Source organism: Aeromonas sp. S9(2024), from assembly GCF_041403185.1.
GTDB lineage: Bacteria > Pseudomonadota > Gammaproteobacteria > Enterobacterales > Aeromonadaceae > Aeromonas > Aeromonas enteropelogenes.
This window is the reverse complement of sequence record NZ_JBGLRE010000004.1, coordinates 115,343-173,013: the sequence shown is the minus strand read 5'-3', so window position 1 is coordinate 173,013 and position 57,671 is coordinate 115,343. Positions and strand designations below refer to the sequence as shown.

Here is a 57,671-nt window from a genome sequence, read left to right as displayed (position 1 = left end):
GGACGCCATGGCCATCACCCTGCAGATGAAAGTGGGCAGCGGCAACACCCATCACCAGGTGGAGGCACTGTTCAAGGGCTTTGGCCGCGCCCTGCGCCAAGCCATTCGGGTGGAAGGGAGCGAACTCCCCTCCAGCAAGGGGGTGCTGTGATGGATGTGAACAAACAGAAGCTGGTCATCATCAATACTGGCTGTGCCAACCTCGCCTCGGTCAGAATGGCGTTCGAGCGCCTCGGCATACAGCCTCGGATCTCCCGCGAGGCGGCCGATATCGAAGCGGCCGACAAGCTGATCCTGCCCGGGGTCGGCACCGCGGTGGCTGCCATGAAAAACCTCAACGAGCGTAATCTGGTGCCGCTTATTCGCGCCGCCAGGCAGCCGCTGCTGGGCTTTTGCCTCGGCATGCAGATGCTGGCGGAAGCGTCCGAAGAGATCATGAGTGAGGACGAAGACAAGGGCGGGCTTATCGACTGCCTCGGCATAGTCCCGGGCAAGATCCGGCTGATGGAGGTGGGCAACCTGCGCCTGCCTCACATGGGCTGGAATCAGGTGGAGCACGACGAGAGCCACCCACTGCTCAAGGGCATTCCAAGCGGCAGCTACTTCTACTTCGTCCACTCCTACGCCCTGGAAGTGACCGGCGCCACCATCGCCACCTGCGACTATGGCCAGCCGTTTACCGCCATCGTCGGCCGTGACAACTTCTTCGGCGCCCAATTCCACCCGGAGCGCTCCGGCGCGGCCGGTGCCCGCCTACTGCAAAACTTTCTGGAGCTTTAACAAGGATGATTATCCCAGCCATTGATCTGATTAACGGCCAAGTCGTGAGGCTCTATCAGGGCGACTACGGCCAGAAGACCGCCTACAGCGACAGCCCGCAGGCCCGTTTCGATGAATATGTCTCCCAGGGGGCAGTGCAGCTGCACCTGGTGGATCTGGATGGTGCCAAGGATGCCAGGGCGCGCCAGCTCCCCCTCATCGCCCAGCTGCTGTCGGCTACCGAGGCGCCGGTGCAGGTGGGAGGCGGCGTGCGCAGCGAGCAGAATGTGGCGGACCTGCTGGCCGCCGGCGCCAGCCGGGTGGTGATCGGCTCCACCGCCGTCAAATCCCCGGATCTGGTGGCCAGCTGGATGGAAAAATACGGCCCCGAGCGCATCGTGCTGGCGCTGGACGTCAATATCGATGCCCAAGGCAATCGCCATATTGCGGTGGCCGGCTGGCAGGAGAACAGCGGGGTAACCATAGAGGCGTTGATCGAGCGTTTTCTGCCTGCCGGGCTCAAGCACGTGCTCTGCACCGACATCAGCCGTGACGGCACCCTGGCCGGCACCAACGTCGAGCTCTACCGGGATCTCTGCTCCCGCTACCCGAGCGTTGGTTTTCAGGCCTCCGGCGGCATTGGCGGCATCAAGGATATCGAGGCGCTCAAGGGCTCCGGGGTCAAGGGGATCATCCTCGGCCGCGCCCTGCTCGAGGGCAAGTTCTCAGTGGGCGACGCCATCGCCTGCTGGGCAGCGCCCGCTGCATCTACCCCGACAGAAACAGGAGGCAACTGATGCTGGCAAGACGAATTATCCCCTGCCTCGACGTCAAGGATGGTGTGGTGGTCAAGGGTGTGCAGTTTCGCAACCATGAAGTGATGGGCGGCATTGTCGAACTGGCCCGCCGCTACGCCGAGGAAGGCGCCGACGAGCTGGTGTTCTATGACATCACCGCCTCAAGCGATGCCCGGGTGGTAGACAAGAGCTGGGTCAGTCGGGTGGCGGAAGTCATCGACATCCCCTTCTGCGTCGCCGGCGGCATCAAGAGCGTCGAGGATGCCCGCCAGATCCTCGAATTTGGTGCCGACAAAGTATCCATCAACTCCCCTGCCCTGGCAGATCCCCACCTTATCACCCGCCTGGCCGAGCGCTTTGGCGTGCAGTGCGTGGTGGTGGGCATCGACTCCTATTTTGATGCCCAAACCGGCCACTATCAGGTCAAGCAGTTTACCGGTGACGAGAGCCGCACCCGTACCACCACCTGGCACACCCTCGACTGGGTGCAGGAGGTACAACAGCGTGGCGCGGGCGAGATCGTGCTGAACGTGATGAACCAGGATGGCATGCGCCAGGGTTATGATCTTGAGCAACTCAAACTGGTGCGGGCCGTCTGCAAGGTGCCGCTTATCGCCTCCGGCGGCGCCGGCGCCATGGAGCACTTTCGCGATGCCTTCACCCTCGCCGATGTGGACGGGGCCCTGGCCGCCTCCGTGTTCCACAAGGGGGTTATCCCCATTCCCGAATTGAAACGCTGGCTGAAAACCGAAGGAGTCGCCATCCGTGAATAATCAAGCTGTAAATAACGACGTGTCGCTGATCGAGCGCCTGGACTGGGCCAAGTGCGACGGCATGATCCCCGCCATCGTCCAGCATGCCGCGAGCGGCGAGGTGCTGATGCAAGGTTTTATGACCAAGGAAGCCCTGGACAAAACCCTAGCGACCGGCCAGGTCACCTTCTTTAGCCGCAGCAAGCAGCGCCTCTGGACCAAGGGGGAGAGTTCGGGCCATGTGTTGAAACTCGTCGCCATCAGCACCGACTGCGATCAGGACTCCCTGTTGGTCGCCGCCGATCCCGTGGGCCCCACCTGCCACAAAGGGACAACCTCCTGCTTCGACGGTCACCCGGTGCCGCCCCTTGGCTTTTTGGCCGAGCTTGAGCAGATCCTGGCAGCACGCAAAGGCGCGGATCCAGCCACCAGCTACACCGCCAGCCTCTATGGTAAAGGCACCAAGCGCATCGCCCAGAAGGTAGGTGAAGAGGGGGTGGAAGTAGCCCTGGCCGCCATGGCCAAGGATCGGGAGGAGCTTATCAACGAATCCGCGGATCTGCTCTATCACCTGACCGTGCTACTGCAAAACGAAGGGCTGGGATTACAGGATGTGGTGCAGCGACTTTATGAGCGGCACAATAAATAACTGTATATTGATAGATGGGCGTAAAGCCCATCTATCATAGTAACAAGGTAGATAATTCGACCAGCTCTATATAGTCAGAATTTGCCAATCTTTTACTTTCAAGACACACTTGATAATATTCATCTCGATCATCATACCTAACGCCAGATTTTGTATAAGTAAGCTGGTTTATATCATTAGGTTTATAACCATTACTGCTAGAGTAGTAACCATCGAGAATTTTGTGAACCTGTAACACATACGAATAAAAGTCATTCGTTTGACAAACTACCTTTTCATTGCGTCCTGAGTGAACGCCTGACCAATAACTAACAATTAATGATAACTTTATTTTGTTTTTAAATGAAAAAACACTATCTCTATTTGCTCTCATATTATTAAGCTCAATTTCTAGGAGCTCCCCACCATTGCGAATGGTCATGTATGCAATGGGGTTTTTTGAATGCATGATAACTAAAGCAGACAAATAAATGATATCAATAGAGCCTTCAGAAGTTGAGTGCAATATAGCAAATAATGTATCCAAGAATGCTTCAATCTCTCTTGCAGACAGTGAAAATGCATCCACAATGTCTGCCATTACTTTAGAAAATTCATTAACATCAGAAAAGCAATGAAATGTTTTACTACATAGAAGCTCAAAACGGTCTGAAACAAATTCTGCTATGAGAAAATAACTTGGACATTTATTCAAATAAAAACGTCTTTTGAAAAACCTGCCTAGATAAGTCTGAACATCAAACCCTTCCCCATAAATTACCTTGATAGTATGTTGCAACTGCTCGGTATCCGTCGCCAGCACAAATACTACACCTGGAATATCGAAGATATGCTTGATGGTTTCCAGCATCTCTACCGCATAAGAAGGGCGACAACGATCCAGCTCATCGATCAAGATAAAGGCTGGGAAATCCAGTTTTCTCTCACTTAAACCAACAGCCCCCTCAACCCATTGCCGTATCTCTTGTTTAAGATACTGGATCGATTCATAACGCTCTTTCTGATTGCTACAAAGGGCGTCAACCAACTGATTGGCATCCTCCCCTTCCAGAGAAAAATCGTCTTCTTCCAGTCCGGCTTTCTTGATGGCCGCTTTCAACGCAAGCTTGCTACCTACCTTGAATAATCCCAATAGTCGCTGGCGCATACCTTCCGGGATTTTATTGTCTTTCCCTGCAACCTCTTTTAGCTGATAGATTATCGACGAAATGACCGTCAATAAGGGATCATCGGAAAAATCCTGCTGCCAGGCATCGATATAGACGGTGGGATAGTGCTGTTTCAGCTCCATATACCAACGCTTTATAAACCAGGTTTTACCCGCCCCCCACTCGGCATTGAGATTGAGCACATAGTTGCGCTGTATACCTTCGGCGGCGAGATAGTTGGTCAGAAAACGGGCGTACTGAGCGCGTTCCAGCCGATCGACACTCAAGCGCTCTTCACTGCCCGCGATGGCTCCCGGCCCCTCCCAGATTACCGAAGCACTCCAATCAAACCCCGCCGATGTCATCTCACTGATCTCCCGATAGATATTGCCGGGAATAATATCAATACCTGCGGAAAAATAACTTGATAAAGGCGCTGTTTGTGACCCTTTTATGCGCGCACCTGCCCGACAGGCAAGGGAGCAGAAAGGGTGATCGGGCAGCAATAAGCATAAAAAAGGCGTATCCGCAGATACGCCTTACTATAGAGACTCGCCACTTCGTGGTGACAGCCAACCTTTAGGAGGCCAGCTTGCCGTCCAGCTCGGCAATCTTGGCCGACCAGTAGGCCGGACCTGTCTCGTGGATATTGTTACCCTGGGAGTCGACTGCCACAGTCACCGGCATATCTTCCACTTCAAACTCGTAGATAGCTTCCATGCCGAGATCGGCAAAGGCGACCACGCGAGCCTTCTTGATGGCCTTGGCCACCAGATAGGCGGCGCCGCCGACGGCCATCAGATAGACGGCCTGGTGTTGCTTGATGCTCTCGACGGTTTTCGGGCCGCGCTCGGACTTGCCGATCATGCCGATAAGGCCGGTTTCACCCAGCATCATGTCGGTGAACTTGTCCATCCGGGTGGAGGTGGTGGGGCCAGCGGGACCAACCACTTCGTCGCGTACCGCATCGACCGGGCCAACGTAATAGATGAAGCGGTTGGTGAAATCGACCCCTTCCGGCAGCCCTTCACCGCGCGCCAGCATGTCGGCGATGCGCTTGTGGGCGGCGTCACGGCCGGTGAGGATCTTGCCGGAAAGCAGCACGGTATCGCCGCTCTTCCAGCTGGCGAGCTCTGCCTTGGTGATGCCATCGACGTTGACGCGGCGCACGTTGCCGCCCGCCTCGCGGGTGATCTCGGGCCAATCTTCCAGTTTCGGCGGGGTCAGTTCGGCCGGGCCGGAGCCATCGAGCTCGAAGTGTACGTGACGGGTGGCCGCGCAGTTGGGGATCATCACCACCGGCTTGGAGGCGGCGTGGGTCGGAGCGGATTTGACCTTCACATCCAACACGGTAGTGAGGCCGCCAAGGCCCTGGGCGCCGATGCCGAGCTTGTTGACCTTGTCATAGAGCTCGACGCGCAGCTTCTCTTCGGTAGTTTCGGGGCCGCGGGCGATCAGCTCCTGAATATCGATATGCTCCATCAGGGCTTCTTTGGCCAGCACGGCCGCCTTCTCGGCGGTGCCGCCGATACCGATGCCGAGCATGCCCGGCGGGCACCAGCCAGCCCCCATGGTGGGCACTGTTTTAACGACCCACTCGACGATGTCGTCGGAGGGGTTGAGCATCACCATCTTGGATTTGTTCTCGGAGCCACCGCCCTTGGCGGCGATGCTTACCTCGACCTTGTTGCCCGGGATCATGTCGATGTGCACCACGGCCGGCGCATTGTCTTTGGTGTTCTTGCGGCTGCCGGCCGGATCGGCCAGCACGGAGGCGCGCAGCGGGTTGTCCGGGTTGGTGTAAGCGCGGCGGGTGCCTTCGTCCACCATCTCCTGCACCGTCATGTCGCTGTCCCACTGCACCTGCATGCCGATCTTCACGAAACAGGTGACGATGCCGGTGTCCTGGCAGAGCGGGCGATGGCCTTCGGCGGACATGCGGGAGTTGATCAGGATCTGGGCCAGGGCATCTTTGGCCGCCGGGTTGGCTTCCCGATCATAGGCGGCCTTGGCAGCCTGAACGAAATCGAGGGGGTGGTAATAGGAGATGTACTGAAGGGCGTCGGCGATGGAATCGATAAAGTCCTGTTTTTTTATAATGCTCATATCTTCCTCACTGGTCCTTGTCCATGCCGCAGGGCAAAACAAGGGCTTCCATATGATTGGCTATGCGGTCGTGCTGACCAAAAACTATCAGCCAGCAAAAAACGAACGGCACAGCAGTTTTTTCTTTAGTCACCGACACCTATGATACGCTTGCCATCCCGCACCGACTAGGGGCCACAAACTAAACTGTTGCCTGTGTAACAAAAAATGACGCCAACACTTCATATTTATCACTTCGATCATCACCCGCGCCTGCACGATCAGTTTGCCCTGTTGCAACACCAGCCCTGGGCCATGTTGCTAGAGTCAGCCGGGCCACTCGGCGCCGACAACGGTTTTGACATCATCACCGCCGATCCGCTGGCCACCCTGGAGACCCGGGGGCCCCTCACCACCCTGCGCCAGGGTGATCAGCAGAGCGAGTACCATGACGATCCCCTCGCCCTGCTGGCCCGCACCCAGCGCGCGCTGCTGGGGGAACTTTCAGAGCAGCCAACCAGGCTCCCGTTTATCGGTGGGGCACTGGGGCTCTTTGGCTATGATCTGGGTCGCCGCTTCGAGCGATTGCCGGTGCAGGCCGCCGCCGATATCGACGTGCCGGACATGGCGGTGGGGATCTACGACTGGGCGCTGCTGCGCGATGTGGCCAGCGGCCGGTGGCAACTGGTGCACTGGGGCGACGAGGCGGGGCTGGCGAAGCGTCTGGCCTGGCTTGAGCAACAACAGTGCAAACCGGCGCCGGCCTTCTCCTTGCAAGGTGAATGGCAGAGCAATATGAGCCGCGCCGAGTATGGCGAGAAGTTTGCCCGCATCCAAGCCTATCTCGCCGCCGGGGATTGCTACCAGATCAACCTGACCCAGCGTTTCCAGGCCCCCTATCAGGGGGACGAGTGGCACGCCTATTGCGCCCTCGCCGTCGCCAACAAGGCCCCCTTCTCCGCCTTTGTCCGATTGCCGCACAGCACCATTTTGAGCCTCTCCCCCGAGCGCTTCCTGCTGCTCGATGGCCGTCATATCGAGACCAAACCCATCAAGGGCACCCGGGCCCGCCACTCTGATCCAGAGATGGATCGCCAGATAGCCCAGGAGCTGGCCCAGGCGGACAAGGACAGATCGGAAAATTTGATGATCGTAGATCTGCTGCGCAACGACATCGGCCGGGTGAGCCGACCCGGCTCGGTCAGCGTGCCTCATCTGTTTGCGGTGGAATCCTTCCCCGCCGTGCACCACCTGGTCTCCACCATTCACGGTGAGCTCGACGAGCGCTGGCAGGGGGTCGATCTGCTGCGGGCCTGCTTCCCGGGCGGCTCCATCACCGGCGCCCCCAAGATCCGCGCCATGGAGATCATCGAGGAGCTGGAACCGCAGCGACGCAATGCCTACTGCGGCAGCATCGGCTATCTCAGCCAGCACGGACGGATGGACACCAGCATCTGCATTCGCACCCTGATCGCCGAGAACGGCCATCTCTCCTGCTGGGCCGGTGGCGGCATCATCGCCGACTCCGATGCCGACAGCGAATATCAGGAGACCTACGACAAGGTGGCCCGGATCCTCCCCCACCTCTCGGCCTTGTGATAAAAATCTTTTTCTTTAACCCGGCATGGAGCCACGGCACAGTGGCTAACGATGAACATGGATAGCCACGACATGGATAGCAATGAACTGCTGACCCGCTTTCAACTTCAACTGCCGGCGCCAGCCCATCGGCTGGCCATCGCCGGACTCAAACCGGCGGCCGTACTGCTGCCGGTGGTAGAACGCGAGCAGGGGTTGCAGCTGCTGCTGACCCGTCGCAGCCCCCATCTGCGCCACCATGCGGGCCAGATAAGCTTTCCCGGGGGGCGCCAGGATCCGCAAGACAGGGATCTGATCCAGACCGCCCTGCGCGAAACCGAGGAGGAGCTCGGCATCAGCCCCCGCCAGATCCGCGTCATCGGTACCCTGAGTCCGCTCAATACCGTCTCCCAGTACGATGTGCTGCCGGTGCTCGGGCTGGTCGAGGGGGATTACCAGCTCACCCTCAGCCAGGATGAGGTGGCTCAGGCATTCGAAGTGCCCCTTGCCCACCTGCTCAATCCCGCCAACCACATCGCCCTCACCTTTCCCCGCAAGCAACACTGGCACACCGTCTACTGGATACCCTGGCAAGATCATTTCATCTGGGGCGCCACCGCCAGCATGATCCGCCAGCTCTCACGACACATCGCAAAATAACAACCTGGATACATTTTGGCGTACAGAATTTGTGCTTTAACATTAAACTAACGTGGCAAATGATAAACAAAAATTGATTTTTTAGTATTTTGATCACGTTTCTATAAGAAAGTGCGGTTTTTCACGTTAGTAAGGTGAATTTGATCAACATTTTTAATCGAAAAAAAAGTATCCTTGCGCCGACTCAATAAAAAACCACACATTCGGGGTGAGATAGATGTCTAAAACTGTCATTGGCGCACAGGATGTTGCGACCGCACAGGAGCAAGGATTCAGCTCCGTCCAGACCACCAAGGGTTGGGCGAAACAAGACACCACCTGGGTGATCAGTCTGTTCGGTACCGCTGTCGGCGCCGGCATTCTGTTCCTGCCGATCAACGCTGGCATGGGCGGCTTCTGGCCGCTGGTCGTGATGGCGCTGCTGGTCGGCCCCATGACTTACCTGGCGCACCGCGGCCTGGCCCGTTTCGTCCTCTCCTCCAAGCAGAAAGATGCAGACATCACCAAGGTGGTGGAAGAGCACTTCGGCGTCGGCGCAGGCAAGCTCATCACCCTGCTCTACTTCTTCGCCATCTACCCCATCGTGCTGATCTACGGCGTGGGCATCACCAACACGGTTGAAAGCTTCATGGTCAACCAGCTGCAGATGGCTGCCCCGCCGCGCTGGATCCTCTCCATCGTGCTGATCATGGGCATGATGTCCGTGATGCTGGCCGGTGAGAAGCTGATGCTGAAAGTGACCGAGTTCCTGGTCTACCCGCTCATCGCCATCCTGGCTGGTATCTCCCTCTACCTGATCCCGGACTGGACCGGTGCCGCTCTGGCGCAGGTGCCGTCTGCCAAGGATTTCGCCACCACCCTGTGGCTGACCATCCCTGTGCTGGTGTTCGCCTTCAACCACAGCCCGGCCATCTCCAGCTTCGCCCTGGCCCAGCGTCGTGACTACGGTGATCGCGCCGTCGAGAAATCCGATGCCATCCTCAAGCGTACCGCCATGGTGCTGCTGGGCTTCGTGATGTTCTTCGTCTTCTCCTGCGTGATGAGCCTGACTCCGGCCCAGCTGGCCGAAGCCAAGGCCCAGAACATCGCCGTGCTCTCCTACCTGGCCAACCAGCATGCGAGCCCGATCATCTCCTACTTCGGTCCGCTGGTTGCGTTCGTCGCCATCGTCTCTTCTTTCTTCGGCCACTATCTGGGTGCCCGTGAAGGCCTGAAAGGGATGATCGTCCAGAACATGACCAAGGCTGGCAAAGAGCCGGATCAAAAGAAGGTTGAGCTGTTCATCATCGGTTTCTTCATCCTGACCCTGTGGGGCACCGCCGTGGCGAACCCCTCCATCCTGGGCATGATTGAATCGCTGGGCGGCCCCATCATCGCCACCATCCTGTTCCTGATGCCGATGTACGCCATCAAGCGTGTACCGGCCATGGCGAAGTACCAGGGCCAGATCAGCAACGTGTTCGTTGCCACCATGGGTCTGATTGCCATCTCCGCCATCTTCTATCAGCTGGTTGGTTAATCCCTCCCGCTGCCGAACCAAAATGCCAGCCGTTATCCGGCTGGCATTTTTTATGGGCGCGCTGCGTCAGTCCCTCCTCTCTTGCCGACATATCCCATCTAACATCCCCTGTTTCCCCTAAGTTCCGTTAACCCTGTCCTGTTTCCCGAATAATCGACCTCTCCCATCCGGTGGGAAAGCACCAGGCACAACACGCTCAACCACCCTGTTGCTTGCATCAACCTCCTGCCGCACATCTGTGTTGTATAAGAAAACACACCGTCGCACCTTTCCCGTAGCCCGCCAGACATTGACTAAAGCCATGGCTGAAGCTGCCACCCTGCCGCCATGGCGTTGCCAATCCACGGTAAAGCCCCGGACGTTGCAATAACGCTGTGGCTCCGCTTTAGCGTTGCAATAAGGTGTAGGGCAGTCGTAGCTTGCCCTTCCCGCCATGAGTTTCTCATCTTTGTATCCAGCCCCTCACTCGTGCTCTGAACCAGACATGGCGTTCAGGCATGACAGGCCAGCAAGCGACTGGCTCAACCTGATGCGATGCCAATGCCCCGCCAACACCATATTTGCAGGCATAAAAAAGCGCCCTCCGAAGAGGGCGCCAAATAACAGAGAAGGTGGGTAACGAGATCAAGCTTCGCGGCTTGGGATCGCCTCGGCGTCCATCAGGCTCTCGTCTTCGGCCATGCAGGCCGCGGCGGTAAACAGCACGTCGGTGGAGCTGTTGAGGGCCGTTTCGGCGGAATCCTGCAGTACCCCGATGATGAAGCCGACGGCCACCACCTGCATGGCGATGTCGTTGCTGATCCCGAACAGGCTGCATGCCAGCGGGATCAGCAGCAGGGAACCACCGGCCACACCGGAGGCACCGCAAGCACTGACGGTGGCAACTACGGAGAGCAACAGAGCCGTGGCCAGATCCACTTCCACTCCCAGGGTATGCACTGCCGCCATGGCCAGCACGGTAATGGTGATGGCGGCGCCGGCCATGTTGATAGTGGCGCCCAGCGGAATGGAGACTGCATAGGTATCTTCCGGCAGACGCAGTTTTTCACACAGGGCCATGTTGACCGGGATGTTGGCGGCAGAGCTGCGGGTGAAGAAGGCGGTCACGCCGCTCTCTTTGAGGCAGGTCAGCACCAGCGGATAGGGGTTGCGCTTGATCTTCCAGAACACGATTAGCGGGTTGACCACGAAAGCGATGAACAGCATGCAGCCGATCAGCACCACCAGCAGCTGGGCATAGCCGAACAGGGCATCGAAGCCGGTCTCGGCCAGGGTGGAGGCGACCAGGCCCAGGATACCCAGCGGGGCACAACGGATCACTGCCTTGACGATGGTGGAGACACCGTGGGAGAGATCGGTGATCAGCGCCTTGGTGCTCTCATTGGCATGACGCATGGCGATGCCAAGGCCAATGGCCCAAGCCAGGATCCCGATGTAGTTGGCATCCATCAACGCCTTGACCGGGTTGGTTACGATGTTGAACAGCAGGGTTTGCAGCACTTCTGTGATGCCGCCCGGCGGAGTGATCTCGGCTGTGTTGGCTACCAGATGCAGGTTGGAAGGGAACAGGAAGCTGGCCATGACGGCGACGACGGCCGCCGCGAAAGTGCCAAAAAGATAGAGTACCAGCAAGGGGCGGATGTTGGTTTTCTGCCCCTGCTTGTGGCCTATGATGGCCGCCATCACCAGCACAAAGACCAGCAGTGGTGCGACCGCCTTCAATGCGCCGACAAACAGGCTACCGAGCAGGCCGGCTGCCCTGGCCCACTCGGGGGCAAACATGGCCAGCAGGATACCGAATACCAGACCGACCAGGATCTGGCTGACAAGACTGGTGCTATTGACCAGCCGGATAAGAGGGTGTTGTTGTGTCATCAAAAAGTCCCTAGGCACCGTAGTGCATGATTCATGAGTCCTGTCTGCAATCCCGCATTGAGAAGCGCCTGCCCCTCATATGAGATAACCGCGGCCAGCCTTCTGTCGGGCCGATCCGGCGGTTATCAGGATTGCTTGATGGAATATCCCACTCGCCACCTTTTTTTTCCAGAGAATCACCAAAAAATATCCGGCTTTTATCACAAAATCCCGCAACAAACTCTTAACCAGAAGGCAACCACCCGTTTTTGTACGCATTTCAACCAGTCTTTACCGACTTACTCACTCCCGTTATCAAGGGGTCGCTGTGTTATCATCGCCAATTTGCGCTGGAGGCCTGCCATGATCCCGACCCTGCTGACCCGACACTTTGGTTTTTCCGGACTCAGATCCGGCCAGGAGGGGGTGATCAACCGGGTGCTGGCAGGCCAAAGCGCGGCCGCCATCTTCCCCACCGGCTCAGGCAAATCCCTTTGTTATCAGTTGCCCGCCCTCGCCCTGCCCCATCTCACTCTGGTGATCTCACCCCTGCTGGCCTTGATGCACGATCAGCTAGCCTTTCTCAAAAACAAGGGGATCAGCGCCGCGACCCTCGATTCCAGCCAGAGTGCGGAAGAGAGCCGTCAGGTGATGCAACAAGCCCTGGATGGCCAGCTGAAGATCCTGATGATCTCGGTGGAGCGACTCAAGAACGAGCGCTTTCGCCGCTTTATCCAGCAGGTGCCGCTGTCGCTGCTGGTGGTGGATGAGGCGCACTGCATCTCGGAGTGGGGTCACAACTTTCGCCCCGACTACCTCAAGCTGCCGCACTATCGCGATGAGCTGAAAATACCCCAGGTATTGCTGCTGACCGCCACCGCCACCCGGGCGGTCATCGAGGATATGCAGGCCAAATTTGCCATCAAGCCTGATAACGTGATCGTGACCGGCTTCTATCGCCCCAATCTCGATCTCGCCGTGGTGCCGCTTCCCCCCGAGGAGCGCGATAGCTGGCTCGCCCAAACCTTGCGCGCAGACCCCGGCCTGCCCACCATCATCTATGTCACCCTGCAACACACCGCCGAGCAGTGCGCCGGGATGTTGCAGCAGCAGGGGCTCAGTGTACTTGCCTATCACGCCGGGCTTGATACTGAGGTGCGCAGCCAGATCCAGCGGGATTTCATGACCGGTCGGGTGGATTGCATCGTCGCCACCATCGCCTTTGGCATGGGGGTCGACAAGGCGGATATCCGCCGGGTGATTCATTACGATCTGCCCAAATCCATCGAGAACTACAGCCAGGAGATTGGCCGGGCCGGTCGCGATGGACAACTCTCGCACTGCACCGTGCTGGCCAACCAGAGCCAGCTGCCGGTGCTGGAAAATTTCGTCTATGGCGATACCCCGGATCTGGCGGCCATCCGCCAGTTGCTTGACATAATTGCAGGCAGCGGCCCGCAGTGGGAATTCACCCTGCTGCGCCTCTCAAGCGAAATAAATATCCGCCAGCTGCCCCTCAAGACCCTGCTGGTTTATCTGGAAATGGCGGGCATCATCACGCCGGCCTACAGCTATTTTGCCGACTACCGCTTCAAGTTCGTGCTGGATAAAAGCGACATCCTCGCCCGCTTCAACCCGGAACGACGCCAGTTTCTGGAACAATTGTTTGCCTGCGCGCCCTTGGCACGCAGCTGGTGCACCATGGATTTCGAGGCACTCTGGCAGGGTTATCAGGGAGAACGCCAGCGGGCGGTTGCGGCCCTCGACTACCTGCAACAACAAGGATGGATAGAACTCGAGAGCAAGCAGATGACCGAGGTCTACCGGGTCAATCAACAGGGGTGGAACAAAGAAGAAGAGGCGCTGCGGCTGCACGGTCTTTTTTTGCAAAAAGAGCAGAGCGAGCTTGCCAGACTGCAGGCCATGCTGGACTTTTTCACCGCCGACGATTGCCTGAGCCACCGCCTGGCCCGCTATTTTGCCGATGAGGCCGCCCCCGCCCGGTGCGGCCACTGCTCCGTCTGTCGCGGTCAGGTTGCCGTGCTCCCGCCTTTGCCCCGACTGTTCATGCCAAACGAGGCGGGCATCCGCGCCTGGTGCGATCCCCTCATCGCCAAGACAGGCACACTGGATGAGCGGGTCCTGGCCCGTTTCCTGTGCGGCATCGCCACACCGCTCACCACCCGGGTCAAGGCCAGATCCCTGGCCGGGTTTGGCCAACTGGCGGCCCATCCCTTTGCCAACGTGTTGCAGGCCCTGAAGCAGGCCTACTCCTGAGCACAAAGCAAGCTGCGCACCACTACAATATTTTCAGCAGATAAAAAAAGAAGACCCTCGCCTTTGCGAGGGTCAAGCCAACGGAAACGTGCTTAAACAGAGCTTAGTGCCACAACAAACCGCTCTCTTGCTAAAGCGGCTTGTCAACTGCACATGGCCAATCTAGATGAGCGAAATTGTAGCGTCAATGTAAAAATTAGAGCTATAACTTCAAACAAATCACATTACGTTGACGTTAGCGTAATGATAAATTTATTGATATTCCCGCCAACTGGCGCCACGCCTGGCTTCCCGTTTCACCTGCATCGACTCGCCCTAACCTGCCCGCAAGCCAAGAAACATTTATTTTTTATGTCTTTGACATTTGCCTCACTATCATGGCAAAAATAATTTAACAGTCAGTAACATAGCTGTGTTGCTGGCTGACCGGCCCACTCGGTAAGCCGGCCGGTTTCGTCACTGTGTCATCAATCAAATAGGGATGGATTACTGGGGCCTGTTGACTAGGCTTTAAATGCAAGACCAAACAAATAGTGATCCGCTCATTTTCAGGGTAAGCGACTATAACGAGGGCAAAGTTATGGGCATCTTCGAGCATTACCAACAGCGATATGAGAAAGCCAGGGAAGAGGAATACAGCATCCAGGAGTTTCTGGACATGTGTAAGCAGGACAAATCCTGCTACGCCTCTGCCGCCGAACGCCTGCTGACCGCCATTGGCGAGCCGGAGATGGTCGATACCTCCGCCAATCCCAGACTGAGCCGGCTCTTCTCCAACCGGGTCGTGGCCCGCTATCCCGCCTTCAAGGACTTCTACGGGATGGAAGAGGCCATCGAACAGATCGTCTCCTACCTCAAACACTCTGCCCAGGGGCTGGAAGAGAAGAAACAGATCCTCTACCTGCTGGGCCCGGTCGGGGGCGGTAAATCCTCTCTCGCGGAGAAACTCAAGTCCCTGATGCAAAAGGTGCCTATTTATCGCATCAAGGGTTCCCCGGTCAACGATCACCCCTTCTGCCTGTTCGACATTGAGGAAGATGGTGAGCTGCTGGAGAAAGAGTACGGCATTCCGCGCCGTTACCTGCGCCCCATCATGTCCCCCTGGGTTGCCAAGCGACTGCATGAGTTCGGGGGCGACATCACCAAGTTCAAGGTGGAAAAAGTCAATCCCTCCATCCTCGACCAGATCGCCATTGCCAAGACCGAGCCCGGCGATGACAACAACCAGGACATCTCCTCTCTGGTCGGCAAGGTGGACATCCGCATGCTGGAGCATTTTGCCCAGGATGATGCCGACGCCTACTCCTACTCGGGTGCCCTTTGCAAGGCGAACCAGGGGATCATGGAGTTCGTCGAGATGTTCAAAGCCCCCATCAAGGTGCTGCACCCACTGCTGACCGCGACGCAGGAGGGGAACTACAACGGCACCGAGGGGCTCTCCGCCCTCCCCTTCGACGGCATCCTGCTGGCCCACTCCAACGAATCCGAGTGGCAGCAGTTCCGCAACAACAAGAACAACGAAGCCTTCCTCGACCGGGTTTACATCGTCAAGGTGCCCTACTGCCTGCGTGTCTCGGAAGAGGTGAAGATCTACGAAAAACTGTTGGTCAACAGCGAGCTGACCGAGGCCAAATGCGCCCCGGGCACCCTCGAGCTGCTGGGCCAGTTCTCCGTGCTGTCGCGCCTCAAGGAGCCGGAAAACTCCAGCATCTACTCCAAGATGCGGGTCTATGACGGCGAAAGCCTCAAAGACACGGATCCCAAGGCCAAGAGCTATCAGGAGTACCGCGACTACGCCGGTGTGGATGAGGGGATGAATGGTCTCTCTACCCGCTTTGCGTTCAAGATCCTCTCCCGCGTCTTCAACTTCGACCACGCGGAAGTGGCCGCCAACCCGGTCCACCTCTTCTATGTGCTGGAACAGCAGATCGAACGGGAACAGTTCCCGCAAGAGCTGCACGACCGCTATCTGGAGTTCATCAAGGGCTACCTGACCCCGCGCTACGTAGAGTTCATCGGCAAGGAGATCCAGACCGCCTACCTCGAGTCCTACTCCGAGTACGGCCAGAACATCTTCGACCGCTACGTCACCTACGCCGACTTCTGGATCCAGGATCAGGAGTACCGTGATCCCGAGACCGGCCAGCTGTTTGACCGCGCCTCGCTCAACAGCGAGCTGGAGAAGATCGAAAAACCTGCCGGGATCAGCAACCCGAAGGATTTCCGTAACGAAATCGTCAACTTCGTGTTGCGCGCCCGGGCCAACAATGCAGGCCGTAACCCCAACTGGACCAGTTACGAGAAGCTGCGCACCGTGATCGAGAAGAAGATGTTCTCCAACACGGAAGAGCTGCTGCCGGTTATCTCCTTCAACAGCAAAACCTCGGCCGAGGAGCAGAAGAAGCACGATAACTTTGTCGAACGGATGATGGAGAAAGGCTACACCCGCAAACAGGTGCGACTGCTCTCCGAATGGTATCTCAGGGTCCGCAAGTCATCCTGACCCTGACCTGTTCAAGGGGGAGTTATGGCGCATTTTATCGACCGCAGGCTCAACGGCAAAAACAAAAGCGCTGTCAATCGGCAGCGCTTCATCCGCCGCTACAAGAAGCAGATCAAACAAGCGGTCTCGGATGCTGTCTCCAAGCGCAGCATTCAGGACGTAGACAAGGGCGAGAGCATCAGCATCCCGACCAAGGATATCGGCGAACCCCATTTCCATCAGGGACAGGGGGGCAAACGGGAGATGGTGCATCCTGGCAACGATCAGTTTGTCACCGGCGACAAGATTGAACGCCCCAAGGGAGGGGGTGGTGGACAGGGTGCCGGTGAGGGGCAGGCCTCCAATCAGGGGGAAGGCTCGGATGACTTCGTGTTCCAGATCTCCAAGGATGAATATCTGGATCTGCTGTTCGAGGATCTCGAGCTGCCCCGCCTGCAAAAGACCCAACTCAACCAGCTGATGGAGATGAAAACCTACCGGGCGGGCTACACCTCCAACGGGGTGCCCGCCAACATCAACGTGGTGCGATCCCTGCAAAACTCGCTGGCACGGCGCATGGCGCTGCAGGCGGGCAAGAAACGCCAGCTGCACGAGCTGGAGGATCGCCTCGCCCTGCTGGCCGCCGATCCCAACGAGCACTTTGCCGAGATGTCCCAGCTCGAAAAGGAGATCCGCGAGCTGAAACGGCGGATCGATGCGGTGCCCTTCATCGACACCTTCGATCTCAAGTTCAACAACTTCGTCAAGCGACCGGTGCCTTCCAGTCAGGCGGTGATGTTCTGCTTGATGGACGTCTCGGGTTCCATGGATCAGGCCACCAAGGAGATGGCCAAGCGCTTCTACATCCTGCTCTATCTGTTCCTGAGCCGGACTTACAAGAATGTCGAGGTGGTCTATATCCGCCACCACACCCAGGCCAAGGAGGTGGACGAACACGAGTTTTTCTACTCCCAGGAGACGGGGGGCACCATCGTCTCCAGCGCGCTCAAGATGATGAACGACATCATCAACGATCGCTATCCAGCCAACCAGTGGAACATCTATGCGGCGCAAGCGTCAGATGGCGACAACTGGGCCGACGATTCCCCCCAGTGCCGTGAGATCCTGGTGCGGGACATCATGCCGCGGGTGCGCTACTACTCCTACATAGAGATAACCACCCGTGCCCACCAGACTCTGTGGCACGAGTATGAATCGGTGGCCAGCCAGTTCCCCCACTTTGCGATGGAGCATATTCGCAAGGTCGAGGATATCTATCCCGTATTCCGGGAGCTGTTCAAGAAGCAAGCGGCGTAAGGAGGTCACATGATCGAAACCGAAAAACGAGTGACGCCACTGGATGACGGGCCGGACTGGAACTTTGATCTGCTGGAGACCTACCACCAGGAGATCGCCCGAGTCGCCAGGTTCTACAAGCTGGACACCTACCCCAACCAGATCGAGGTGATCACCGCCGAGCAGATGATGGATGCCTACTCCAGTGTCGGCATGCCCATCGGCTACCAGCACTGGTCATTCGGCAAACGCTTCATTCACACCGAGCGCAACTACAAGCGTGGCCAAATGGGACTGGCCTACGAGATCGTCATCAATTCAGACCCTTGCATCGCCTACCTGATGGAGGAGAACACCATGCCGATGCAGGCATTGGTGATGGCCCACGCCTGCTACGGCCACAACTCTTTTTTCAAGAACAACTACCTGTTCAAGGCGTGGACCGATGCCTCCTCCATCATCGACTACCTGCTGTTTGCCAAGAACTACATCACCCAGTGCGAGGAGAAGCACGGTATCGATGCGGTGGAGCAGCTGCTCGACTCCTGCCATGCCCTGATGAACTTCGGGGTGGATCGCTACAAACGCCCCCAGAAGATCTCGATGGCGGAGGAGAAACGGCGCCAGAAGGCACGGGAAGATTATCTGCAGACCCAGGTCAACGAGCTGTGGCGCACCCTGCCCAAGCAACACAAGAGTGCCGGGGTCGAGGACAAACGCTACCCCGCCGAGCCCCAGGAGAACATTCTCTACTTCATCGAGAAAAATGCCCCCCTGCTCGAGCCCTGGCAGCGCGAAATCGTGCGCATCGTGCGCAAGATAAGCCAATACTTCTATCCCCAGAAGCAGACCCAGGTGATGAACGAGGGGTGGGCCACCTTCTGGCACTACACCATCCTCAATCACCTCTATGACGAGGGCAAGATCAGCGATCGCTTCATGATGGAGGTGCTGCACAGCCACACCAACGTGGTCTATCAACCGGCCTACAACAGCCGCTACTACTCGGGCATCAATCCCTATGCACTGGGGTTTGCCATGTTCACGGATCTGCGCCGCATCTGCGAGCACCCGACCGAGGAGGACAGGTACTGGTTCCCGGACTACGCCGGCAGCAACTGGGTCGAGACCCTGCATTTCGCCATGCAAAACTTCAAGGACGAAAGCTTCATCAGCCAGTTCCTGAGTCCCAAGGTGATGCGGGACATGAAGCTCTTTGCCATCGATGACGACGATCTGAAGAACTACCTCAAGATCTCCGCCATCCACAATGACGAAGGCTACCGCCAGGTGCGCAACACCCTGTCGGCTCAGTACAACCTCAGCAATCTGGAACCCAATATTCAGGTCTACAACGTGGCGGTAAAGGGGGATCGTTCCCTCACCCTGCGCTATGTGCCTCACAACCGCATCCCCCTCGGTGATTCCCGCCACGAGGTGCTCAAGCATCTCCACCAGCTGTGGGGATTCGATGTGGTGCTGGAGCAAGACAACGGCGACATGCCGCCAGACATCATAGGGCGTTGTCCGGAGCGCAAGCCCGGGATCTGACTCATCGCACCTCCCAATGGCCCACCCTGGTGGGCCATTTTTTGCCCCCTTTACTCCACGCCGTACCCGTCCCTGCATGCCATCAGCACCAGCATAAAAAAAGAGGCCCGCACCTTCGGGGTGCGGCCTCTTTATCTGGCCATCGCGGGACGCTATCAGTAGAAGGTCTGCTGCTCCGCGGCCATCGCCTTGAGGCGATCACAGGGGGCGAAACGATCGCCGTGGCGCTTCTGGTAATACTCCAGCCGGCCGACCAGATGGTCGATGCCAAGCGTATCCATATAGCGGAAAGGACCACCGAGGAAGGGCGGGAAACCGATGCCGAAGATAGCGCCGATGTCGCCATCACGGGCCGAGGCCACCACGCCGCCATCAAGGGCCATGGCCGCTTCGTTGAGCATCAGCAGCACGCAGCGCTCGGCGATCTCCTGCTTGGCCAGTTTGGCCACCGGCTTGATCCCCAGCACCCCATAGACGCTCTCGTCCACCTTCTTCTTGCCCTTGGCGGCCTTGCCGTAGAGGTAGAAGCCCTTGCCGTTCTTGCGACCCTTGCGATCGTTCTCCAGCAGCTTGTCAAAGGCCTTGGGCGCCTGGAACTGCTCGCCCCCCAGCTCTTTTTCAAGGATGGGCGAGATCTTGGCCCCCACGTCGATCCCCACCTCATCGAGTAAAGTGATGGGGCCCACCGGGAAGCCAAAGTCGAGCAGGGCGCCGTCCAGCACCTCCACCGGTTCCCCTTCCAGCACCAGGCGAGCCGCCTCGTTCATGTAGGGAGCCAGGATGCGGTTGACGTAGAAACCCGCCTCGTCTTTCACCACGATCGGAGTCTTGCCCTGGGCACGGGCAAAGGCCAGGGTGGTGGCCACCGTCTCTGGGCTGGTCGTAGCATGGGGAATGATCTCGGCCAGCGGCATCTTGTCCACCGGACTGAAGTAGTGCAGCCCCACCACCCGCTCAGGGTGCGCGGCGGCGGCCGCAATCTGGTTGATGGGAAGCGACGAGGTATTTGAGGCAAATACGGTGTGCTCGCCGCACTCGCGCTCCACATCTTTCACCATCTGGTGTTTGAGGGAGAGATCTTCAAACACCGCCTCCACCACCATGTCGACCCGGTGGAAACCGGAGTAGTCGAGGGTGCCGGTCAGCAGGCTCATCTGTTTTTCCAGCTCGCTGCGCAGGAGTTGGCGGCGTTTGAGCTTCTTGGCCAAGATGTCATAGCTGTAGCGCATGGCATTGCCGATGCCGGCGTTGGCCACGTCCTTGATCCGCACCGGCACACCAGCCTTGGTGGCGGTGACAAAGGCGATGCCGCCCCCCATCAGGCCGCCGCCCAGCACGGCGGCATGACCCACCTTACGCGGCTCGGCCCCCTGATAGGTGACCTCTTTCTTCATCTCGGTAGTGGCGAAGAAGATAGAGCGCAGAGCCGCAGATTCGCGGGTCATCACCAGCTCGCCAAAGTGGCGGGACTCGGCGGCGAGCCCTGCCTGCATCCCCTCCTCCACGCCGATGCGTACCACCTCGATGATCCGCTCGGGGGCCGGATAGTTGCCACGGGTCTTGGCCTTCACCCCTTTGCGCGCCTGATCGAACAGTACCTTGCGACCCAGCTTGTTGGTTTCCAGCAGCTTGCCCTGCAGATCCCGTTTCAGCTGGTGGCGCGGCTTGCCCTTCTTGGCAAGCTTGATGGCGGCCTCAAGCAGAATGGAAGGCGGCACCACATCGTCCACCAGTCCCAGCTTTTTAGCCTGTTTGGCCCGCACCTGCTTGCCGGTCAGCATCAGATCCAGCGCCTTGGCCACCCCGATGAGGCGAGAAAGACGCTGGGTCCCGCCAGAGCCCGGCAGCAAGCCCAGTTGCACTTCGGGCAGACCGAGTACGGTTTTACCATGCTCAGTTACCACCCGGCCATGACAGGCCAGCGCCAACTCCAGCCCACCGCCAAGGCAGGGGCCGTGGATGGCGGCGATCACCGGAATGGTCAGGGACTCGATCTCGGCGAAGATGATCTGCCCCTCGCGAGAGAGCGTCTCGGCATCCTGGGCGCTGGCACAGGCCGCCAGCATGCTGATGTCGGCCCCGGCGATGAAGGAATCCTTCTTGCCTGAGGTGATCACCAGGCCGATCAAATCCCGATTGCCTTTCACCTCGGCCAGCAGGTTGCGGATCTCCTCTGCAAAAGAGGCCTTCAGGGTATTCATGCTCTCGCCCGGCACATCCATGGTGAGGATGCCGATGCCATCTTTGCGTACGTCCAGTGAAAAAGTCTTCGCGCTCATCATTCAACCTCCAGCACCATGGCCGCACCCAATCCGCCTGCCGCGCAGGCGGTGTTGAGCCCCAATCCCCCACCCCGACGACGCAGCTCGTGCAGCGTCTGAGTGATCATCCGCGCGCCGGTGGCGGCAAAGGGGTGACCATAGGCCAGGGAACCGCCGAGCACGTTGAACTTCTCCATGTCCACCTCACCGATGGCCTGATCGCGGCCCAGCTTGTCACGGGCAAACTCTTTGCTTGCAAACATCTTGAGGTTGGCCAGGGTCTGGGCAGCGAATGCCTCGTGCATGTCGATAAGAGTCAGATCGGCCAAAGTGATGCCGGCGCGGTCCAGCGCCAGCGGCGTAGCATAGGAGGGCCCCATCAGCATGTCCTGCCAGACGTCGATGGCAGAAAACGCGAAACTGCGAATAAACCCAAGCGGCTCTAGGCCGAGCTCCTTGGCCCGCCCTTCGCGCATCAGCAGCACGGCGGCAGCACCGTCGGTGAGCGGGGTGGCGTTGGCGGCAGTGACGGAGCCGTGCACCCGATCAAACACCGGTTTGAGCTTGGCATAGCTTGCCAAATCAGACGCCTCGCGGATGTTGTTGTCCCGCTCCAGCGGCGACTTGTAGGGCGGTACGTGGGCGGTAAACACCTCACCACTGAGCTTGCCGTCGGCCCAAGCCTGCGCGGCCAGAGTATGGGAGCGATGGGCCAGCGCATCCTGCGCCTCGCGGCTGATGCCGTGGGTCTTGGCCATCTGCTCGGCGGTCTGCCCCATGGAAAGGCCGGTGGAATATTCGGCCACTGCGGGGGGCACCGGCAGCAGATCCTTGACCCGCAACTGGCGCAGAATGTTGAAGCGCTGCTGCAGATTGCGCGCCTTGTTGAGATCCACCAGGGCGCGAGCCAGCTTCTTGCTCACCCCGATGGGCAGCACGGAGGAGGAGTCAGCGCCGCCGGCAATGGCGATATCGGCCATGCCCGCCATGATGGACTCGGTGACATTGGCCACCGCCTGGAAACTGGTGGCACAGGCACGGGAGACGCTATAGGCATCCGTGGTCACGCTCATGCCGGTACCGAGCACGATCTCGCGAGCGATGTTGGGGGCTTCCGGCATCTGCACCACCTGGCCGAACACCAGCTGATCGATAAGCTTGGGATCGAGATCGGTACGGGCGAGCATCTCGCTCACCACCAGTTTGCCGAGATCCACCGCAGGCACGCCGTGATAGGCAGTCGCCTGCTTGGCAAAAGGGGTTCGCAGACCCGCCACGACGGCAATCCGTTCGCCCTGGCGAGTCGTCAGTTTCAATGGCTGTTTCATCCTGGCTCCTTGGGTTATAAGGCAGAGGTCTGACCTCATTGCGCCACATCTTAACAATCCAATCACAAGTTTCATACAGCTGATTGAAACTAAATTGAGCGCAACTCGGCCCCCTGGCTCGCCCTCGCGGGTCAACTGGAGTATAAACAGATCAACTTCCATAAAAACAACGGGTTTATCGCATGGCTGTGGCCGAATTCAGACAATTGAGGGACTATTTGAGCAGCCAGATCCTGGGACAGGATGAGCTGATTGAAGGCTTGCTGATCGCCCTGCTATGTGAAGGACATGTGTTAATCGAAGGGGCGCCCGGTCTTGCCAAGACTCGAGCAGTCAAGGCGCTGGCCGGCGCCGTCGAGGGACGCTTCGCCCGCATCCAGTTCACTCCGGATCTGCTGCCGGCCGATCTCACCGGTAGCGAGGTATTTCATCCCCAGGATGCCAGCTTCGTGTTCCAACCCGGCCCCCTGTTCAATCATCTGGTCCTCGCCGACGAGATTAACCGGGCTCCGGCCAAGGTGCAGTCCGCATTGCTGGAGGCGATGGCCGAACACCAGATCACGGTGGGCAAGAAGAGCTGGCGCCTGCCGCCCCTCTTTATGGTGGCAGCAACCCAGAACCCCATCGAGCAGGAGGGCACCTACCCTCTGCCGGAGGCCCAGCTCGATCGTTTCCTGCTCAAGCTGATGGTTGATTACCCGAGCCTCACCATGGAGCTCGCCATTTTGCAGCTCAACGCCAAAAGCGAGCAGCTGGCCGCCGCCCCCGTGACCCTGAGTCAGGCCACCTTGCAGAGTGCCCGCAGCGAGGTGCTGGCCGTGACGATGCAAGAGCGGCTCGCTCACTATCTGGTGGCGCTGGTGTGTGCCACTCGCCCGGGCAGCGGCCTGTGCCCCGCTCTCGAGCCCCTCATCGCCGTCGGTGCCAGCCCCAGAGCCTCGCTGGCCCTGGCCCGCTCGGCCCGTGCACGAGCCTGGCTCGCAGGACGAGACTATGTAGTGCCGGAAGATATCCAGCTGCAGACCTATCCTGTACTGCGCCATCGCCTCATTCCCAGCTACCAAGCCCTGGCGGACAACCTGGACAACGACACCCTGATCGCCCGCTTGCTGGATCTGGTGCCATGCCCCTAGATCCTTGCCAGCATCCCGATATCGCGCTGGAGCTGCCTCGCTTGATCAATATCCGGCTATGGGCAAAAGCCCGCAGCAAACCGGGAAGAAGCAGTGCCGAGCGAGGCAAGCCGGGCCGCTCCCCGGGCCTCACTTTCAAGGAGCTGCGCGCCTACCAGGCCGGTGACGAGGTGCGCCACATCGACTGGCGGGTCACCGCCCGGCTCGGGCGACCCTATACCCGCCTCTATAGTGAAGAGCAGGATCAGGCTCGCTGGCTGCTGCTCGATCTCTCCCCCGCCATGTATTTCGGCTCCACGCTGCAACTCAAGGCACGTCTGGGATGCGAGCTGGCCGCCGCCCTGATCTGGCAAGGGGAACAGCAACACAACACCTTGATCTGCCACGGCGCCGAACCCCATCGCCTGAGCCAGCGCGGCAGCGTCATCCCCTTGCTCGAATCCCTCTGTCATCACTACCGTCTCGGCCTGATGCGCCGCGACCCAGCGCCCTTCCTCGCCCAGACCCTGGCCAGGCTGACCCTGCCCCATGGCGCCAGACTGACCCTGATCACGGATCACAGACCCTGTGATGGCGCCCTGTGCCAACAGTTGCAGCTCTTGTCCCGTCGCCACGATATCCACTACTGGCAGATCCGCGACCCTCTGGAGGCTGACCTGCCCGCTCACGGTCAGCTGCCTGTCGCCATCGAGCGTCCGCCCCGGCACTATCAGGGCTGGCTGGATGGCCAACATGCGGGATTTACCAAGCGTTACCAACAAGCGGCCCAGCAGCAACTGGCCCATGGCAGGCAGCAACTGTTACCGCTGGTGCAGCGCCTTTATCTGCTCGACAACGGCCAGACGCTGCAGCAACAGTGGCAGGAGGGGTTATGTCATCAGGGATAAATGCTTCTGCTGCGCTGGAAGTTGCCAGCCCCGCTTCGGATGCCATCACGCCGCCGCTAAGCTCGCTGATGAGGGACATACACCCGGGCCCCGAGATCGTCGAACAGAGCCTGGACCCGAGGATTCAAGGGCTATTGTGGCTACTGATCGGTGCAACATTGCTCTGGCTGATCATCCGTTTCACTCTGATGGTGCTGGGATACCGGCGCTGGTGTCGACAGTTTGATGGGGACCCCCAGCAACTGGTGCCTCGACTTCAGGAGGCCCTGCGCCATGAGGCGCTGCAGCGCTGGCCCGAGGCTCGCCAGCTGCATGGCGAGGCGTGGCTCGCCTTTGTCGATCGCCATGGCGGGAGCGATTTTTGCCAGTTTGCCGATCAATGGAGCGGCTGGCTCTATGGCAACCAGTCACCCACCCGCGAGCAGTGCGCCCGGCTTGAGCATGCCTATCGCCGCTGGGGGCGCACCGTTTTTTTGCGCCAGCCACTGTTGGCGACGAGACGCGCTCGCCGGAGGCAGTCATGATCCTCGCCTGGCCCTGGTTTGCCCTGGCACTGGTGCTGCCCCTGCTGGTACGTTTTGGCCTGCCTTCCCTGAAGAGGGGTCATCTGCACCATCCCGGCTTTCCCCTGCTGCGTCCCCACGGTGGCTTGTCCTTATGGCGCGCTCTGCTCATCTGGTGCGCCCTGATCCTCGCCCTCTGCCGCCCCCAATGGTGGGGAGAGCCTATCGTGCGTTATCAGGAGAGCCGCGATCTGCTGCTGGCGGTGGATCTCTCCGACAGCATGCGCACCCCCGACATGCTCGATCGCGGCGAACAGTTGGCACGTCTGACGGCGGTGCGCCAGCAGATCAAGCAGCTGATCGCCGCCCGTACCGGAGACAGGCTCGGGCTTATCGTCTTTGCTGATCACGCCTACCTGCTCTCACCCCTGACCCGGGAGATCCCCGCCCTGCTGACCTTGAGTGACGAGCTCGACTTTGATCTGGTGGGGCGTACTACGGCGCTCGGTGAAGCCATCCTGCTGGCTCGCCAGCACGCCGACCCAGCCCACCCCGGCGCCCTGCTGCTGGTGACCGATGGGCGCAATACCGCAGGCAGCGCCGATCCTCTGCAGGAGGCCCGCCTCGCCGCTGCGAGCGGCATGCGGATCTACACCCTGGGGGTTGGCGCCGATCCGGATACCTTCGTCCTGCCTTACGATCAGCTGGGCACCGGCCAAGCCGATCCCAGCAGTGAGCTGGATGAGCCCCTGCTCAAGGCGCTAGCCGAGGTGGGCCACGGGCGCTACTTTCGGGCACGCACCCAGGCCGATCTTGAGGCTATCAACAACGCCCTCAATCAACTGGAACCCACCGCCCGGCCAATTGCGCACCATCAACCGATCACCGAACTTTATCCCTGGCCACTGGCGCTGGTGTGCGCCCTCTTGCTGCTCCCCACCAACGGCAAAGGCGCGCTTCCTGGTGGCTGGCGCGCCCTGCTGGCAAGAAGGGTTCGCCGATGGAGCTGATCCTGCTGCGACCATGGTGGCTGCTTGCCCTGATCCCCTGGCTCTGGCAAGGGTGGCGACGCCATCGCCAGCCCCCCCTGCTGGCGCCAGCCATGCAGGCCTATCTGCTGCCTGCCACCAGGCCCTCTCGCCCCTGGCGCTGGCTGGCAACCTTGCCCGTCATCCTGGCACTGAGCGGGCCGGCTCTGCGCGGTGAGCTGCAACAACAACCCGCCGCCCCCCTCGATATCTGGCTGCTCGATCTCTCCCGCTCCATGGAGGCCACCGATCTCAAACCTGATCGGGCCACCCGGGTCAGGTGGCAGCTACAGCAGTTGCTCGCCAGCGCCCAAGGCGCGCGTATCGCCCTCATCCTCTATGCCGGGGATGCCTACCTCGCCATGCCACCGACCCGGGATCATCAGGCGCTCTCCCTGCTGCTGCCCGACTTGCGCCCCGCCATTATGCCGCTGCAGGGCAGCAACCCGGCACGGGCCGTCGCCCTGGCCATGAAACAGATTGCCCCCGGCGAACAGGCCCGGCTGCTGCTCATCACCGATGATCTAAGCGCCAAACAGATAGCGCAGATTGGCAAGCTGTGGCCCTGCCAGCAGAGCCTGTTTTGCCACGACAATGCCCCAGCGCGGCTCGATATCCTGCTCGCCAGCAGCGGCCAGGCGGCAAATATGCCTCCCATCCCGGCCGGTGAACTTGGTTTTGCGCACCAGCCCCCCCGTTTGCCGGCACCGGACGGCCACGCCATCGAGGCCCTGGCGAGCCGCCTTGGCGGTTCACTGCAGTGGCTTGACGGCGCCCCTCCCCGTTTTGCGCCGCTGCCGGCCACCAGCTCGGCCCTGACGCCAGCCCCCCTCGATCTCGGTCCCTGGTTGCTGATCCCGCTGCTGCTGCTCGCCCTACTCGCCAGAGTGGGGGCCTATATGATGGTGCCGCTGCTGCTTGGCTGGCCACTGTTGCAGTCACCGTCGGCACAGGCGAACGAGCTCACCGAACAACAAGCCCTTGCCGCCTATCAGCGAGGAGATTTTGAGGACGCGGCCCTGGCCTTCGATAACCCCATCTGGCGCGGCAACGCCTGGTATCGGGCAGGCAAGTTCCGTCAGGCGATCGCGGCCTATCAGGAAAATGACAGCGCCACCGCCCACTACAACCGGGGCAATGCGCTGGTACAGCTCGGGGAACTGGACAGCGCCAAAGAGGCCTATCTGGCTGCTCTTGCGCAAGAACCTGGCCATGAAGATGCCCTCTATAACCTCTCCTTGCTGCAGGGCCAGGCGGCATCCGCGCCTGAGAGGACCGACACGACGCCTCACCCGTCGCCCTCTTCTCCTCAAAGCGAACCGGCCCCCTTGCCCCCCGCCCCGCCGGTGGTACTGCTTGAACAGCGTCTTCGCAAGGAGGCGCTCAGGCGGGAGCTGGTCAAAGTGGAGGCGCCCTGGTGAGATACCTGGTGCTGATCCTCGCGTTGCTGGCCTTCCCCGGCTGGGCCTTGCCACCTCGGGCCGAGTTGTTGCCGGGCGCCACTGCGGCGGACTGGCTATTGATCATTGAGGCAGATGGCGAGCGCGATAGCCGCGAGCTGGAGATAGCCCCGCTGCTGCGCCAGTTTGCAGTGGGCAGGGTCACCATGAGTCGAGTCACGACGCCGGTGCAGCAGCTGACCCGCTGGCAGATCCCCCTGCACCTCGGCCAGGGGCACGATGGAACGGCTGACCTCATCATTCCCTCCCTCAAGCTGGGTGATGAGATGACCCAACCCCTCCATTTTCGCCCGCAGCAGGTGGCAAAAATCGCACCACCTCCAGCACCCACGCCGATGGAGATGCAGGCCCGCCTGCTGCATCAAGGGCCCCTCTATCCCGGTCAGCCGGTCATTTACCAACTCACCCTCTGGCTCCCCGCCAATCTGCAACACCCGGGGTTGAGCGAGCTGACCTCTCCCCATTTCATCATTCGCCGCCTTGGCGATGACGAGTGGATAGCCCCCGCACAGGGGGGATTGCCCGGCAGGCTCACCCGCAGCTGGCTGATCCAGGCCAGAGAGCCGGGGCACTGGCAATTGGAGTCTCCCCGCTTGCAAGGCCAGTTGCCCCGACCAGGGGACGGGCCGGATCGGCTCTCCGCCAGAGCGGCGCCGCTTCAGGTTCGGGTGGACAAGGCTCCTGCCACGCCCGTGGCCAGCGCCCTGACCTTGCGCCAGCGCATCGAGCCCGCCAGCGAAGGGCCTTTGGGAGAACCGTTGATCCGCATCCTGACCCTGACGCTGGAAAATGGCGACAGCAGTCAGGTGCAGCTGGCCCCTCTCATGGCAAGTCGCCTCCCTGACGGTTTGCAGGCCCATCCCGACGGGGAGCGGCAAAACGAACGCTACCGCGACAATACCCTGCACATCGAGCGAGAGTGGCGGCAAACTCTGTCAGCCCAGGAGACCGGTACCTACCTGCTGCCCCCCATTGAGTTGAGCTGGTTCAACACTCAAACCGGCAAAATTGAGCAACTATCCCTGCCAGCCACCCGCCTCAGCTTCCAGCCCACGACGGGCCATGAAGCAGAGCAGAGCGCATCACGAGAAGTCGCCGCAGACAGTCTCTGGTGGGTGTTGCTGGCGTTGGGGCTGCGCATGGTCTGGCATCGCTGGCCACGCTGGCGGGCTTTCTATTACCTGCAGCGGGCACTCTGCCTGCACCGGCCCGATGCCAGCCGAAAAGCGCTCATCCATTGGGCCTCCCTACGCTGGCAGGGCACCTATTATGAATTAGGCCAGTTGCAGCGAGCTCGGCATAATCATGTCGGCGCGCACCTAGAAGATCTCGAACGAGTCTGCTTTTCCAGCCAGCCAACTGATCCGCTCCCCCGCTGGCAACAGCTCGCCGACACGCTAAGGCCCCATGAAACCATCGGGATCGCACACCTCATCTGCCTGCTGGCGCACCTGAGTGCTCGCTCCCGCGCATCGGCCCCCTGACAAGGAGTGCTTAATGGCATTGCTGTTTTTCAGAAAAAAACACGCTCAGCACCATATTGGAGGAAATGATCCGGCCAGTACGCCGGTCTATGACCATATGGCTGACAAACAAACCAAATTTGAAGCACTGGTCCATGCCCTGCACGGGGATCTCTACCGTTACGCCTACTGGCTGACCCGGGATCCGGCGGTGGCGGAAGACTTGGTGCAAGAGACCTTCCTACGCGCCTGGAAGGCCATCGACACCTTGCTCGATGACAAGGCAGCCAAGAGCTGGCTGATCACCATACTAAGGCGAGAGAACGCCCGCCGTTTCGAGCGTAAACAGTTCGATCTGGTGGATCTGGATGAACATCCCCAAAGTCACCCGGATGCCCTGCACAGCGAACAGGAGATGGAACACGAGTGGCTACGCCGCCATATCGGCCGCCTGCCCGAGGAGTACCAGGAACCCCTGCTGCTGCAAGTGGTGGGGGGATTCAGTGGTGACGAGATTGCCGAGATGCTCGGCCTCAACAAAAACACCGTCATGACCAGATTGTTTCGAGCCCGCAACCAGATCAAAGAGGCGATGGAACAGAAGAAACCAGCAAGAGGACACGGACATGGATGAACTCGAATTTCGCCGCAACGCCATGATCCAGCCCCATGATCAGCAGCCGGATTTTCTCGAGGCGGCCAATGCCAATCCGGCCAATCGCCAATATCTGGACGAGATGAAGCGGCTCGATCGTTCGCTCCATCAGGCCATGGAAGTCGACGTCCCAGCCGGACTCGCCCAGCGGATCCTGCTAAAACAGGCCTTGCTGCGAGAAGAAGATGAGGCCCGGCAACCGGCTCATCCCGTGGGGAACCTGCCCACGGCAACATCAGGTACTGCCAGGACCAATTGGCGCCAGCTGGCCATGGCCGCCTCCGTCGCCTTCCTGCTCGGGCTCAGCACACGCTGGATAACCCTGCCCCAGGCTCCGGCCACGACCCAGTCCCTCGCCCAGGTGGCGATGGCCCATGTCTATGGGGAAGCACCTTTTATCAAGGGAGTCGACGAGCGGGTCAACCTGCAAAACATCAACGCCAAGATGGAGAAATATGGCGCCACCTTAAGCGGGATGGACGGGCTCAAGGTGACCTATGTCAACCATTGCTCTTTTTATCAGGGGCCCGCGCTGCACATGGTGATCCAGGGCAAGATGGGACCGGTCACCCTGTTTCTGGTACCCAAACACGTGCCCTTGACCCTGCAACCCAACTTTGAGGATGGCACCCTCAAGGGTGAAATAGTGCCGCTGCGGGGTGCCAACATGGTGCTGATTGGTGACATGCAAGAGCCCCTTGCGCCAGTTGCCGACACACTGGAGTCACGTCTGCACTGGTCCATTTAACAAAACCGGTCGATACCCATATTCACAGGCAGTCTGGCTCGCCCAGCTGCCTGTTCAACTCAAGTTCCCCCCTCTTTTTCCGCCAGATGTCGCACGTTATCCCATTTTTCAAAAAAATATTTTTGTGAGCCAGATCGGTTAATTTGCTCTAAAAATGGCCTTCCACCCCCGAAATTGATGAATTAAACAGCCAAATAAAACAAATGATTAACACCTTGGTCACTTTTATGTATTCTGCTGTCACTGGTCTGATTTCTTACCTCCTACCAGATCCATAGAATCACGCCAGCATTGATTGGGAAGAAGCTGAAATAACAACGGATTTTGTCGAGGTCTGCAGTGAACATGCAGCCAAGTATCGGCAAAAAAATCTGCCTACAAGAGAGAACACCATGACCACAACAGTTTTCAAGAAGAGCCTGATTGCAGCCACTATTGCCCTGGCCACCAGCCAGGTTCATGCTGCTGCGTTCCAGCTGAACGAGCACTCCGCCTCCGGTCTGGGCCGTGCCTATGCCGGTGAAGCGGCCATTGCCGACAACGCCGCCGTGCTGGCCCGCAACCCGGCAGCCATGACCACCTTCGACAAGATGGCCGTTTCCGTCTCCGGCACCTATATCAAGCCGGATGTGGATGTAGAGGGGCAAACCTCCGGCAATTTGACTTTGCCAACTGGCACGTCGGTTCCCAACTACTTCAACCGTAGCGCCTCTGAATCTAATATCGCGCCCGCCGCTTTTGTTCCGGCCTCCTACTTCATTCAGCCACTGAATGATCAGTGGGCCTGGGGTATCGGCCTCTTCTCCAACTACGGCCTCTCTACCGAATATGAGAAGAACTTTGCCGCGGGTTCCGGTGCCGGTGATACCGAGCTGTTGACCCTCAATATCAACCCGAATATCGCCTACCGCATCAACGAGCAGTTCAGCATTGGTGCCGGCATCAATGCCGTGTATGCAGAAGCCGAGCTGAACCGCTATGCCGGTGTACTGGCACCTGTTTTGTCTCAAAAAACAGGGAAAGTACACTCCGCCGACACCAAAATTGCGGGACTTAAAGGTGACACATGGGGTTTTGGCTGGAACGTAGGCGCCCTTTATGAAGTCAACGATGACCATCGTTTCGCACTGACTTATCGTTCCCAGGTCGATCTCAGCTTTGATGGCGATTTCAATGGTACCAGCTCTAATTACAAGACTGTTGACGGCAACCTGAAGCTGGATCTGCCGGCACAGGCCGAGTTCGCCGGCTACCACCGCCTTAACCAACAGTTTGCCGTTCACTACTCCGTCAACTGGACCGACTGGAGCGCCTTCCAAGAGCTGAAAGCCACCAGCAACCAGTGTGCTGGCGGTGTCTGCCTGCAAAAAGACGAGAAGTTCAAGGACTCCACTCGTTACTCCATCGGCGGTACCTGGTATATCAACCCGGCTTGGGAAGCGCGTCTGGGCTTCGCCTACGACAACAGCCCGATCGAACCTGAATACCGCAGCCTGAGCATCCCTGACTCTGACCGTGTCTGGTACAGCGCCGGTGCTACCTACCACATCAACCCGGATATGAGCGTCGACTTCGGCATGGCCTATCTGGACGGGAAAGAAGTTGATGTTAACGAAGGTTTGGTCACCCACAGTGGCACTGTCAACAACCCTCGCTGGCAAGGTACCTCCCACGGCAACGCCTTCCTGGCATCTGCCCAGTTCAACATGAAGTTCTGATTGTTGAGCAACATAAAAGAGCGCCGCAAGGCGCTCTTTTTTTATGCAACATCTGCTTCTCGGCGTACAGCTGTAGCACACACATGTTCACTTTTCTTTTTTAATCAAACTATTAGAGTGCTTTCTCCCAGTATTTAATCCCGTTTTCATCCTCTGTGTGCCTCCGTGGTTGCCTTACTGGTCATACCATATAAAATCCTGCCTCCATTCATATGGCCTACTGAACATTCGGTTCATACCCAAGGATTTTGTCATGCAATCCATCATCAAACCGTCCGCCATCGCCCTGTTGGTGATCGCGGGTCAAACCCATGCCGCCGGATTCCAGCTGGCCGAGCAATCTGCCACCGGCCTCGGCCGCGCATTTGCCGGTGAAGCCGCCATTGCCGACAACGCCTCCGTATTGGGCCGCAACCCGGGTGCCATTACCCGCTTCAAACAGACCGCCTTCTCCGGCGGCTTCATCTATATTCGCCCCCAGGTCGATATCGAGGGGCGTGTGAGCGATAAGTTCGTGACCCCAGTGGGTAGCCTGCCCACCGGCAACAAGTCCGCCGACGCCAGCGACGTGGCGGGCGATGCCTGGGTGCCCAACCTCTATGTCGTCACCCCCCTGAATGAACGACTCAGCCTAGGGCTTTCCCTCTCCTCCCAATACGGGCTCGGGATCGAGATGCCCAAAGGGTACAGCGCCGGCCACTTTGGCAATGTGTCCGATATCAAGACGGTCGAGCTCGGCACGGCCCTGGCCTATCAGTTCACCCCCTTATTCTCCGCGGGCATGGGACTTTCCATTATTCGTGGCGAGGGAGAAGTAGGTGGCACCTTCCCCCACCAGGACAAGATCGCCAAGCATCTCGAAGGCACTGGGAACGAGCTGGGCTGGAATATCGGTGTGCTGCTCACCCCAAGCGAGCAGACCCGTATCGGTCTCACCTATCGCAACGGGGTCGATCTCAAGCTCAAGGGGGATGCCGTCGGGGTCGATGGCCAGGGACAGACGTTCAAAGATACTGGCAATCTGGTACTGCCACTGCCTGCCACCGCCGAACTTGCCCTCTTCCAGCAGCTCACAGACAAGCTCGCGCTCCATGGCAGCGTCAACTGGACTAACTGGAGCAAGTTTGTCGGTCTGGATGCCAACCTGGATCATCAGGGGCCGATGCACATCAAAGATGAAAACTGGCAGGACAGCTGGCGCTATGCGATCGGCATGACCTATCAAGTGGCGCCCAAGTGGCAACTGCGCTCAGGCATTGCCTACGATGAGAGTCCGGTCCCTGCGGCCAACCGCACCATTTCCATCCCCGACTCGGATCGCATCTGGTACAGCCTGGGGATGGGATATCAGTACAGCAAAGCGCTCTCGGTCGATGTGGGCGTCACCCTGATCGATGGCAAAAAAGTGGGGGTACATGAATCCTTCACGCAACCGGTTCGCCTGCCCAACGGCATCCCGGCCCACTACCAGTCCAATTTTGACGGCACTTCGGAAGGGGATGCCTGGCTGGCCGGTGCCCAGCTGAGCTATCTCTTCTAACTCGTTCTTCTTGCAAACAAACACTATGCCAGTCATTGACTCAGCGAGCCGGGTCAATACTGGCATAGTGCCGCGCTACACCATAGAATCAAGCCAGTACCCATATCGGAGCCAGGCATGTATTCCTACGTAGCTAGACAGCCGATCCTCGACAAGGATCTCAATACCCATGCCTATGAATTGCTCTTTCGCGATAGCCTGAACAATGTCTTCCCCAGCATCTCCTCCCAGCAGGCCACATCACGCCTGGTGGTGGAGCAATTTTTGCAGCAAAACATCGATCAATTGCTGGGAGGCCGACCCTGCTTCATCAACTTCCCTCACTCCCTGTTGCTGGATGGTCTGGCGGAATGCCTCCCTCCCGACAAGGTGGTGATTGAAATTCTGGAAGATGCGGCGCCGGATGATGCTCTGCTGGAGAAGGTCAAACAGCTGCATACACAGGGCTACCAGCTGGCACTGGATGACTTCACCCTGTCGCCGGAGTGGGAGCGTTTCCTTCCCTTTATCCACATCATCAAATTTGATCTCAGGGCCACCTCCCTGTTCCAGATCAAGGTGTTCATTCAACGTCACAAAAGCCTCAACCTCACCTATCTGGCGGAAAAGGTGGAGGACAAGGCCGAATTCGAACGGATGAAGAAACTGGGCATCCAACTGTTTCAGGGGTTTTTCTTCAGCCGCCCCGAACTGGTCAAGCAGGCGACCATGGAGCCGACCCAGGTAGTGGTCATGCAGCTGCTCAACGTGGTCAATCAGGCAGAGCCCGACATCAACCGGATTGAACAGCTGCTGAGTCAGGACGTGGCCCTCTCCCTCAAGTTGCTGCGTTATGTCAATCATCTCAAGGGGCGTACCAATCCCATCTCTTCCTTTCGTCAGGCGGCCATCTACCTTGGCAACACCCAGCTAAAGCGCTTTGTCTCCCTGGTTGCCGCCACCAGCGCAGGTAAAGGCAAGAGTGCCGAGCTCTATCAGATGTCCCTGATCCGGGCACGTTTCTGTGAATTGCTTGCCCATGTCCATGCACCCGCCCAGCAGGAACCACAGGCCTTCATCACCGGGCTCTTCTCGCTGCTGGATGTGTTGATGGAACAACCGATGGACACGCTGCTGGGTACCATTCCGCTCGCCGAAGAAATCCGGTTGGCCCTGCTGGAGCGCAAGGGCAACCTGGGTTTCTACCTCGCATTTTGTGAAGAGTACGAAAGCGCCAACTGGACACAAGTCTCAGCCAGAACGGCCAGACTGGGGCTGAGCGAAGACAAAATCAGCCACCTCTATCTGGCCGCCACCACCTGGGTCAACGAACAGTTCCAGGCGATGACGGCAACCGACTAGTCGATCTCGACCGCTATCGCGGTCGCCTCCCCGCCCCCGATACAGAGCGCAGCCACCCCGCGTCGCAAACCCCGTTGGCGAAGCGCCGCGATCAGGGTCACCAGCACACGGGCGCCGCTCGCTCCCAGCGGGTGACCCAGGGCGCAGGCGCCACCGTGCACATTGACCTTGTGATGGGGAATACTGCATCCGGCCATCGCCAGCATGGTGACCATAGCGAAGGCCTCGTTGATCTCGAACAGATCGACCTCCTCCACTGACCAGTCGAGTTTGGCCAGTAGACGAGAGATGGCACCGATGGGTGCCGAGGTAAACTCCGCCGGCAACGCGGCATGGCTCTGATAACCCACGATCCGGGCCAGCACCGGGATCTGGTGCGTTTGCGCCAGCTCGGGCGCCATCAGGATCAAGGCGGCGGCCCCATCGGAAATGGAACTGGCGTTGGCTGCCGTGATGGTTCCCTCCTTGCCGAAGGCCGGCTTGAGCGTGGGGATCTTGTCAGGTCGCCCCTTACCGGGCTGCTCGTCTTCGGCAAGCAACAACTGCTCGCACCGATAGACGGGGGCCAGCTCGGCGGCAAAAAGTCCTTCCTGCTGGGCCTGACGCGCTCGTTGCAGCGAGGCAAGAGCAAATTCATCCATGGCCACCCGGGTCAGTCCCGCCTGATCGGCGCTGTGCTGGGCGTGGATCCCCATCAACTGGCCATCATAGGCATCCTGCAGCCCATCAAGGAACAGGTGATCGAGCACGGTTTGATGTCCCATGCGAAAGCCGCTGCGCGCTTTGTCCAGCAGATAGGGGGCACGACTCATGCTCTCCATGCCGCCAGCTACCACGACCCGGTTATCCCCGAGCCGGATGCTGTCTGCGGCCAGCATCACCGCCTTCATGCCGGAGCCACACACCTTGTTGATGGTCGTGGCGGGGACCGCAAGAGGCAGACCGGCCTTGAGCGTCGCCTGCCTCGCCGGCGCTTGGCCGACACCGCCTCCGAGCACATTGCCAAGATACACCTCATCGACCTGCTCCGGGGACAAGCCACTCTGCACCAGGGCCGCCTGAATGGCACAAGCCCCCAGCTCCGGGGCCGACACCTCTGCCAATGCTCCTTGAAAGGCTCCCATGGGCGTTCGTTTTGCCGCTACGATTGCAATATCCATTTGCTGCTCTCTCCTTGTTGGATGGTCCTAACATATGTGCTCTGGCGCCATGGAACAAGAGTTGCAGTGCAGTTTACGTTTAGGTAAGGTGCCCTCAGGATCGTTTGCCAAGATAGCCATATGAATAAAACCAAGGATGAGAGCCGGCGTTACAGCATCAGTGAGCTGGCCCGGGAATTTGATGTAACGACTCGCAGTATCCGCTTCTATGAAGATCAGGGCTTGCTTAACCCCGCCAGAGAGGGGCAGACCCGTATCTACAGCAAACAGGACAGGGTGCGCCTCAAACTCACTCTACGCGGTAAACGGCTGGGGTTCAGCCTGGCAGAGATCCGCGAACTGTTTGATCTCTATGATGCCGACAAGAGCAGCCGGACCCAGTTGCAAACCATGCTCGAACTGGTGGCGGAGAGAAGGGAAACCTTGCAGCAGCAGATGGAAGACATCCGGGTCGTGCTGCTGGAGCTTGAGGCCGCCGAGCAGCGCTGCCAGCAGGCGCTGAACCAGATGAAATAACAAGGGAGTTCTCCTGAACGCGCACTGGCAAGTGCCAACCGGGGAACACCGGATAGCAAAAAGCCACTCCTGAGAGTGGCTTTTTCTTCAACTGGACAGTTAGCGATTAAACGCGAACGAAGTCCAGGTGAACCAGCTTGTAACGTACCGGGTGACGCTGGATAGCTTTCACTTTTACGTTAACTTCTTCGCCGTTGATCACCAGAGTCAGTACGGACTCATAGAATTCCGGCTTTTCTTGGGCCAGGATGAATTTCTTGTGGTCAACAGTGATGGACTGGGCTTCTTTGCCTGCACCGTAAACGATGGCAGGAACTTGGTCAGCATGACGCAGGCGGCGGCTCGCACCTTTCCCCAGGTCAGAACGGACTTCAGCTTGGAATACGAAAGACATAGTAAGTATCTCTTTTAGATGAATGTATGGTGTTGACTGCGACCGGTCAGCACCTCGCAAAACGAGCGCGAATACTACCACGGGCCAATATCGGATACAAGGCGCGTACTTCTCTATTTAATTGCCCTGTTCCAGCCAGGCAAACTGCTGCTGACGCTGGCCCGGGCTCAGGGCATCAAACTGTGCCAACGTCTCGGCGCGGGGGCAATAGAGCGCATCCCCGGTCTTGACCCGAATACCGTTGCCAAGCCGAGAACGGTTATCTGCCGCCAGCGCCAACAGGTAGCTGTAAGTGTCCGCCCCGATGCGATTGGCCAGCTGATTGGCGATACGCCACAGGGTCTCACCGGCAGCCACCCTGTGACATAGAGCCCGCCCATCCCCAGCCGCCGGTTCGAGTTCCGTCAGCTCATCGTATGGATAGGAGGGCGATGACATCCCTTCGGCCAACACCATGCCGGCTCCTGCCATCGTCCGGACGTTCATCCCCAGTTGTGCCAGCAGAGGCTCCCCCCCCTCGTCCCGTCCGCGCAGCGCCCGTTCATTGCGTGCCAGCTCCGGCATGCGGAACTCGGCGATAAAGGGAACCAGGGCATCATCTTCACGCGGTGACGCTGCCACCAGAGTGGCCGCGGACGCCGTGGTCACGCCCTGATTGGGGGCAACCCCGTAGGCCATCTCGTCGATGCGCCTGAGCCTCGCCAGATAAGCCTTGGAGAGCTCGGCCTCCCCTTCGAACAGATCGAACGGTGGTACCAGCCTGGCAGGAAAGAGGATCTGCCAGCGCCCGTTTTTCTGCCTTTGCGCCAACGGTGGAAACTGGTTGCCATGCCAGGCCACGAACATGGCGGGGGGCGTGCGCCCCAGCGGATAATATTCCGGGTTCAACTGTACCCAGGTTTGTTCGGCAATAGGTTGGTAACCGCTGATCACCACCTGCGCCACACTCAACCAGATCCCCAGCATCCTGCCTCCCTGTCTGGTTTGGCAACGGGGCGGCCAATCCTGCCCCTCCCCTTGTCAACGACACATATCATCTTGTTAATTCAGACAAATAGCAGCTTAGCACTGGGCGATGGCGTTTAGCACCCGTTTATCGGAGACCGGATAGGGGGTCCCCAGATTCTGGGCAAAGAACGACACCCGCAGCTCCTCGATCATCCAGCGGATGTTGGCCACCTCGGTGGGCACCAGCTGGGATTTGGGGATCTTGGCCAGCAGCGCCTTGTATTCCGACTCCACGCTGTGCACCTTGAGCATGTAGACCCGATCCCGGTTGGGATCGATGGCCAGCTTCTCCAGGCGCCGCTCGATGGCGCGCAGGTAGCGCAAGAGATCCGGCAACCGCTGCCAGCCGGTCTCGGTCACGAACCCCTTGTGAATGAGGTTGCCGAGCTGCTGCTGGATGTCGGACATGGCAAAGGCGGTGTCGAGCTGCATCTTGCCCTTGAGGCGTTTTTTGATCTCATGGGAAAGGGTCAGCACGGCTTCCACCTGCTTGGCCACTTCCACCACGGCGTCGTTGAGCTCGGCGCGGACATACTCCTTGAGCGCCTCGAAGCCGGCCTCGTCCCAGGCCATGCCGCCGTGCTGCTCGATGAGCTTGTCGCAGCCGCAGGCGATGCAGTCATCGATAAGCTCCGCCACCTTGCCAAACGGATTGAAGTAGAGCCCCAGCTTGGCCTTGTTGGGCAGCTTCTCCTGCAGGTACTTGATGGGAGATGGCACGTTGAGCAGCACCAGCCGGCGCTGGCCCGCCCACATCAGCTGCTGCTGCACCACCGGGCTCTCCACCAGCTGGATGGCGACCGAATCCTTCTGATCCACCAGGGCCGGATAGGCCTTCACCTCGAAGCCGCTGCGCTTCTGGCTGTACTCCTTCGGCAGCTCGCCAAAGCTCCAGAGGGTGAGGCCGGACTGCTCGATGTCGTCGTCCGCCACTTGCGACAAGGTCTCCTGCACCTTGCCGCGCAGGGACTCTTTCAATGCCTCCAGGTCCTTGCCTTCCGCCACTTTCTTGTGCTTGTCGTCCACCACCCGGAAGGTGAGTTTCAGGTGATCGGGCACAGCGGTCCAATCCCAGGATTCGCGGGGTACGGCCACGCCGGTCATGCGCCGCAGCTGGCGCTCCATCTCGTCCAGCAGCGGCCCCTGCTCGGGGTTGATGCTGGCGAGCAGCGCATCGGCATAGTTGGGGGCTGGTACGAAGTTCTTGCGCATCGGCTTTGGCATCGACTTGATAAGGGCCACCAAGAGCTCGTGACGCAGCCCCGGGATCAACCACTCGAACCCTTTCACCTCCACCTGATTCAGGAGCGGCAGCGGGATGTGCAGGGTCACGCCATCGGCGGCCTCCCCCGGTTCGAACTGGTAAGTCAGTTTGAGCTTGAGGCGCTCCTGCTGCCAGAAGTTGGGATAGTCGAGATCGCTGATGTGGGCCGCATCCCCCTTCATCAGCATCTCTTTTTCGAAGTTGAGCAGCTCGGCGTCCTGCTTCTGCGCCTCCTTCCACCACTTGTCAAAGTGACGGGCAGAGATAATTTCTTCCGGCAGGCGGGCATCGTAGAAACGGAACAGATCCTCGTCATCCACCAGGATGTCGCGCCGGCGCGACTTGTGCTCCAGCGCCTCCACCTCGGCCAAGAGCTTGCGGTTGTCGCTGAAGAAACGGTGACGGGTCTCGAAATCCCCCTCCACCAGGGCGCGGCGAATAAACAGCTCGCGGCACAGGGCCGGATCGAGGCGACTGAAGTTGATGGTGCGCTCGGCAACCAGGGTCAGGCCATAGAGGGTCACCTTCTCCTTGGCCATGACGGCGCCATTTTTCTTCGACCAATGGGGGTCGCTGTGGTGCAGCTTGATGAGATGGCCTGCCAGCGGCTCCACCCACTCGGGTTCAATCCTGGCGTTGATGCGGGCGTAGAGACGCGAGGTCTCAACCAATTCTGCGGCCATCACCCACTTGGGCGGCTTCTTGAACAGACCCGAGGCCGGGAACAGATGGAAACGGCCATTGCGGGCGCCAAGAAATTCCGGCTTTTCCAGATCCTTGTTGCCGATGTGACTCAAGAGGCCGGTCAGCAGGGCGCAGTGCACCGTCTTGAAATCCGCCGGCTCCTGGTTGGCTTTAAAGCCCAGCTCTTTGACCGTCTGACGCAGCTGGAAGTGGATATCCTGCCACTCGCGCACTCGCAGGTAGGAGAGGAATTCCTTCTGGCACATGCGCCGGAACGGGTTGCTACCAAGGGCATCCTGCTGCTCTTTCAGGTAGTTCCACAGGTTCACGAAGGCGAGGAAATCGGACTCCTTGTCTTCAAAGCGTCTGTGCTGCTCGTCGGCGGCCTGCTTCTTCTCCATGGGCCGCTCGCGGGGATCCTGAATGCTGAGGGCGGCGGTGATCACCATCACCTCGCTCAAACAGCCGGTCTGCGCGGCGCTGATCACCATCTTCGCCAGGCGCGGATCAAGGGGGATGCGCGAAAGCTGGCGACCAATTTCGGTCAGCTGCAGCTTGGCTTCGCGATCGCCGGTGGCTGGCAGCTCGCGCACCGCCTCCAGCTCTTTGAGCAGGGTCAGGCCATCCTTGATATGGCGTGATTCGGGCGGCTCGACGAAGGGGAACGCCTCCATGTTGCCAAGGCCCAGCGCCAGCATCTGCAGGATGACCGAGGCCAGGTTGGTGCGCAGGATCTCGGGGTCGGTGAAGGCCGGGCGGCCGTTGAAATCCTCCTCGGAGTAGAGGCGAATACAGATGCCGTCCGCCACCCGGCCGCAACGCCCTTTACGCTGGTTGGCGCTGGCCTGGGAGACCGGCTCGATGGGCAGCCGCTGCACCTTGGTGCGCCAGGAGTAGCGGCTGATGCGGGCTGTACCCGGGTCAATCACGTAACGGATGCCAGGCACCGTCAGCGAGGTCTCCGCCACGTTGGTGGCGAGCACGATGCGCCGCCCGGCATGGGGCTGGAACACCTTGTTCTGCTCGGCATTGGAGAGGCGGGCGTAGAGCGGCAGCACCTCGGTGTCGCGCAGGTTGAGCTTGCGCAGGGCATCGGCGGTATCACGGATCTCCCGCTCGCCGTTCATGAAGATGAGGATGTCCCCCAACCCTTCGCGGACCAGCTCTTCGACTGCATCGAAGATCCCCTGCAGCTCGTCGCGTTCTTCAAGCCCTTCGCTCTTGTCACTGGTAAGTGGACGATAACGCACCTCCACCGGGTAAGTGCGACCTGATACCTCGATCACCGGCGCCTTGTTGAAATGGCGGGAGAAACGTTGCGGGTCGATAGTGGCCGAGGTGATGATCACCTTGAGGTCGGGGCGCTTGGGCAGCAGTTGCTTGAGATAGCCCAAGATGAAGTCGATGTTGAGGCTGCGTTCGTGGGCCTCATCGATGATGATGGTGTCGTACTGGGTCAGCATCCGGTCATTCTGGATCTCCGCCAGCAGGATACCGTCGGTCATCAGCTTGATGTGGGTCTGCTCGCTCACCTGATCGGTAAAGCGCACCTTGTAACCCACGTAATGGCCGAGCTCGGACTCCATCTCTTCTGCAATACGGGCCGCCACGGTGCGGGCCGCCAGACGGCGCGGCTGGGTGTGGCCGATAAAGCCCTTGACCCCGCGCCCCAGCGCCAGACAAATCTTGGGGATCTGGGTGGTTTTGCCCGAGCCGGTTTCGCCGGCGATGATCACAACCTGATGCTCTTGGATCGCCTTGGCGATCTCCGCCTGCTTCTGGCTGACCGGCAGATTGTCCGGATAGGTGACCCTGGGCACACCGGCCAGACGGGATTGATAGCGCGCCTCGGCCACATCCAGGTCGGCAGCGATGGTCTCGAGCACGGCGGCCTGCTTGGCTTCCGGTAGCTTCTTGGCCCCGTGCAGACGGCTGGAGAGACGGCGGGCGTCGAGGTTCATGCAGGCAGATAGACGGCGGCGCAGCGCCTCGATAGAGAGAGACAAGGTACGAATTCCTTAAAAGAGTGCCCATCAAGGGCCATATCGATAGCTGGGGGTGATCCTAAAGAGCGGGAATGAGTGGTGCAAGCCTTTCAGTATCTGGCGTTAATGGTTCAAGGCTAACTGCCCAAAAATGGCCGCAAGCCAGGGGCAACCCATATCAGAGACAAAAAAGCAGGCCAGCGGCCTGCTTTTGAGATAGTCACGTGCAGCGGCTTAGCCGTGCGCATGATGAACGAAGCAGGTTGTCAGCTGGGCATGGATAGCCTGCATCACGTTGTGGCGGTTGATCACCCCCACCAGATGCCCCTCCTCCACCACCGGATAGATCTTGGGTTTTTGCCCCATCATCATCTCCGCCAGCGCCAGAATGCTGGTATCCGGCCCCACCGTCAGCACCTCCTTGCGCATCACATCCTTGACCTGGGCCACCTGCTCGCAGTGATAGGCCTCCCTGAGCATGACGGCGATGCAATCCTGTTCGGAGATCCAGCCGATCAGGTGTCCCTTGTCATCAACAACCGGCCCCCCCAGCTGGTGGCTGTTCAAAAATTTCTCCACAGCCGCTTGCACCATCATGTCCGCCTTGAAGGTGATCGGCCTGTTTTGCATATAATCCCTGGCTTTTAGCGATTCCATATCCATTCCCCCAATCGGCGCCTTGCGCGCAGATACCGGCACTATGCACGGCTTATACCAAGCATAGCCCGCTCACCGCAGTATGGTCTTGTCGCCACCTTGTACCAAGGCAGCATTACATCACGTATATAGAGTCAGAATTATGTTTGTCAGAAAGAGGGGCGCTCGCCCAGCAACCACTGGCAGACCCGGGTTACGCCGGGAGGCGGGTTGCCTGGACAGACAAGCAGGGCGTATTCGTGATCCGTCTCCAGCACGGGGGCGAAGGGTGCCACCAGGGCGCCGCTCTCCAGCTCCTCGGCCACTATGGTGGGATCCCCGAGAGAGAGGCCAAACCCCTGCAACGCGGCATTCATCGCCAAGTCCAGGGTATCGAACAGCTGCCCCCCCTGGGGCTGCCAGGGGGTCGCGATGAAGGCGGTAAACCAGTTGCGCCAGTCCAGCCGATCCACGCTGGCATGGATCAGCGGCAACAGGGGGAGCTCCTCCAGGGAGCGTTCGAACAGGCGGTGCTTGGCGGCAAACGCCGGGGCGCAGACCGGGGTCAGCCGCTCCCGGAACAGAGGCTGGCTGTTGGGATAGCGCCCCAGGCAGGGCTGGTAGACGATGGCGAGATCGAACGGCTCCCGGGAGAAGTCGATGCCGTGGTGGTGGCTGCCACGCACCTCCACCGCCTCCCCTTCGAACGCCTGCAGCCGTCGCAGCACCCAGCGGCTGGCGCAGGAGGGCACCTTGATGCTGATGGCCTGCTCGTGGGGCAGGGCCTGCAGGGCGCTGAGCCCCTCCCCCATGCGCACCAGCCCCTCCCGGATGAAGGGCAGCAGGCGCTCGGCGGCCGGGGTCAGGCTCAGGCAGCGGGTTCCGCGCAAAAAGAGCGTATGACCGAGCCGCGCCTCCAGCTGGGCAATCTGTTTGCTCACCGCCCCCTGACTGACGCAAAGCTCGTCGGCCGCCAGGGTGAAGCTCAGATGACGGGCGGCGCACTCGAACACCTGCAAACCATACAGGGGCAAGTGGCTGCGGGGCGGAATAGTCAAGACAGAAGCCTCCATGCTTGAGAAAAACTCATGCATACCATGCCGAATAATCCGTTGTCCGGCAAGCGCCCCGGGGGTTAAAACAGGAGCTCATTCCCATACTCAGGTGACGGCGCCATGTCTTCCCCCCAGGTTCTCAGCAAACTGCCCCAGGTGGGCACCACCATCTTCACCGTGATCGGGGATCTGGCCGCCCGCCACCCCAGCATCAACCTCTCCCAGGGGGCACCGAGCTTCCCCTGCGATCCCGAGCTCATCCGGGTGACCCACGAGGCCATGCTGGCCGGCGAGAACCAGTACGCCCCCATGACCGGGCTGCCTGCCCTGCGCGAGCAGCTGGTGGCCAAGATTGCGACCAGCTACGGCCACCACTATGACACCGGCGAGGAGATCACCATCACCGCCAGCGCCAGCGAGGCCCTGTTCTGCGCCATCACCGCCCTGGTTCACCCAGGTGACGAGGTGATCATGTTCGAGCCGGCGTTCGACAGCTACCGCCCCATGATCCAGCTGCAGGGGGCCACCCCCGTGGTGATCGCCCTCAAGGCGCCGGACTTTGCCATCCCCTGGGAGGAGGTGGCCGCCCGCATCACTCCGCGCACCCGCATGATAGTGCTCAACACCCCCCACAACCCGACCGGCACCGTCTGGCAGGCGGCGGATCAGGAGCACCTCGCCCGCCTGGTGCGCGGCACCGACATCCTGATCCTCTCGGACGAGGTGTATGAGCACGTGGTGTTCGACGGCGCCCTGCACCAGAGCGTCATCCGTTACCCGGAGCTGGTGGAGCGCTCGGTCGCCGTCTTCTCCTTCGGCAAGACCTTCCACGTCACCGGCTGGCGCGTGGGCTACTGCGTGGCCCCCCGTTCCCTGATGGAGGAGATCCGCAAGGTGCACCAGTTCGCCATGTTCGCCGCCGACACCCCCATGCAGTACGGCTTCGCCCACCTGTTGCAGCAACCGGCTCACTACCAGGGGCTGGCGGCCTTCTACCAGCGCAAGCGCGACTTGCTGACCTCGGCCCTGGCAGAGTCGCGTCTGACCCTGCTCCCCTCCGCCGGCAGCTTCTTCATGCTGGCGAGCTACGAGCGCATCAGCGACGAGTCCGACAGCCTGTTCGTGCAGCGGCTGATCCGCGATCACGGGGTCGCCACCATCCCCGTCTCCGCCTTCTATCACGACGGCACGGATCAACGGGTCATCCGCCTCTCCTTCTCCAAGGATGACGACACCCTGCTGGCGGGCGCCGAGCGCCTGTGCCGCGTCTAGGAGGCCACATGGACAGCGTACGCGTCGCCGTGCTGCAGATGGTCTCCGGGGATGACCTCGACCACAACCTGACCCAGGCCGAGGCGCTGCTGCGCCAGGCGGCGGCCGAGGGGGCCGAGTTCGCCCAGTTGCCCGAATACTTCTACCTGATGCCAGAAGATGAGCGGGCACGGGTCGCCCTGGCCGCCCCCGTCGGCGATCACCCCCTGCTGGCCTGGGTACAGGGGCTGGCCCGGGAGCTCGGGATCTGGATCCTGGCCGGCACCCTGCCGCTGGCCAGCCACGAGCCCGGCAAGATGCACAACAGCAGCCTGCTCGTCGACCCCGAGGGCCACCTGGCCTGCCGCTACGACAAGCTGCATCTGTTTGGCTTTTGCACCGGGCAGGAGCAGTATGACGAGGCCGCGACCATGACCCCGGGGGAGACGGTGGCGAGCCATCCCCTGCCCTGGGGACTGCTGCGCCTTGGGATCTGCTACGACCTGCGCTTCCCGGAGCTGTTCCGGCTGGGGCCGGCCCCCGACGTCATCGCCCTGCCCGCCGCCTTCACCCACACCACGGGGCTCGCGCACTGGGAGCTGCTGCTGCGGGCCCGGGCGGTGGAGAACCTGGCCTTCGTGCTGGCCTCGGCCCAGGGGGGACACCACCCCGGCGGGCGCCACACCTTCGGCCATAGCATGATCATCGACCCCTGGGGCCGGGTACTGGCCCGGGTCGAGGAGGGTCAGGGCATGGCCATCGCCACCTTGGATCTGGCAGCCCAGCGCACGGTGCGCAGCCAGCTGCCGGCCCTCGCCCATCGCAAGATAACCGTCGGCCCCTAGGCCGACACCCGTTACGACCATCGACATGACGCCACATTCAAGGGACTGACTATGAAACTCAACACCGCAATGATGCTGGTGGCCCTGGCCACCACCGGCCAGGCTGCAGCCAAACCCCTGGTGATCGCCACCGACGCCACCTATCCCCCCTTCGAAATGGTCGACAGCAGCGGCAAGCTCGGCGGCTTCGAGGTCGAGCTGGCCTACGCCCTGTGCGAGGCCATGAAGACCGAGTGCGAGGTGATCAACCAGCCCTGGGATGCCCTGCTCCCCGGACTGCAGGTGCGCAAGTACGACGCCATCATGTCCTCCATGAACATCACCGACGAGCGGCGCCAGAAGGTGGACTTCAGCCAGGTCTACTACATGATGCAGAACCGCTTCGTGGGGCGCAGCGACCAGGCCGCCGACTTCGCCGATGAGCCGGCGCACTTCAAGGACAAGGTGATCGCGGTGCAGGAGGGCACGCCCCAGGACAACTTCGTCACCGCCCGCTACGGCGACGTGGCCAAGATCAAGCGCTACGTCAACGCCCAGTCCCCCATGCTGGATCTGCAGTCCGGTCGCGCCGACTACACCTTCGGCAACATGGTGCAGTTGAAGGTGGGCTTCCTCGACAAGGAGATGGGCAAGCAGTTCGCCTTCGTCGGTCCCCAGTTCAACGGCACCCAAGACAAGATCCTGGGCGAAGGGGTGGCGGTGGCGCTGCGCAAGAACAACGACCAGCTCAAGAGCCAGTTCGATGCCGCCATCGAGAGCGTCAAGGCCGACGGCACCTTCGAGCAACTGCTCAAGAAGTACCAGCTCGAAGATCTGCTCTAAGCGCTCAACTGGCAGGCCCTCGGCCTCAACTTGCCATGCCGGTCGGGCAACCCGACTGGCATGGTCTTTTTGGGAGTGCTCACCGCCCCTCAATGCCGGGGCAAGCGCAAGCATGCCCGCAGGCAACATTCGCCGTCGCAAATGGTCAGGACGCCCTGCCCGCCGACACTCCCAAGTACCTCCCCCATTTTTCCCCCTGCCGATTAAACCAGCAGGCAATTCCCCCAGGCTTCGCTCTGGCGGCACTATGGTTTACCATGCAGGTAATTGTGGTGCCTGGCACCGCCCACCCCGGCGCTAGGCGCCGCCGTCACCGGATACCCCATCTCGAACAACATGAGCAACACAGCGCACCCGGGCAGCGGGCCCACATTTTTCTTTCACGACTACGAAACCTTCGGCATCAGTCCAGCCAAGGACAGACCGGCGCAGTTTGCCGGCATTCGCACCGATGCGGATTTCAACCTGATTGGCGAGCCGCTGGTGATTTATTGCAAGCCACCAGCGGACTATCTGCCGCAGCCGGAAGCGTGTCTTATCACCGGCATCACGCCGCAAAAGGCGATGAAGGATGGGCTCTGCGAGGCGGATTTCATCCGCCAGATCCACGAGCAGTTTGCCACCCCGGGTACCTGCGTGCTGGGTTACAACAGCATCCGCTTCGATGACGAGGTGACCCGCTACACCCTCTATCGCAACTTCTACGACCCCTATGCCTACAGCTGGCAGAACGGCAACTCCCGCTGGGATATTCTCGACATGCTGCGGGCCTGCTACGCCCTGCGCCCGGAGGGGATCGAGTGGGCCTTTGACGAGGAGGGCAAGCCGAGTTTCAGGCTGGAGAAGCTCACCGTCGCCAACGGCGTGTCTCACGCCAACGCCCACGACGCGCTCTCCGACGTGCTGGCCACCATCGAGATGGCCAAACTGGTGAAAAAGGCCCAGCCCAAGCTGTTTGGTTATCTCTTTGATCTGCGCAACAAGAACAAGGTCAAGGCGCTCATTGACGTGGTGACCATGAAGCCGCTGGTCCATGTCTCCGGCATGTTCTCTCCCTGGCAGGGCTGCGTGAGCTGGGTATCGCCGCTCGCCTGGCACCCCACCAACCAGAACGCGGTGATCATGGTGGATCTCACCCGCGATCCCACCCCACTCATCGAGCTGTCGAGCGAGGAGATCCGCGAGCGCCTCTATACCAAAAAAGAGGAGTTGGGGGATCTGGCCGGCATTCCGGTGAAGCTGGTGCACATCAACAAGTGCCCTGTGTTGGCGCCGGCGGCCACCCTGACGGCGGAGCGCGCCGATGAGTTGGGCGTCAATCGGGAGCAGTGCCGCAAGAGCCTGGATCTGCTGCGCGCCCACCCCGAGGTGCGGGAAAAACTGGTGGAGGTGTTCAACCAGGAGTTTGCCGGCAGCAATGACGGCGATCCGGATACCCAGCTCTACGCTGGCTTCTTCGGCCATGGCGACAAATCCACCATGGACCTGGTGCGCGCTACCCCGCCGGATCTGCTGGGTGAGCGGGAGTTCGCCTTCAGCGACGCCCGCCTACCGGAGATGTTGTTCCGCTACCGCGCCCGCAACTGGCCCCATACCTTGAGCGAAGCGGAACAGAAGCGCTGGCGTCTGCACTGCAGCGACTACTTCAGCCATCATCTGCCCGATTACGCCCCTCGCCTCGAAGCGCTGGCAGAGCAAAATCAGGGTAACGAACGGAACTTTGCGATTCTCAAGAGTCTCTATCGTTATCTGGAAGAGTTATGAGTTGTGAGTGATTTCACATAAATCTTCCACACGGTTCCCCTTCATCGCGCAATAATGACGAAGGGGAATTTTTCCTCAAGTACCAATATCTTGTGAACGTCTCGCCATGATGGCGAGGCACGGTCAACCGGATACTTGTCTGCCTATGCCTTCTTTGCGCACGCTGTCTGGATTACTGGCTCTGCTGCCCCTGTTTGCCCAGGGCGCCTATCGTTTCGATGTCCCGGACTACCTTGCCCGACTGCCGGAGCAGACCTATCAAATCGTGGCCCACAGCTTCAACACCCTCTACGAGAAGACCGATTTTACCCCCCAGATCACCAACAGCTACTTCAACGACTCCCCCCTCTACAAGTTTGTCGGGGTGCCGCTGGCCATCAGCGCTCACTCGGGCTTCCAGCTGGAGGTGTTCGGGCAGGCCTACAACCGTGCCTCCCAGGCCTATGTGCACCTGAGTGAGGACATGTCCCTCTATCGGGTGATGCGGGTGGATTTGATCGGCAACCCCAACGATCAGCTTGCCATCGGCTTTGGTCTCGGCGTGCCATTAAGCTCGCAACTGACCCTCAAGGCCATCGTTTCCAACAACGACATCCCGGGCTACGGCTCCGCCAATTACGCCGTCGGTTTTGAGTGGCATTACTGACCCCATTGAAAATCTCATAGAAAAATCAGGCTCCTCACGGAGCCTGATTTGTTTGTCACTGCGTCTTGATCAGAGGTAGCGGATCACTCGCCCCTCGCCCCCTTGCAGGGTGATCGAGGTGCCAACCGGCTGTTCATCCCAAAAATCCACTCCGCCTTCTGGCAGCAAAAACTCCTGGGGCAGTGCCTCCCAGTTGAACAGGCAGAGCAACGTCTCGCCACCTGGCAGGCTCACCTCGCCGCAGGCGAAGTCCATCGACTCGAAACGGGCGGAAGGGGCGCGGGCCGCACACAGGGCCAGCAACCGCTTGAGCTGCGCCCCCTGCGCCTCGTCAAGATCCTGCAGCCTGTCTCCCGCCAGCATCATGCCGCCGCTTGCCACCAGCGCCGCCAGATGGAAGTGGTAATCGGTGGCGCTGGCCTGCTGACTCGGCAGATCCCGCAGGCAAACGCAGTCGGGATCCAGCGCCCACAACCGATCGTTTTGCCAGGCACGGCAGAACGCCTCGCGGGCTATCTGGCGAAAACGGGGGCCGTGGCGCTCCACGTCGTCGCTCACCCGCATGCCGTGCACCAGCCCCAGGCTCGGCCAGATGGGAGCGTTGCAGCCGAGCAGGAAGGTCCCCTCGCCCGCCCCGCGCAAGATGGCGGCCATGCCGCGCCGATAGGCCTCGACCCGGGTGGCGGACGGGTCGTGGAACTGGCCGCCGTGAATGGCGCCCCAGAAGTTCGCATCGAGCTTGAAGTAGTGGATGCCCCACTGCTCGTGCAGGGTACGAAACACCCGTTCGAGATGGGCCTGCACCTCGGGATGGGTGCCGTCCAGCACATACCAGGGAGTGCAGCGCCAGCCGCCGTAGGTGACCCGCTCGGAAGGCAGCGGCAAGCCGTCATCTCCTTTCACGAACCAGTCGGGATGCTCCAGAAAGACCTGCGAGGTGGGCTCGGCGATAAAGGGGGCGACCCAGAGGGCGGGCTCGCAGCCAGCGGCGCGGATCTCTGCGGCCAGCGCCGCCACCCCTTGCTCGAATTTCGCAGAAGGGGTGAGCCAGTCCCCCATTTTGGCCTGATAGCCATCGTCTATCTGCACGTAGCGCAGGGCCGGGAAGCGCTCGGCGCGCACCGCCAGGTTCTCGCGAATGTCGGTGGCGCTCACATCGCTGTAGTAGTGATACCAGGAGCACCAGCCGCTGGGGCGAGTGGTGACCTGGCCGATCAGCGATCCATGCTCAGCCTCGATCAGAGTCGCCAGCTCGGCCAGCAGATCCTCACGCTCCGGCCCTTCCAGGCAGATCAGCGCCTCGCTCTGCCAGTGCTGGCCGGCAGGCAGCAGACGATCCTCGCAGTTCATCAGGATCTGCAGGCGACCATCGGGATAGAGGCGAAACTCGCCGCCAAAGCGGTGGCAGCTGGCAAAGGCAAGCAGCAGCCAGCCCTTGCCGTGCTCTACCAGCAGCAGGTTGTGCACGGTGTGAAAGCCTTCGTCACCCGTGATGCGATAGACACTGGCATCGGGGCAACGCCCCACCGGCTGCGGCGATTGCCAGCTGCCCATGGTCTGGGCCAGCATCTGGAACCCCTCCCCATAGATGGAGACATCGGGCGAGAGGCCGAGCTTGCCGTCAAACAGCACCCAGCGCCCCACCGGGGTATCGTCACGCCCCGTGTTGTCGAGGCGCACCCGGCACAGGGGGCCATCCCATTGGCGGGTTTGCAACAAGTGCGCGGGCAGATCATTATCGGTCGCCAGCTGGCGGATACGGGACAAGAGGGATGTCATCACTACTCCTTGTAGTTCGAAAAGGGTTCTATCAGACAATTTTCAAAAACGAAACTTCAATTAAATCAGCTTCAAACGAACTGATTTCAGCTGTTATTGTTTTAATGCCGCGACCCGGCCTCTCTGGTAAACTGCGCTTTTCTTCACAGTTATCAGGAAGGGGCTCACGTGATCGCGCAACGTGCCTTGCTATACCTTCGTGACTTTATGGTCATCGTCGCCTGCCTGCTGGCAGGTAAAACCGTGGCAGCCATCCTGCCCTTCGCCTTCCCCGGCAGCATCATCGGCATGCTGCTGCTGTTCGTGCTGCTCTCGCTGCAACTGGTGAAGCTGCAGTGGGTCGAGCTCGGTGCCGGTCTGCTGCTGCGCCATATGGGGGTCCTGTTCGTGCCGGTGGCCGTAGGCCTGGTGGCCTGGCTGGAACCCCTGCGCCAATCCCTGGGCCTCATCATGCTCTGCATCGTGGTGGGCATAGTGCTGATCCTCGGCACCGTCGGGCACCTTTACCAGAGGATGAACAAATGATCTTCTGGCTCGCCATTCCCCTGACCCTGGCACTCTATTTTGCCACCCGGGCGCTCCATCGCCGTCTGCCCTGGCCCATCATCAATCCGGTGCTGGTGCCCACCACCGTCATCATCGGCCTGCTGCTCTGGCTTGACCTGCCCCTTGAGCAGTACGAAAGCGGCACCCGCCCCATCACGGCGCTGCTGGAGCCCGCCGTGGTGGCGCTGGCCCTGCCGCTCTATCAGCAGGCACGCCAGATCCGGGCCAGGCTCAAGCCCATCCTAGTCTGCACCCTGGCCTCGGTATTGATCTCGGTATGTACTACCTTGCTGATCGGTCATTTTATGGGCGCCGACCCGGCACTACTTGCGTCCCTGATCACAAAATCCATCACCACGCCGCTGGCCATGAGCGTGAGCCAGTCCCTTGGCGGCATTCCCGCCATCGCCGCCGCCGTGGTGGTGGTGGTCGGGATCATCGGCGCCCTGATTGGTTATCCACTGCTCAAGCTGATGCGGGTCACTGACCCCGAGGCCCAGGGGCTGGCTGTAGGCGCCTGTGCCCACGCCATCGGCACCGCCACCTCCGCCGAACAGGGCATAGTCCAGGGGGCCTTCTCGTCGCTCGCCATGGTGGTGTGCGGCATTCTCACCGCCGCCGTCGCGCCACTCCTGTTCACCCTCTATCACTGGCTGAGCTAAGCCTTCGTCAGGCGGGCCTGCGGGCCCGCCCGTGCGACCTGCCGCACAATTTGCACAAGACAAACGTTTCCATTACTATCCCGCTCCGTTTGCCCGTCAGGGCGTGAGCAAGCTCACACAATTCACCGAGCTTGCTCCCTACAATGGCCCCCCAATTGGCCTTTGAGGACACACTATGCATCCCCGTTTTGCCAAGCCACTCGATACCCTGCCCGCCCCGCTCAAAGCGGCGCTGCTGCCCATGCTCGACCCTGCCGACGGCAGTGCGTTCAATGCCCGTTTTACCCCGGATCAGGTCGCTACCCTGAAAGCCGCCAGCGGCCTTGATGATCGCGCCCTGCGCCTGGTTCTGCTGCCACTGGCCGCCGCCTGCTCGGTCGCCCCTATCTCCAAGTTTTTTGTCGGCGCCATCGCCTGCGGCCTGAGCGGCACCTGGTATTTCGGCGCCAACATGGAGTTCGCAGGCCAGGGGCTGTTCCACTCGGTGCACGCCGAGCAGTCCGCCATCTCCAACGCCTGGCTGGGTGGCGAGACCGGGATCAGCGAGATCACTGTCAACTACACCCCCTGCGGCCACTGTCGCCAGTTCATGAACGAGCTGAGCACCGCCAAGACCCTGCAGGTTTCCCTGCCCGATGATCTCAGTGCCCTGCAATCCTTCCTGCCCCACTCCTTCGGACCGGCGGATCTCGATATCACAGATGCCCTGATGAGCCCGCAGTCCCACGACGAGCTGGCCCTTGAGAGCGAAGATCCGCTCTGGCAGGCCGCTCTGGCCGCCGCTCGCCAAAGCTATGCGCCCTACAGCCAGGGTTATGCCGCGGTGGCGCTGCAATTTGCCGATGGCCGCCTCTTCTGTGGTCGCTACGCCGAGAACGCTGCCTTCAACCCCAGCCTGCCGCCGATGCAGATGGCCTGCGCCCATGCGGTGCTGAACGGTGCGGATCTCGCCACCATCCGTCGCGCCGTGCTGCTGGAGAGCAAAAACGGCCAGATCAGCCAGCGCGACGCCGCCCAGTCCACCCTCAAGGCACTGGGATCGGTCGAGCTGGAGTACTTGGCCGTCTAACCGGCTACCTTGACCTCTATTGCCAAAGCCCCCGCATCCCGGATGCGGGGGCTTTTTTTATCTGGATCCGCCCCCTTTGATACTCAACGAACTCCGTTGCTCCTCATGCCCAAAGTTCAACTGAATCGCCGTCACGGCGGGTATCGCACGCCTGTTCCGGCCACTTGCAAGTGACGCCATGCAAAGGCACCCAACTTGTCGCACTAAATGCCAGAAAACCAACAATCAGCAACATTGAAAACCAGTTAAATAAATGTAAATAGATATTTATACCAATTATATCTTACCCAGTTGAATATACTGTGGCGGCTGATTAAGGTGGGGGCCTTATCAAGGCATCAGTCAAGGAAAGACGTATGGAGATAGTGGTACTCGGGGGTGGCGTCATTGGTGTAACCAGCGCCTGGTATCTGGCAAAAGCGGGCCATCAGGTGACCCTGCTGGAGCGGCGAGAGGGGGTGGCGCTTGAAACCAGCCACGCCAATGCCGGCCAGATCTCCCCCGGTTACGCTGCCCCCTGGGCGGCCCCCGGCATTCCCCTCAAGGCGGCCAAATGGATGCTGCAAAAGCATGCCCCCTTCACGGTGCGCCCCACCGCCGACCCTTTCCAGCTGCGCTGGATGCTGAAGATGCTGGCCAACTGCACCCCGGCGGCCTATGCCACCAACAAGGGGCGCATGGTGCGCCTAGCCGAGTACAGCCGCGATTGCATGAAGGTGCTGCGCGATGAACTGGCCCTCGACTACGAGGGGCGCCAGCTCGGCACCCTGCAACTGTTTCGAAGCCAGGCCCAGCTGGATGCCAGCAAGCGCGATATCGAGGTGCTGGAAGAGTATGGCGTCCCCTACCAGTCGCTGGATGACAGCGGCTGCGAGGAGGCCGAACCGGCCCTGGCACGGGTGCGCGGCAAGATAGTGGGCGGCCTGCGTCTGCCTGGCGACGAGACCGGCGACTGCTTCCGCTTTACCAAGGCGCTGGCGCTGGAAGCGCAGAAACTCGGGGTCAAATTCATCTTCAACTGCGATATCGATGAGATTGAGGTCGCCCATGGCCGCGCCGTGGCAGTGCGCGCCGGTGAGCAACGATACCGTGCCGATGCCATCGTCTGCGCCCTTGGCAGCTACGGCACCGGCTTTCTGCGTCCGCTGCTGCGCCCGCTCGGGCTGGAGCTGCCGGTCTATCCGGTCAAGGGCTACTCCCTCACCCTGCCGATGACCAATCCGGATGCGGCCCCCCGCAGCACAGTGCTGGATGAAACCTACAAGGTGGCCATCACCCGTTTTGACGAGCGGATCAGGGTCGGCGGCATGGCGGAGCTTTCGGGCTACAACCTGGTGCTCAACCCCAAACGCCACGACACCCTGGCCATGGTGGTGGGCGATCTCTTCCCCGAAGGGGGGGACATCAGCCGCGCCGAGTTCTGGACCGGCCTGCGCCCCATGACACCGGACGGCACCCCGCTGGTGGGCCCAAGCCCCATCCCCGGGCTTTGGCTCAACACCGGTCACGGCACCCTGGGCTGGACCATGGCGGCAGGTTCTGGCCAACTGCTCTGCGATCTGATCAGTGGCAGTGCAACCGCCATCAGCGACGAAGGGCTGACCCTGGCTCGCTACGCCTGAGTCGCCCCAGGCTCCATCGGCAGGCCACCTTATGCAGGTGGCCTGCCTGTTTTTTCATCTCCGCCTCTCCCCACCTCTTTTATGCGCCGCTTTTTCCACCTCCCTACGGTGTTCGCGCCGCTGGATATTGCAGCGAACGACACAGAATATTGCGCAATTCGACTTGCGCCCGCCGCCACAATCCGTAATGTGGACAGACACATTTTTCGCAACTCGTATTTTGTAACCAGCTTGTAAATGGCCGGCGCCATACAAGGGGTCACGGGATCCACAACGCATTATTAAGCAGCTATCCAGGGTAGGACATTATGAAAAAAGTAGGTTTGGTCGGTTGGCGTGGCATGGTGGGATCGGTTCTGATGAGCCGGATGCAGGAAGAGCAGGATTTCGCCCATATTCAACCTACCTTCTTCACCACTTCCCAGGCCGGTGAGGCCGCCCCCAACTTCGGCGTCGATGCCGGCACTCTGCAAGATGCCTTCGACATCGAGGCACTGGCCAGGCAGGAGATCATCATCACCGCTCAGGGCGGCGATTACACCAAGGATGTCTATCCGCGCCTGAAGGCCGCCGGCTGGCAGGGTTACTGGATTGACGCCGCCTCTTCCCTGCGCATGGAGCAGGACGCCGTCATCATCCTGGATCCGGTCAACGGTGACGTCATCGAGCAGGCGCTGAACGATGGCATCAAGACCTTCGTTGGCGGCAACTGCACCGTCAGCCTGATGCTGCTGGCCCTGGGCGGCCTGTTCAAGGCCGATCTGGTGGAGTGGGTGAGCGTGGCCACCTATCAGGCCGCCTCCGGTGGCGGTGCCCGTCACATGCGCGAGCTGGTGACCCAGATGGGGATCCTGCGCGACGAAGTGGCGGTAGAGCTGGCGGATCCCGCCTCCGCCATTCTCGATATCGAGCGCAAAATCACCGAGAAGACCCGCTCCGGCACCCTGCCGGTGGACAACTTCGGCGTGCCGCTGGCCGGTGGCCTCATCCCCTGGATCGACACCAAGCTCGACAACGGCCAGAGCCGTGAAGAGTGGAAGGGCCAGGCCGAGACCAACAAGATCCTGGGGATCCAGGATGCCGCCATCCCAGTGGATGGTCTGTGCGTGCGGATCGGCGCCCTGCGCTGCCACAGCCAGGCGTTCACCATCAAGCTGAAAAAAGATGTGCCGCTGGCAGAAATTGAATCCCTGCTGGCCTCCCACAACGACTGGGTCAAGGTGATCCCCAACGATCGCGACATCACCGCCCGCGAGCTGACTCCGGCTGCCGTCACCGGTACCCTCAGCATCCCGGTGGGTCGTCTGCGCAAACTCAACATGGGCCCCGAGTACCTGGCCGCCTTCACCGTGGGTGATCAGCTGCTGTGGGGCGCCGCCGAGCCCCTGCGCCGCATGCTGCGCATCCTGCTGGCCCGCTAATTCGCCGCGTCAATGCCAAAAGGGCGGGGAGTCACACTCCCCGCCCTTTTTTACGGCCTCTTGCTGGTGATACCTTTGCCTGTCACTTGCACCTGATGGCACAGGGCAAGCCGCGCCCATCACGCCTTAGCGTTTCTGCCCCATCCCTGTGGGTGTATCCCTGCCCTGTTCCACCCACTCAACGCCAATGTCAGCACTGAATGTCACTACTGATGCCTGTGCCCATCCTGGCGAAGTAGTCAGGCTCCAGGCCCGCACTTATGCCAGCACGATACGCTGGCAGCCGCTGTAGATCTCGGCGCGCCCCGGGCGACAAAACCCCACCAGGGTGAGACCGGTCTGCTCGGCCCGCGCTACCGCCAGTTCGGTGGCAGCCGAGATGGCGAGCAGGATCTCCACCCCGGCGCTGGCGGCCTTTTGCACCATCTCGAAACTGGCGCGGCTGGTCACCAGGATGGCGCCATCGCGCCGGCCGGTGCGACACAGGTGGCCCACCAGCTTGTCGAGCGCAATATGGCGTCCCACGTCCTCGCGAATGGCGAGGATATTGCCCGCCCCGTCCACATGCACGGCGGCGTGGGTGGCGCCGGTACACTGTCCCAGCAGCTGCAGGGGGCGCAATCCATCCAGCACCTTGTCGATAAGGCCCACCGCAAAGCGCTGGCTGTCCGGCAAGGGGGGCAAGGTGCGCACCACCTGCTCCAGGCTCTCGCTGCCGCAGATGCCGCAACCGGTGCGCCCCGCCAGGGTGCGCCGCTTCTCTTTCAGGCGATAGATGCAGCGATTGGCCAGGGTGATGTGCAGCTCGATGCCCTGACAGCCATTGACCTGCTCGATGTCGTGAATGTCGTGCAGGCCGTCGATGATCCCCTCACTCAGAGAAAAGCCGATGGCAAAATCCTCCAGATCGGCGGCCGAGCACATCATCACGCTGTGGGCGATGCCGTTGTAGACCAGCGCCACCGGGGTTTCGCAGGGCAGTTGCATGGCACTGTCGGTGGTCACCTCACGCCCCTGATAGTGCACCACCTCGCGCGGCGCGGCGCACCGGAACACGTCACTCTCTTGCC

General features: G+C 60.3%; 47 protein-coding genes (2 of these 47 running past the window's edge). 34 read left to right on the top strand and 13 right to left on the bottom strand.

The annotated features are described in order from the left end of the window. The 5 genes in view from hisB to hisIE are tightly spaced (at most 5 nt apart) and all read left to right on the top strand, a layout consistent with a single transcriptional unit that may run on beyond the window. On the top strand, positions 1-151 hold the end of the coding sequence (gene hisB, locus ACB028_RS09120; protein WP_371144100.1) for a bifunctional histidinol-phosphatase/imidazoleglycerol-phosphate dehydratase HisB. The gene continues 980 nt to the left of window position 1, outside the view; 151 of the gene's 1,131 nt are visible here — the last part of the coding sequence; the start codon falls outside the window, past its left edge; its stop codon occupies positions 149-151. Then, positions 151-780, top strand: a complete 630-nt coding sequence (gene hisH, locus ACB028_RS09115) for an imidazole glycerol phosphate synthase subunit HisH (protein ID WP_371144099.1) — start codon at positions 151-153, stop codon at positions 778-780. Before hisB ends, hisH begins: the two co-directional genes overlap by 1 nt. Before the next feature lie 5 nt (positions 781-785). Next, a complete protein-coding gene (gene hisA / locus ACB028_RS09110; protein WP_371144098.1) occupies positions 786-1,556 on the top strand; it encodes a 1-(5-phosphoribosyl)-5-[(5-phosphoribosylamino)methylideneamino]imidazole-4-carboxamide isomerase in 771 nt (256 codons plus the stop codon). Then, entirely contained in the window at positions 1,556-2,329 is a 774-nt protein-coding gene (gene hisF / locus ACB028_RS09105) for an imidazole glycerol phosphate synthase subunit HisF (RefSeq protein ID WP_371144097.1), read from the top strand. The genes hisA and hisF overlap by 1 nt, the downstream gene beginning before the upstream one ends. Then, on the top strand, positions 2,322-2,957 hold the full coding sequence (gene hisIE / locus ACB028_RS09100; protein ID WP_042026293.1) for a bifunctional phosphoribosyl-AMP cyclohydrolase/phosphoribosyl-ATP diphosphatase HisIE: 636 nt from the start codon (positions 2,322-2,324) through the stop codon (positions 2,955-2,957). The genes hisF and hisIE overlap by 8 nt, the downstream gene beginning before the upstream one ends. A 34-nt stretch (positions 2,958-2,991) precedes the next feature. On the opposite strand, the gene ACB028_RS09095 is transcribed toward hisIE, so the two are convergent. After that, the gene (locus tag ACB028_RS09095; RefSeq protein ID WP_371144096.1) at positions 2,992-4,470 is read right to left on the bottom strand and encodes a P-loop NTPase fold protein; all 1,479 of its coding nucleotides are present in this window, start codon (positions 4,468-4,470) and stop codon (positions 2,992-2,994) included. A gap of 214 nt (positions 4,471-4,684) precedes the next feature. After that, positions 4,685-6,211, bottom strand: a complete 1,527-nt coding sequence (locus tag ACB028_RS09090) for a fumarate hydratase (protein ID WP_042026294.1) — start codon at positions 6,209-6,211, stop codon at positions 4,685-4,687. A 294-nt stretch (positions 6,212-6,505) separates the two neighbouring features. On the opposite strand from ACB028_RS09090, the gene pabB reads away from it, so the two are divergent. The 3 genes from pabB to ACB028_RS09075 all read left to right on the top strand — a co-directional run bounded on the left by pabB (position 6,506) and on the right by ACB028_RS09075 (position 9,947). After that, positions 6,506-7,789 (top strand): aminodeoxychorismate synthase component I, encoded by a 1,284-nt coding sequence (gene pabB / locus ACB028_RS09085; protein ID WP_371144168.1) that lies wholly within the window; start codon positions 6,506-6,508, stop codon positions 7,787-7,789. A gap of 72 nt (positions 7,790-7,861) precedes the next feature. Continuing rightward, positions 7,862-8,428, top strand: a complete 567-nt coding sequence (locus tag ACB028_RS09080; RefSeq protein ID WP_342016517.1) for a CoA pyrophosphatase — start codon at positions 7,862-7,864, stop codon at positions 8,426-8,428. 217 nt (positions 8,429-8,645) lie between these two features. Then, a complete protein-coding gene (locus ACB028_RS09075; protein WP_026458036.1) occupies positions 8,646-9,947 on the top strand; it encodes a serine/threonine transporter in 1,302 nt (433 codons plus the stop codon). Positions 9,948-10,571: 624 nt separating this feature from the next. Here the strand turns inward: ACB028_RS09075 and sstT are convergent. Further along, complete coding sequence (gene sstT, locus ACB028_RS09070) at positions 10,572-11,822, bottom strand: serine/threonine transporter SstT (protein WP_371144095.1); 1,251 nt, start codon at positions 11,820-11,822, stop codon at positions 10,572-10,574. A gap of 342 nt (positions 11,823-12,164) precedes the next feature. Between sstT and ACB028_RS09065 the strand changes: the two genes are divergently transcribed. From ACB028_RS09065 to ACB028_RS09050, 4 genes are all read left to right on the top strand, one after another. Then, positions 12,165-14,078, top strand: a complete 1,914-nt coding sequence (locus ACB028_RS09065) for an ATP-dependent DNA helicase RecQ (RefSeq protein ID WP_371144094.1) — start codon at positions 12,165-12,167, stop codon at positions 14,076-14,078. Positions 14,079-14,658: 580 nt separating this feature from the next. After that, positions 14,659-16,581, top strand: a complete 1,923-nt coding sequence (locus ACB028_RS09060) for a PrkA family serine protein kinase (protein ID WP_026457556.1) — start codon at positions 14,659-14,661, stop codon at positions 16,579-16,581. Between the two features lie 24 nt (positions 16,582-16,605). Beyond that, complete coding sequence (locus ACB028_RS09055) at positions 16,606-17,877, top strand: YeaH/YhbH family protein (RefSeq protein WP_371144093.1); 1,272 nt, start codon at positions 16,606-16,608, stop codon at positions 17,875-17,877. Between the two features lie 9 nt (positions 17,878-17,886). Continuing rightward, the gene (locus ACB028_RS09050) at positions 17,887-19,407 is read left to right on the top strand and encodes a SpoVR family protein (RefSeq protein ID WP_201977539.1); all 1,521 of its coding nucleotides are present in this window, start codon (positions 17,887-17,889) and stop codon (positions 19,405-19,407) included. A 155-nt stretch (positions 19,408-19,562) separates the two neighbouring features. On the opposite strand, the gene fadJ is transcribed toward ACB028_RS09050, so the two are convergent. Further along, the gene (gene fadJ / locus ACB028_RS09045; RefSeq protein ID WP_371144167.1) at positions 19,563-21,686 is read right to left on the bottom strand and encodes a fatty acid oxidation complex subunit alpha FadJ; all 2,124 of its coding nucleotides are present in this window, start codon (positions 21,684-21,686) and stop codon (positions 19,563-19,565) included. Next, positions 21,686-22,996 carry an acetyl-CoA C-acyltransferase FadI gene (gene fadI / locus ACB028_RS09040; protein ID WP_223377591.1) on the bottom strand — a complete coding sequence of 437 codons (1,311 nt, stop codon included), beginning with the start codon at positions 22,994-22,996 and terminating at the stop codon, positions 21,686-21,688. Before fadI ends, fadJ begins: the two co-directional genes overlap by 1 nt. A 182-nt stretch (positions 22,997-23,178) precedes the next feature. Between fadI and ACB028_RS09035 the strand changes: the two genes are divergently transcribed. From ACB028_RS09035 to ACB028_RS08985, 11 genes are all read left to right on the top strand, one after another. Next, a complete protein-coding gene (locus ACB028_RS09035) occupies positions 23,179-24,129 on the top strand; it encodes an AAA family ATPase (protein ID WP_371144092.1) in 951 nt (316 codons plus the stop codon). Further along, positions 24,120-25,016: a DUF58 domain-containing protein gene (locus tag ACB028_RS09030; RefSeq protein ID WP_371144091.1), complete on the top strand. Its 897-nt coding sequence runs from the start codon at positions 24,120-24,122 to the stop codon at positions 25,014-25,016. The genes ACB028_RS09035 and ACB028_RS09030 overlap by 10 nt, the downstream gene beginning before the upstream one ends. After that, positions 25,001-25,540 carry a DUF4381 domain-containing protein gene (locus ACB028_RS09025; protein WP_342016524.1) on the top strand — a complete coding sequence of 180 codons (540 nt, stop codon included), beginning with the start codon at positions 25,001-25,003 and terminating at the stop codon, positions 25,538-25,540. The genes ACB028_RS09030 and ACB028_RS09025 overlap by 16 nt, the downstream gene beginning before the upstream one ends. Further along, positions 25,537-26,529, top strand: a complete 993-nt coding sequence (locus ACB028_RS09020) for a VWA domain-containing protein (protein WP_371144090.1) — start codon at positions 25,537-25,539, stop codon at positions 26,527-26,529. The genes ACB028_RS09025 and ACB028_RS09020 overlap by 4 nt, the downstream gene beginning before the upstream one ends. Beyond that, complete coding sequence (locus ACB028_RS09015) at positions 26,520-27,968, top strand: VWA domain-containing protein (RefSeq protein WP_371144089.1); 1,449 nt, start codon at positions 26,520-26,522, stop codon at positions 27,966-27,968. The genes ACB028_RS09020 and ACB028_RS09015 overlap by 10 nt, the downstream gene beginning before the upstream one ends. Then, positions 27,965-29,491 carry a hypothetical protein gene (locus ACB028_RS09010; protein ID WP_371144088.1) on the top strand — a complete coding sequence of 509 codons (1,527 nt, stop codon included), beginning with the start codon at positions 27,965-27,967 and terminating at the stop codon, positions 29,489-29,491. Before ACB028_RS09015 ends, ACB028_RS09010 begins: the two co-directional genes overlap by 4 nt. 13 nt (positions 29,492-29,504) lie before the next feature. After that, a complete protein-coding gene (locus tag ACB028_RS09005) occupies positions 29,505-30,104 on the top strand; it encodes a sigma-70 family RNA polymerase sigma factor (protein WP_061477594.1) in 600 nt (199 codons plus the stop codon). After that, positions 30,097-30,873, top strand: coding sequence for a DUF3379 domain-containing protein (locus ACB028_RS09000; RefSeq protein ID WP_216992286.1), 777 nt, complete (start codon positions 30,097-30,099; stop codon positions 30,871-30,873). Before ACB028_RS09005 ends, ACB028_RS09000 begins: the two co-directional genes overlap by 8 nt. 392 nt (positions 30,874-31,265) lie before the next feature. After that, positions 31,266-32,591 (top strand): outer membrane protein transport protein, encoded by a 1,326-nt coding sequence (locus tag ACB028_RS08995; RefSeq protein WP_042026315.1) that lies wholly within the window; start codon positions 31,266-31,268, stop codon positions 32,589-32,591. Positions 32,592-32,844: 253 nt separating this feature from the next. Then, entirely contained in the window at positions 32,845-34,131 is a 1,287-nt protein-coding gene (locus ACB028_RS08990) for an outer membrane protein transport protein (RefSeq protein ID WP_042026316.1), read from the top strand. Positions 34,132-34,248: 117 nt separating this feature from the next. Then, positions 34,249-35,472, top strand: coding sequence for an EAL and HDOD domain-containing protein (locus ACB028_RS08985; protein ID WP_371144087.1), 1,224 nt, complete (start codon positions 34,249-34,251; stop codon positions 35,470-35,472). Here ACB028_RS08985 and ACB028_RS08980 read toward each other — a convergent pair. After that, a complete protein-coding gene (locus ACB028_RS08980) occupies positions 35,469-36,632 on the bottom strand; it encodes an acetyl-CoA C-acyltransferase (protein WP_371144086.1) in 1,164 nt (387 codons plus the stop codon). The two genes, ACB028_RS08985 and ACB028_RS08980, sit on opposite strands and share 4 nt — an antisense overlap. Before the next feature lie 120 nt (positions 36,633-36,752). Between ACB028_RS08980 and ACB028_RS08975 the strand changes: the two genes are divergently transcribed. Continuing rightward, positions 36,753-37,148: a MerR family DNA-binding transcriptional regulator gene (locus tag ACB028_RS08975; protein WP_042026319.1), complete on the top strand. Its 396-nt coding sequence runs from the start codon at positions 36,753-36,755 to the stop codon at positions 37,146-37,148. A 106-nt stretch (positions 37,149-37,254) separates the two neighbouring features. Here the strand turns inward: ACB028_RS08975 and rplY are convergent, their stop codons facing one another. From rplY to ACB028_RS08950, 5 genes are all read right to left on the bottom strand, one after another. Then, positions 37,255-37,542 (bottom strand): 50S ribosomal protein L25, encoded by a 288-nt coding sequence (gene rplY / locus ACB028_RS08970; RefSeq protein ID WP_024945378.1) that lies wholly within the window; start codon positions 37,540-37,542, stop codon positions 37,255-37,257. Between the two features lie 117 nt (positions 37,543-37,659). Continuing rightward, entirely contained in the window at positions 37,660-38,508 is an 849-nt protein-coding gene (locus ACB028_RS08965; RefSeq protein WP_371144085.1) for a hypothetical protein, read from the bottom strand. A gap of 96 nt (positions 38,509-38,604) precedes the next feature. Next, positions 38,605-42,504, bottom strand: a complete 3,900-nt coding sequence (hrpA, locus tag ACB028_RS08960; protein ID WP_371144084.1) for an ATP-dependent RNA helicase HrpA — start codon at positions 42,502-42,504, stop codon at positions 38,605-38,607. A gap of 213 nt (positions 42,505-42,717) precedes the next feature. Then, positions 42,718-43,140 (bottom strand): CBS domain-containing protein, encoded by a 423-nt coding sequence (locus tag ACB028_RS08955; RefSeq protein ID WP_042026485.1) that lies wholly within the window; start codon positions 43,138-43,140, stop codon positions 42,718-42,720. Positions 43,141-43,289: 149 nt separating this feature from the next. Next, the gene (locus tag ACB028_RS08950; protein ID WP_371144083.1) at positions 43,290-44,177 is read right to left on the bottom strand and encodes a LysR family transcriptional regulator; all 888 of its coding nucleotides are present in this window, start codon (positions 44,175-44,177) and stop codon (positions 43,290-43,292) included. 117 nt (positions 44,178-44,294) lie between these two features. Between ACB028_RS08950 and ACB028_RS08945 the strand changes: the two genes are divergently transcribed. The 5 genes from ACB028_RS08945 to ACB028_RS08925 all read left to right on the top strand — a co-directional run bounded on the left by ACB028_RS08945 (position 44,295) and on the right by ACB028_RS08925 (position 49,502). Beyond that, positions 44,295-45,446 (top strand): methionine aminotransferase, encoded by a 1,152-nt coding sequence (locus ACB028_RS08945; RefSeq protein ID WP_371144082.1) that lies wholly within the window; start codon positions 44,295-44,297, stop codon positions 45,444-45,446. Positions 45,447-45,454: 8 nt separating this feature from the next. Then, on the top strand, positions 45,455-46,270 hold the full coding sequence (locus tag ACB028_RS08940) for a carbon-nitrogen hydrolase family protein (RefSeq protein ID WP_371144081.1): 816 nt from the start codon (positions 45,455-45,457) through the stop codon (positions 46,268-46,270). A 51-nt stretch (positions 46,271-46,321) separates the two neighbouring features. After that, positions 46,322-47,092 (top strand): ABC transporter substrate-binding protein, encoded by a 771-nt coding sequence (locus tag ACB028_RS08935; protein ID WP_223377577.1) that lies wholly within the window; start codon positions 46,322-46,324, stop codon positions 47,090-47,092. Between the two features lie 336 nt (positions 47,093-47,428). Next, positions 47,429-48,856 (top strand): exodeoxyribonuclease I, encoded by a 1,428-nt coding sequence (sbcB, locus tag ACB028_RS08930; protein WP_371144080.1) that lies wholly within the window; start codon positions 47,429-47,431, stop codon positions 48,854-48,856. Between the two features lie 145 nt (positions 48,857-49,001). Then, positions 49,002-49,502 carry a hypothetical protein gene (locus tag ACB028_RS08925; protein ID WP_223377575.1) on the top strand — a complete coding sequence of 167 codons (501 nt, stop codon included), beginning with the start codon at positions 49,002-49,004 and terminating at the stop codon, positions 49,500-49,502. 69 nt (positions 49,503-49,571) lie between these two features. Here ACB028_RS08925 and ACB028_RS08920 read toward each other — a convergent pair whose 3' ends face one another. Beyond that, complete coding sequence (locus ACB028_RS08920; RefSeq protein ID WP_371144079.1) at positions 49,572-51,281, bottom strand: glycoside hydrolase family 36 protein; 1,710 nt, start codon at positions 51,279-51,281, stop codon at positions 49,572-49,574. A 168-nt stretch (positions 51,282-51,449) separates the two neighbouring features. Here ACB028_RS08920 and ACB028_RS08915 point away from each other — a divergent pair, with 168 nt between their 5' ends. The 5 genes from ACB028_RS08915 to asd all read left to right on the top strand — a co-directional run bounded on the left by ACB028_RS08915 (position 51,450) and on the right by asd (position 56,601). After that, on the top strand, positions 51,450-51,806 hold the full coding sequence (locus ACB028_RS08915) for a CidA/LrgA family protein (protein WP_026457331.1): 357 nt from the start codon (positions 51,450-51,452) through the stop codon (positions 51,804-51,806). After that, the gene (locus tag ACB028_RS08910; protein ID WP_124238175.1) at positions 51,803-52,489 is read left to right on the top strand and encodes an LrgB family protein; all 687 of its coding nucleotides are present in this window, start codon (positions 51,803-51,805) and stop codon (positions 52,487-52,489) included. Before ACB028_RS08915 ends, ACB028_RS08910 begins: the two co-directional genes overlap by 4 nt. Before the next feature lie 175 nt (positions 52,490-52,664). Further along, the gene (gene cdd, locus ACB028_RS08905) at positions 52,665-53,558 is read left to right on the top strand and encodes a cytidine deaminase (protein WP_061477431.1); all 894 of its coding nucleotides are present in this window, start codon (positions 52,665-52,667) and stop codon (positions 53,556-53,558) included. Between the two features lie 356 nt (positions 53,559-53,914). Beyond that, complete coding sequence (locus ACB028_RS08900; RefSeq protein ID WP_026457134.1) at positions 53,915-55,180, top strand: D-amino acid dehydrogenase; 1,266 nt, start codon at positions 53,915-53,917, stop codon at positions 55,178-55,180. 308 nt (positions 55,181-55,488) lie between these two features. Then, a complete protein-coding gene (gene asd / locus ACB028_RS08895; protein WP_026457135.1) occupies positions 55,489-56,601 on the top strand; it encodes an aspartate-semialdehyde dehydrogenase in 1,113 nt (370 codons plus the stop codon). Positions 56,602-56,859: 258 nt separating this feature from the next. Here asd and fdhD read toward each other — a convergent pair whose 3' ends face one another. Then, positions 56,860-57,671 carry the 3' portion of a formate dehydrogenase accessory sulfurtransferase FdhD gene (gene fdhD / locus ACB028_RS08890; RefSeq protein WP_026457136.1) on the bottom strand. The gene runs 4 nt beyond the window's last position, so 812 of the gene's 816 nt are visible here — the last part of the coding sequence; its start codon lies beyond the right edge, outside the window; the stop codon is at positions 56,860-56,862.

Bases quoted from the DNA above. Each gene is read 5' to 3' on its own strand.
- hisH (WP_371144099.1), top strand. From the start codon at position 151: ATGGATGTGAACAAACAGAAGCTGGTCATCATCAATACTGGCTGTGCC.
- hisA (WP_371144098.1), top strand. From the start codon at position 786: ATGATTATCCCAGCCATTGATCTGATTAACGGCCAAGTCGTGAGGCTC.
- hisF (WP_371144097.1), top strand. From the start codon at position 1,556: ATGCTGGCAAGACGAATTATCCCCTGCCTCGACGTCAAGGATGGTGTG.
- ACB028_RS09095 (WP_371144096.1), bottom strand. From the start codon at position 4,470: ATGACATCGGCGGGGTTTGATTGGAGTGCTTCGGTAATCTGGGAGGGG.
- ACB028_RS09090 (WP_042026294.1), bottom strand. From the start codon at position 6,211: ATGAGCATTATAAAAAAACAGGACTTTATCGATTCCATCGCCGACGCC.
- pabB (WP_371144168.1), top strand. From the start codon at position 6,506: ATGTTGCTAGAGTCAGCCGGGCCACTCGGCGCCGACAACGGTTTTGAC.
- ACB028_RS09080 (WP_342016517.1), top strand. From the start codon at position 7,862: ATGGATAGCAATGAACTGCTGACCCGCTTTCAACTTCAACTGCCGGCG.
- ACB028_RS09075 (WP_026458036.1), top strand. From the start codon at position 8,646: ATGTCTAAAACTGTCATTGGCGCACAGGATGTTGCGACCGCACAGGAG.
- sstT (WP_371144095.1), bottom strand. From the start codon at position 11,822: ATGACACAACAACACCCTCTTATCCGGCTGGTCAATAGCACCAGTCTT.
- ACB028_RS09065 (WP_371144094.1), top strand. From the start codon at position 12,165: ATGATCCCGACCCTGCTGACCCGACACTTTGGTTTTTCCGGACTCAGA.
- ACB028_RS09060 (WP_026457556.1), top strand. From the start codon at position 14,659: ATGGGCATCTTCGAGCATTACCAACAGCGATATGAGAAAGCCAGGGAA.
- ACB028_RS09055 (WP_371144093.1), top strand. From the start codon at position 16,606: ATGGCGCATTTTATCGACCGCAGGCTCAACGGCAAAAACAAAAGCGCT.
- ACB028_RS09050 (WP_201977539.1), top strand. From the start codon at position 17,887: ATGATCGAAACCGAAAAACGAGTGACGCCACTGGATGACGGGCCGGAC.
- fadJ (WP_371144167.1), bottom strand. From the start codon at position 21,686: ATGAGCGCGAAGACTTTTTCACTGGACGTACGCAAAGATGGCATCGGC.
- fadI (WP_223377591.1), bottom strand. From the start codon at position 22,996: ATGAAACAGCCATTGAAACTGACGACTCGCCAGGGCGAACGGATTGCC.
- ACB028_RS09035 (WP_371144092.1), top strand. From the start codon at position 23,179: ATGGCTGTGGCCGAATTCAGACAATTGAGGGACTATTTGAGCAGCCAG.
- ACB028_RS09030 (WP_371144091.1), top strand. From the start codon at position 24,120: ATGCCCCTAGATCCTTGCCAGCATCCCGATATCGCGCTGGAGCTGCCT.
- ACB028_RS09025 (WP_342016524.1), top strand. From the start codon at position 25,001: ATGTCATCAGGGATAAATGCTTCTGCTGCGCTGGAAGTTGCCAGCCCC.
- ACB028_RS09020 (WP_371144090.1), top strand. From the start codon at position 25,537: ATGATCCTCGCCTGGCCCTGGTTTGCCCTGGCACTGGTGCTGCCCCTG.
- ACB028_RS09015 (WP_371144089.1), top strand. From the start codon at position 26,520: ATGGAGCTGATCCTGCTGCGACCATGGTGGCTGCTTGCCCTGATCCCC.
- ACB028_RS09005 (WP_061477594.1), top strand. From the start codon at position 29,505: ATGGCATTGCTGTTTTTCAGAAAAAAACACGCTCAGCACCATATTGGA.
- ACB028_RS09000 (WP_216992286.1), top strand. From the start codon at position 30,097: ATGGATGAACTCGAATTTCGCCGCAACGCCATGATCCAGCCCCATGAT.
- ACB028_RS08995 (WP_042026315.1), top strand. From the start codon at position 31,266: ATGACCACAACAGTTTTCAAGAAGAGCCTGATTGCAGCCACTATTGCC.
- ACB028_RS08990 (WP_042026316.1), top strand. From the start codon at position 32,845: ATGCAATCCATCATCAAACCGTCCGCCATCGCCCTGTTGGTGATCGCG.
- ACB028_RS08985 (WP_371144087.1), top strand. From the start codon at position 34,249: ATGTATTCCTACGTAGCTAGACAGCCGATCCTCGACAAGGATCTCAAT.
- ACB028_RS08980 (WP_371144086.1), bottom strand. From the start codon at position 36,632: ATGGATATTGCAATCGTAGCGGCAAAACGAACGCCCATGGGAGCCTTT.
- ACB028_RS08975 (WP_042026319.1), top strand. From the start codon at position 36,753: ATGAATAAAACCAAGGATGAGAGCCGGCGTTACAGCATCAGTGAGCTG.
- rplY (WP_024945378.1), bottom strand. From the start codon at position 37,542: ATGTCTTTCGTATTCCAAGCTGAAGTCCGTTCTGACCTGGGGAAAGGT.
- ACB028_RS08965 (WP_371144085.1), bottom strand. From the start codon at position 38,508: ATGCTGGGGATCTGGTTGAGTGTGGCGCAGGTGGTGATCAGCGGTTAC.
- ACB028_RS08955 (WP_042026485.1), bottom strand. From the start codon at position 43,140: ATGGAATCGCTAAAAGCCAGGGATTATATGCAAAACAGGCCGATCACC.
- ACB028_RS08945 (WP_371144082.1), top strand. From the start codon at position 44,295: ATGTCTTCCCCCCAGGTTCTCAGCAAACTGCCCCAGGTGGGCACCACC.
- ACB028_RS08940 (WP_371144081.1), top strand. From the start codon at position 45,455: ATGGACAGCGTACGCGTCGCCGTGCTGCAGATGGTCTCCGGGGATGAC.
- ACB028_RS08935 (WP_223377577.1), top strand. From the start codon at position 46,322: ATGAAACTCAACACCGCAATGATGCTGGTGGCCCTGGCCACCACCGGC.
- sbcB (WP_371144080.1), top strand. From the start codon at position 47,429: ATGAGCAACACAGCGCACCCGGGCAGCGGGCCCACATTTTTCTTTCAC.
- ACB028_RS08925 (WP_223377575.1), top strand. From the start codon at position 49,002: ATGCCTTCTTTGCGCACGCTGTCTGGATTACTGGCTCTGCTGCCCCTG.
- ACB028_RS08920 (WP_371144079.1), bottom strand. From the start codon at position 51,281: ATGACATCCCTCTTGTCCCGTATCCGCCAGCTGGCGACCGATAATGAT.
- ACB028_RS08910 (WP_124238175.1), top strand. From the start codon at position 51,803: ATGATCTTCTGGCTCGCCATTCCCCTGACCCTGGCACTCTATTTTGCC.
- cdd (WP_061477431.1), top strand. From the start codon at position 52,665: ATGCATCCCCGTTTTGCCAAGCCACTCGATACCCTGCCCGCCCCGCTC.
- ACB028_RS08900 (WP_026457134.1), top strand. From the start codon at position 53,915: ATGGAGATAGTGGTACTCGGGGGTGGCGTCATTGGTGTAACCAGCGCC.
- asd (WP_026457135.1), top strand. From the start codon at position 55,489: ATGAAAAAAGTAGGTTTGGTCGGTTGGCGTGGCATGGTGGGATCGGTT.